The organism is Xenophilus arseniciresistens (genome assembly GCF_028023875.1).
Lineage (GTDB): Bacteria > Pseudomonadota > Gammaproteobacteria > Burkholderiales > Burkholderiaceae_C > Xenophilus > Xenophilus arseniciresistens.
On the sequence record NZ_JAQIPB010000010.1, the window covers coordinates 111628 to 167876 of the forward strand.

Sequence of the window (56249 nt, forward strand, 5' to 3'; positions counted from 1 at the left end):
TTTTCCTTCGTGGCCGGTGTCGATCCGTCGGTGGGCCTGTTCGCCTCCTTCGTGATCGGCATGGTCATCGCCTTCACGGGCGGGCGCCCGGCCATGGTGTCGGCCGCCGCGGGTTCGGTGGCGCTGGTGGCGGCGCCGCTGGTGCATGCGCATGGCCTGGCCTACCTGCTGGCGGCCGGGCTGCTGGCGGGGCTGTTCCAGATCCTCTTCGGACTGCTGCGCCTGGGCGTGCTGATGCGCTTCGTCTCGGCCTCGGTGCGCACGGGTTTCGTCAACGCGCTGGCGATCCTGATCTTCGCGGCGCAGATGCCGCACTTCATGGGCGCCAACCTGGCCACCTGGGCCATGATCGGGCTGGGCCTGGTCATCATCTACGGCCTGCCGCGCCTGAGCACGGCCGTGCCTTCGCCGCTGGTGTGCATCGTGGTGCTCACGCTGCTGGCGCAGGCCCTGGAGCTGCCGCTGATGACCGTGGCCGACCTGGGCCACCTGCCCGATTCGCTGCCGCAGTTCGGCTGGCCCACCGTGCCGCTGAGCTGGGAGACGCTGCGCATCATTGCGCTGCCGGCCTTTGCCATCGCCATGGTCGGCCTGCTCGAATCGATGATGACCGCCAGCGTGGTGGACGAGCTGACCGACACGCCGAGTTCGAAGAACCGCGAGTGCAGCGGCCTGGGCGTGGCCAACGTGGCGGCCAGCCTGTTCGGCGGCATTGCGGGCTGCGGCATGATCGGCCAGACCGTGAGCAACGTGCGCTACGGCGGACGCGGGCGGCTGTCCACGCTGTTCGCGGGCGCCTTCCTGCTGATCCTGATGGTGCTGCTCAAGCCCTGGGTCTCGCAGGTGCCCGTGGCCGCGCTGGTGGCCATCATGGTGATGGTCTCGGCCTCCACCTTCGACTGGGGCTCGCTGCGCGCGGTGGTGCGCCATCCCAGGCTATCGAGCGCCGTGATGCTGGCCACCGTGCTGGTGACCGTGGCCACCGACAACCTCGCGGCCGGCGTGGGCACGGGCGTGCTGCTCAGCGGCGTGTTCTTTGCCGTGAAGGTGGCCCGGCTGCTGCAGGTGCAGCGCGAGGCGCTGGCCGACGGCACGCAGCTGTATCGCGTGCGCGGGCAGCTGTTCTTCGCCTCGGCCGACCTGCTGGTCGATGCCTTTGACGTGCGCGAGATCGCGGGCGCGCCGGTGCGCATCGACGTGGCCCAGGCCCATGTGTGGGACATCACCGCGATGGCGGCGCTGCGCCGCGTGATGGAGCGGCTGCGCCGGCATGGCAGCGCGGTGGAACTGGTGGGCCTGAACGCGGCCAGCCGCGAGCTGGCGATGCGGCTGGATACCTCGCTGGATTGATCCGTCGCCCTGGCTCAGACGCCCAGGTAGCGCGCCCAGAGCCCGCGGTCTGCGTCCAGCGCGGCCGAGTCGCCCTGCCACACCACGCGGCCGCGTTCGAGGATCACATGCTGGTCGGCCAGCGGCAGCAGGCGCTGCACGTACTTGTCGACCACCAGGATGGCCTCGCCCTCGGCCTTCAGCCGCGCCAGGCAGCGCCAGATCTCCTCGCGCACCACCGGCGCCAGGCCCTCGGTGGCCTCGTCGAGGATCAGCAGGCGCGGGTGCGTGGACAGCGCGCGCGCGATGGCCAGCATCTGCTGTTCGCCGCCCGACAGCTGATGGCCGGCGTTCGTGCGCCGCTCGGCCAGGCGCGGGAACAGTTCGTACAGGCGCGTGGGCGTCCAGCGCGCGGCCTCGCCGTTGCGCGTGCGCGCAAAGGCGCGCAGGTGCTCGTCCACGCTGAGGTTCGGGAACACATGCCGCCCCTCGGGCACGATGCCCATGCCGCGCCGCGCGATGGCGTCGGCACGCGCATTCGTGATGTCGGCGCCCAGGAACTGCACGCGGCCCGCGCGCGCCGGCAGCGCACCGCTGATCACCTTGAGCAGCGTGCTCTTGCCCATGCCGTTGCGCCCCAGCAGCGCCGTGACCTGGCCGGGCTGCAGCTGCAGGGCTATGCCGAACAGCACCTGGCTGGCGCCGTAGCCGGCTTCGATGCCGCGGGCGTCGAGCAAGGGGGCGGTGGCGGCCTGCGGGTTCATGCGCCTTCCTCCGTCCCCAGGTACACGGCCTGCACGCGCGCGTCGGCGCGCACTTCCTGCACGCTGCCGCTGGTCAGCACGCGGCCCTGCACCAGCACCGTCACGCGGTCGGCCAGGCGGAAGACGGCGTCCATGTCGTGCTCCACCAGCAGCACGGCGCAGCTGCCGCGCAGCGATTCGATGAGCGCGACCATGCGCGCCGATTCCTCGGGCCCCATGCCGGCCATGGGCTCGTCCAGCAGCAGCAGGCGCGGCTTGGCGGCCAGGGCGAGAGCCACGTCGAGCGCGCGCTGCGCGCCGTGCGGCAGGGTGCCGGCCTCGCGCATCAGCACATCGGCCAGGCCCACGCGCTGGGCCAGTTCGTGCGCCTGCGCGTAGAGCGTGGCCTCCTGCGCGCGCGGCCGCACAAAGCGCAGGCTCGAGCCCGCATGGGCCTGCAGTGCGAGCACCAGGTTGTCCTGCACCGTGTCGCGCGCGAACACACGCGTGAGCTGGAAGCAGCGCGACAGGCCCGCGGCCACGCGCTGGTGGTCGGCCAGCGCCGTGATGTCGCGCCCCGCCAGCCACAGGCGACCCGCATCGGGGCGCAGCAGGCCGGTGATCTGGTTGATCAGCGTGGTCTTGCCCGCGCCGTTGGGGCCGATCAGCGCGTGGATTTCGTTGCTCGCGATGCGCAGGTCCACATGGTCGGTGGCCAGCAGGCCGCCGAAGCGCTTGACCAGGCCTTCGATGCGAAAAAGCTCTTGCGCCGCGCGACCTTCGTCCATGCGCGTCGTCGTGACTGTGGCGCTGCCTTCGCCCCCACCCTCTGCCAGCGGGAGCGGGGGAGAGACAGGCACAGGAGGCAAGACCTTGCGCGCGCCCAGCGCCGCCAGCCCACGCGGCGCCCACAGTGCCACCGCCACCAGCAGCAAGCCCAGCGGCAGGTGCCAGTACTCGGCATGCAGCTTCAAGACTTCCTCCAGCAGCAGCCACACGGCCGCGCCCACGGGCCCGCCCCAGCTGCGGCCCATGCCGCCGATCACCACCATCACCACCAGCGTGGCCGACTGCGTCCAGTGCATGGTGGCGGGGCTCACGAAGTTGTTGCCCGCCGCCAGCAGCGCGCCGGCCAGCCCAGCCACGGCGCCGGCCGCCACGAAGGCCACCCACTGCAGCCGCAGCACCGGAAAACCCAGTGCGCGCATGCGCGTCTCGTTGTCGCGGATGCCCATCAGCGCATGGCCGAAGCGCGCGCGTGTGGCGCGGTGCATCAGCCACAGCAGCGGCGCCACCAGCGCCAGCACCACCCAATAGAAGGTGCTCTCGTGGCCCAGGTCCAGGCCCGGCAGCAGCACGGGCCGGCTCATCAGCGTGTAGCCGTCGTCGCCGCCGTAGGCGCGCAGGGCCACGGCGCAGAAGTACAGCATCTGCGCAAAGGCCAGCGTGCTCATGATGAAGTACACGCCGCGCGTGCGCAGCACCACCCCTGCGATCAGGGCGCTGATGCCTGCGGCCACCGCCATCGCGGCGGGCCACAGCAGCCAGGCCGAGGAGAACCCGGCCTCGGTCAGCGCCACCACCGTGTACGCGCCCACGCCGATGAAGCCCGCATGCCCCAGCGCCACCAGGCCGCCGAAGCCGAGGATGAAGTTGAGGCTGGCCGCGGCCAGCGCCACGATCAGCACGCGCCGCACGAAGTTCACGTAGAACTCCAGCCCCAGCAGCGGCGCCACGAGCGGGAAGACCGCCAGCGCGGCGAGCAGTGCCAGGCACAGCAGGGTCGAGCGCTTCATGTGCGGGGAGAGAACAGGCCCGCGGGCCGGAAGATCAGCACGCCCACCATCAGCGCGTACATGGCCAGTTCGGCGAACAGCGGCCCCAGGTCGGCCGCGGTGGCCGGCGGCAAGGTGGCGCGCAAGGCCATGGGCAGGAAGGCGCGGCCGATGGTGTCGACCACGCCCACCAGCAGCGCGGCCACGAAGGCGCCGCGCACCGAGCCGATGCCGCCGATCACCAGCACCACCAGGGCCGGGATCAGGATCTGCTCGCCCATGCCCACCTGCACCGCCACGATGGGCCCCATCAGCGCGCCGGCCAGGGCTGCCAGCGCGGCGCCCAGCAGGAACACGCCGTTGAAGATGCGGCCCACGCGCACGCCCATCCACTCGGCCATGGGCCGGTCTGATGCGCCCGCGCGCACGCGCATGCCGATGCGCGTGTGGTTCACCAGCCACCACAGGCCCAGCGCCACGGCCACGCCGGCGCCGAGGATCAGCAGCCGGTAGGCCGGGTAGGGCAGGCCGGGAATGATTTCGATGGGGCCCGACAGCGCGCTGGGCGTGGGTGCCATCACGGGCGACGGCCCCCAGGCCATCTTCACGAGGTCGTCGGCGATCAGGATCACGCCAAAGGTGGCCAGCACCTGCGCCAGGTGGTCGCGCGCGTAGAGGCGGCGCATCAGCAGCACTTCGAGCAGCAGCGCCAGTGCCACCGTGGCCAGCACCGCAAAGACGATGGCGGCCGTGAAGGAGCCGGTGCGCGTGTGGGCCTCGGCCGCCAGGTAGGCGCCGGCCATGAACAGCGAGCCGTGCGCGAGGTTCAGCACGTCCATGATGCCGAACACCAGCGTCAGCCCGGCGGCCAGCAGGAACAGCATCAGGCCGTAGCCGATGCCGTTGAGCAGTTGCTCAAGAACGAGCGTGCCGGTCACTTCAAGGGGCACTTGGCGGCGTACGAATCGCCGTAGTTCGTCAGCAGTGTGCTCACCGTCTTGTTGGTGATCCTGCCCTGCGCGTCCTTGCCGATCACGCGCAGGTGGAAGTTCTCGATGGGGTAGTGGTTGTTGGCGTACTTGAAGGCGCCGCGCGTGGAGGCGAAGTTGGCCTTCTTGAGCGCGGCGATCACGGCCTCGCGGTTGGCGGCGTTGCCGCCGGCCTGTTTGATGGCGGCGTCCATGGCCAGGATCACGTCATAGGCCTGCGCGGCATACAGCGAGGGGTAGCGGCCGTTGTATTCCTTGCGGAAGGCCTCGACGAAGGCCTTGTTGGCCGCGTTGTCCAGATCGTGCGCCCAGTGCGAGGTGTTGAACAGGCCCAGCATGGGCTCGCCCACCGCGCCGATCACGTCCTCGTCGGCCGAGAAGCCGCTGGTGACCAAGGTGATGTCCTTGGACAGCCCGGCGCCCACGAACTGCTTGACGAAGTTGATGCCCATCGCGCCGGGCAGGAAGAAGTAGACCGAATCGGGCTTGGCCGCGCGCAGCTGCGCAAGCTCGGCCGCGTAGTCGATCTGGCCCAGCTTGGTGTAGAGCTCGTCGGCCACCTGACCCTTGAACTGGCGCTTGAAGCCGCCCAGTGCGTCCTTGCCGGCGGGGTAGTTGGGCGCGATCAGCACGGCCTTCTTGAAGCCCTTGTCCTGCGCGAACTTGCCGGCCGCTTCATGGAACTGGTCGTTCTGGTAGGCGGTGCCGAAGAAGTAGGCATTGCACTGCGCGCCCGCGAACTGGCTGGGGCCGGCGTTGGACGACAGGTAGGGCACCTTGGCCTGGAACAGCGTGGGGCCCACGGCCAGCGCCACGTTGGAGCCGATGGGCCCGGTGAACAGGTCGATCTTCTCGCGCTGGATCATGCGGTCCACCAGCTGCTTGGCCTGGTCCGGGCTGCCGGCCATGTCGGCCTGCACGTACTCCACCGGCTGGCCACCGAGCTTGCCGCCCATCTGCTTGATCGCCAGGTTGAAGCCGTCGCGCGCCTCGGCGCCCAGCGCGGCAAAGGGGCCCGAGATGTCCAGCGCGATGCCGACCTTGACGGGGGCGGCCAGGGCCGCAGCCGTGGCCGCTGCGGCAGCCGTCAGGGTGAGGGCGCGCAGCGTGCGCGGCAGTGAAAAACGCGAAAGCAGCAAAGAGGGGGCGCGCATGGTCACACAGGCTCCTGATGGGACAAGAAGGAACGCCAGCACCAGGCCGGCACGCGACTGTAGCCGCCCATCAACGCAAGCACGATCAGTGCCGGCCCGCAGCCCTATTCCGCCGGCACCGCCTGCCGCGTCGGCCACAGCACGGCCGCGATGGCCAGCACCATCAGCAGCACTGCCGCCCAGTCCTGCCAGTGGATGACTTCATGCAGCCACAGCGCGCCGCTGAACACGCCCAGCACCGGGATGAACATGACGCTGAGCGTGGAGGCGATGGGCGGCAGGCCGCGGGCCAGCACGAACCAGGCCGCGTGCGCGAAGCCGAAGATCAGCACGCCGTTGTAGACGACGGCGCCCCAGGTGGCGGCGCCGGGCGCCTTCCACTGCGGGCGCTCCAGCAGCACCGACAGGAGCGTGAGCACCACGGCCGTGGCGGTGGTCATCCAGAACGACAGCGTGAGCGTGGGCACGGGCATGGCGGTGCGGCGCAGCAGCTGCGTGCCCACGGCCCAGGTGGCGGCGGCCACCAGTGCCAGCAGCACGAAGGCCGGCTTGCCGGCCAGGCCCGTCAGCTCGTGCCACAGCAGCAGTGCCACGCCCAGGCCTGCCGCGCCCACGCCCAGCCAGGCGCGGGCCGACAGCCGCGTGGAAAAAAGCAGGGCGCCGATCAGCGCCGAGAAGATGGGCATGGTGTAGCCCAGGATGGCCGCGCGCCCGCTCGAAAGCTCCTTGAGCGCCACGATCATGCAGGCGTGCCAGACGAACATGTTGGTGGCGGCCAGCCACAGCAGCTCGGGCCAGTGCTGGCGCGGCACCCTGAAGGGCACCTTCATCACCAGCAGCGCCAGGCCCAGCACCGGCACGCCCAGCCACAGCGACAGCATGCGGAAGGTCAGCGGCGGGAAGTCCATCACCCCCAGCTTCATCACCGGCCAGTTCAGGCCCCAGAACAGGGTCAGCGGAATGAGCAGTGCGAACTGGCGCGGCGTGAGGGTGGGCATGCGTTGATTGTGGGGCCTGCGCCGCGGGTGACAGCCTGCGGCGCACACATGGGCCACCATGCGCGCTGTTGTTGTTTGCCTGCCTGAAAGACAGACCCCGGAGACGCACGCGCATGTCCAATCCATTCGGCCAGACGGCCACTTTCCTTGCCGGCCCGCTGCGCCAGCCGCGCCAGATGCTGGCCGACCAGAAATACGACGGCCACAAGTCCATCCATGACGACGCGATGGCCGAGGGCCTGGGCCTGCGGGCCGGCCCCATCGAAGGGCCCACGCATTTCAGCCAGTTCGACCCGCTGCTGTTCCAGACCTTCGGCGAGGAATGGTTCCGCACCGGCTGCATCAGCGCCCACTACCAGAACATGGTGGTGGAGGGCGAATCGGTGCGCGCCTTCGTCGAGCGGCCCGCGCCGGGCGCGAAGTTCGTGCGCCTGTTCGCGCAGAAGGCCGACGGCACGCCCGTGCTCACGGGCAGCGCCTCCATCGGCGACGCCGGCGCGCATCCGCATGAGCTGCAGCAGCGCATCGCCAGGCTGCGCCCGGCCACGGGCCTGGTGATCAACCGCGACCTCAAGGTGGGCCAGCGCGGCGCCAGGCCCGAGACGATCCGCATGGGCTTCGACCAGCACATGGGCGACCACTACCCCTTCACGCTCAACGACAAGCTCAAGGTCATCACCGAGCCCAGCGACTGGTACACGGCCGAAGGCGCAACAAAGACCTCGCCCTGGGGCCGCCCCATCATCCCGACCGAGATGATCAGCGTGCTGCTGGGCTCCACCATTGCGCAGGCCGAACTGGGCGGCCGCAAGCCCGCCGTGGGCCTGTTCGCCGGCCAGGAGATCCGCCTGATCGACGGCCCGCTCTTCGTGGACCAGGACTACGCGCTGGAGCGGGAAATCATCGCCTTGAGCGAGAGCGCGCGCACCGAATCGGTGTGGGTGCGCACCAAGGTCTATGAGCTGCCCACGCGCAAGCTGGTGGCCGAGATGATCCTCAACGGCGCCACCATGAAAGCCTCTTACCCGCACTACGCGCAGGAGGCCCGCGAACTGGGCCTGCCCGTGGCCTGACGCGCAACCTTCCACGCCCAACGCCCAACGCCCATGACCGCTACCGCCCTGAACACCGGCACCCCCGAACTGCTTGCCTCGCTGGAGGCCGGCGTGCTCACGCTGACGCTGAACCGTCCCGAGGCGCGCAACGCCATGACCCGCGCCATGAACCAGGCCCTGGCCGAGCAACTGGCCCGCGCCGAGCTCGACCCCGAGGTCAAGTGCGTGGTGCTGACCGGCGCCGGCAAGGGCTTTTGCGCCGGTGGCGACGTCAAGGGCATGGCCGCCTCGGGCGACGGCACGGTGGGGCCGCGCACCATCGACGAAGCCATCCACGTGCAGCGCGTGAACCAGCGCGAAACGGCCGGGCGCCTGTTCAAGATGCCCAAACCCACGCTGGCCGTGCTGCCCGGTGCAGCGGCCGGTGCGGGCCTGGCGCTGGCGCTGGCCTGCGACCTGCGCCTGATGAGCAGCACCGCCATCATGACCACGGCCTTTGCGCGCGTGGGCTTTTCGGGCGACTACGGCGGCAGCTACTTCATGACGCAGCTGGTGGGCGCGGCCAAGGCGCGCGAGCTGTACTTCCTGAGCGAGCGCGTGAGCGCCGACGAGGCCGTGCGCCTGGGCCTGGCCAACTGGTCCTGCGCACCCGAGGAACTGGGCGCGCGGGCCCTGCAGATCGCGCAGCGCCTGGCCAGCGGCCCCACGGTCGCCTACCGCTACATGAAAGAAAACCTGAACCGCGCACTGGCTGGCGGCGAACTGCACGACTGCCTGGACCTGGAAGCCACGCACCACATCCACTGCGGCCAGACCGAGGACCACCGCGAGGCCGCCCAGGCTTTCGTGGAAAAGCGCGAGCCGGTGTTCAAGGGGCGTTGAGAAGGGGCGCCAAGTCGGTTGGAGGAGAATGCCGCGCATGATGCTGCGCGCCGTTTTTGCTGTCCTCGTGCTGGCCAACCTCGGCTACTTCCTCTGGTCGCGCGCGGACGCATCGGCGCGCCAGGCCGCTGAGCGCGAGCCCCAGCGGCTGAGCCAGCAGATCCAGCCGCAATGGCTGCAGGTGCTGCCGGCCGGGCCCGCGCGCTGACGCGCTTCGCGCCGCGAAGCGGCCTGCGCGCTACGGTTGCGGCGCCCCGTCCGATGTGTCGAAGCGCACCGTGAAGCGCGTGCCCGGCGGTTGCTGCCCCGGGCGGGCATCCTCGAGCAGCACCTGCGCGCGGTGCTGGTGCGCGATCTCGCGCACGATGGGCAGGCCCAGGCCCGAGCCGTCGGCCTCGTTGCCCAGCACGCGGTAGAAAGGCTCGAAGACCAGTTCGCGCTCGGCCTCGGGAATGCCCGCGCCGCTGTCCTCCACCTGCAGCAGCAGCACGTGGCCGAAGGGGTCGGCCAGCACGCGCGCCGTGATCACGCCCGGCGCCGCGGTGGACGAAGGCGTGTAGTTGATGGCGTTGTCCAGCAGGTTGTGGATCAGCTCGCGCAGCAGCGCCGCATTGCCTTCCAGCAGCACGCCGGGCGAGCCCGGCTGCGCGCCTTCGTAGCCCAGGTCCAGCGACTTGTCCATCGCGCGCGGCAGCATCTCGCGCACCAGCTCCATGGTCAGCCGGGCCAGGTCGCAGGGGTGGCGCGACAGCGTGCCGATGCCGCCTTCGGCGCGCGCCAGCGCCAGCAACTGGTTGACCGTGTGCGTGGCCCGCACGCTGGAGCGGCCGATCTGCTTGAGCGATTGCTTGAGTGCCTGCGCATCGGCCGCCTCGCGCAGCGCCAGATCGGCCTGCATGCGCAGGCCCGCCAGCGGCGTCTTGAGCTGGTGCGCGGCATCGGCCAGAAAGCGCTTTTGCGTGGCCATCGAATCGCTGAGCTTGCCCAGCAGCACGTTCAGCGCCGACACCAGCGGCGCCACCTCCAGCGGCACGGTCGATTCGTCGATCGGGCTCAGGTCGTCGGGGCGCCGCTCGCGCAGCCGCTCTTCCACCGCCGACAGCGGCTTGATGCCGCGCGCCAGCGCGATCCACAGCAGCATCACGGCCAGCGGCAGCAGCGCGAACTGCGGCAGCAGCACGCCGGTGATCAGCTCGGCCGCATGGCCGGCCTGCTTGATGCGCGTCTCGGCCAGCTGCACGAGCAGGGTGTGATCGGACGTCGGCCGGGGCGCAGCCCAGTCCTGCCAGTTGGAGCTGTCCAGCGCCAGCCCGTCGGGGCCGAAGCGCAGCGAGGACTTCCCGTCGCTGACCATGCCAGCGGTGCCGGGCGCAGTGGGCGTGGCATCCACGCGCACGCGCAGCTGGGCGATGCGCACGGCCATGCCGTTGATCTGCGCATCGCTGAGGTAGACCACGTCGGGCTGCGGCGTGTCGGACCATTGGGGCGCGGGCATCTGGGCGTCGCCGGCCAGGCGCCGGCCGTCCTCGTCGAGCACCTGCAGCCAGATGTGGTCGGACGCGTCGCCGCGCAGCGCGGCCAGCAGCAGCGGCGTCACGCGCAGCGTGCTGCCCTGCGCATGGGCGCGCACGGCCTCGTCGGCCAGCGCGCGCACGTTGTGCGTCAGGCTGCGGTCGTAGGGCGCATTCGCAATGCCGCGCGCCACCAGCCAGGTCACGCCGATGCTCATCAGCACCACCAGCAGCGCCGGCGCGAGCAGGGAGTCAAGAATCTCGCCGAACAGCGAGTTCTGGGCGCGCTGGAAAAGCTTCACCCCTGGATCTTCTCCAGGCAGTAGCCCAGCCCGCGCACCGTGGCGATACGGATCGGGCCTTTTTCGATCTTCTTGCGCAGGCGGTGGATGTAGACCTCGATGGCGTTGAGGCTCACTTCCTCGCCCCACTCGCACAGCCGCTCCACCAGCTGGTCCTTGCTGACCAGGCGGCCCGCGCGCTGCAGCAGCACTTCGAGCAGGCCCAGCTCGCGCGCCGAGAGCTCGATCATCTTGCCGTCGATGGTGGCCACGCGGCCGGCCTGGTCATACACCAGCGGGCCGTGCTTGATGGCGTTGCTGGTCGCGCCCATGCCGCGCCGCGTGAGCGCGCGCACGCGCGCCTCCAGCTCCTGCAGCGAGAAGGGCTTGGCCATGTAGTCGTCGGCGCCATGGTCCAGGCCCTTGACGCGCTCCTCCACCGAATCGGCCGCCGTGAGCACCAGCACCGGCATCTGCGAGCCGCGCGCGCGCAGGCGCCTGAGGATCTCCAGCCCGTGCAGCTGCGGCAGGCCCAGGTCCAGGATCAGCAGGTCGAATTCGCTGTTGGTGAGCAGCGCCGTATCGGCCTGCGTGCCGCTGGCCACATGGTCCACCGCCGCGCCGCCCGCGCGCAGGCTGCGCAGCAGGGCGTCGGCCAGCACCTGATCGTCTTCGGCAATGAGGATGCGCATGATGCGATGTCTCCTGGCGCGACCGGGGATGTCTGATGCGGCTTTGCCTTGCGCCGTACGACCCGATGACCTTCTTGCTGCTCATTCTAGGAGCGCCGCTTGCGGCCGTGCGCGTACATCCGCATGCGTGGGGCCGTGGCTGCCAAGCAGCACCGGTAGCCCCGTGCAGGCCTCGACGGCCGATTGCCACTGCGCCACGCTTTGCAGCGGCAAGGGGTCGTACACCGGCTGCGCGTTGAACAGCAGTTGCGTCAGGGCCGCGTTGTGTGTCAGGTCGCCGGGCGTGCCAACCGGCAGTTGTCGCAGCAGCGCACCGTCGTCAGGCGCCGCATGGGTCGACCGGTAGCCCGTGCACCAGCGCAACAGCGGCGTGCGCTCGAACACGTCCAGATGGCTGGCCACCAGTCCATCGAGCGTGCCGACGGCGCGGACGGCGTAGGCAAGCAGCACGGCGTCCGGGTGGCCGCGCCGAAATCGGCCCTGCCAGCCCTCGTCGGCGTTGTGTGGCTCGGCCAGCACGTTCAGCGCTTCATCGTGGGTGGGCAGGGGGCCCGCGCCATGTCGTGTGAGGTAGCTGCGCAGCACCCCGAGCCGATGCGCTTGCCGGGTGATGCCGAGGTCCGCCAGCACGGCCTGCACGGCATCGGTGCTCACGCTGCTCCAGGTGGTGTGCGGGTGAAAGCCGTGCCGCTCATCCAGCAACACCCCTTGCGCACCTTCGAGGACCACGGTGCCGGGCCGGGTGAGCCGGTGTGCGATGGCCTCTTTGCTGGCAGGTGGGCAGCCGTGCAGCACGGGCGCGATGGCGTCGAGCCAGCGCTCGGCAAGGCTTTCGTCGCGCAGCACGCGCCACTCGGCCTGCGCGGCGCTGGTGCTGACATGATGCAGGTCGGCGTCGCGCTGCAATGCCTCGCGCAGTGCCGCCAGCTTGGCACGCACGCGCGGCGCAGACACCAGGTCGCCGTAGCGCAGCGCGGCGTCCGGGTCGCGCAGCCCCTGCAGCACCGTTTCGCCGACGCCCACGCCGCAACTCCCGTGCGCTGCACTGCCCCGGGCCCACTCGCGCAAGCGGCCGGCGGCCTGATGCAGCGGGGTCGTCACGCGGCAGTGGGCATCGATGTGCAAGCGTGCAAACGGCTGCACCATGCCCACGGCTTGCAACGCCGCTGCTTCGTAGACCAGTGCATGCGGATGCACGACCACCGGCGTGGCCAGCACCGTGGCCACCTTGCCCGCCAAGCTGCCTGCACCCCATTGCGAAAAGGTGTGGTGCCGCCCATCAGGCAGCACCACGTTGTGGCCGGCCTGCGCGCCGCCGTTGAAGCGAACCACCGTATGCGCGCCCAGGCGGCGGCACAGATAGTCGGTGAACACGCCCTTCCCGCAGTCGCCAAAGCCCAGGCCCAGCAGGGCGATGTAGCGTGTGCTCAGGGGCGGCGCATGCACACTTTTCAGCCGAACAGGCGCTTCCACCAGCCTGAGCGAGCAGGCGCTGAACCGGCCGGCGCCAGTTGCCGTGGCCGCCGCGGCGCGCCGGGCACCAGCGAGGCTGCGTAGTCATCGATGGCCAGGACCACGCGGCCCACGCGCTCACGGGGCACGCCATGGCCCGACATGGCATGCGCCAGCGCGTCCAGGTCGGGCGCCGCCTTTTCGGTGAGCGCCACCAGCGCGGCAGCGACCACGCAGGCGTCTTCCGGCGACCCCATGCAGATCACCTGGTCGCCCAGCAATTCGCGCCAGCGGGCTTCGCAATTCTTGCGGCGCTGGGCATCGGGGATGAGGAAGAACAGGTGGTAGCTCTCCTGCGCAGCGGCGATCACCTCCTCGATCGGGATGTCCTCGTCCAGCTTCTCTCCGAACAGTGCCTCGACCTGGTGGCGCGAGACGGCGCTGTAGGGCAGCTCGTCACCCGTCATGAACAGATAGCCGCGCTTGTGGCGCTTGACGTGGCAGTCGATGTCGGTGTGCTGGGCCAGCGTGTAGAAAGCGAGCTCGTAGCTTTCTTCGCCGGAGCCGCCGCCACCGCTCTCCAGATAGCTGCGCGTGAGCCACTGGTCCATCAGCTCGGCCGTGGTCTCGAACTGCCCCACCTGCAGCGCCGCGCGGTCGGAGTTGGCATCGCCGACGGCCATGAAAAGAATCTGCGGGTCGGCTACCCCGAAGTCCGTCAGAAGCTTCATGAAGGTGGGCAGCTCGCGCGTGGCCAGCTGGCGCGGGATGTCGCCCATGGAGCCGGTGACGTCGAGCGCAAATGCGATGGCCAGCGACTGCGGATGCTCGACGCTGTCGCGCGATTCGCGCACCGTCAGGCCATGCGGGTTCATCAGCGGGTGCGTGCCCCTTTGGTGGAAAACTTCCTGCCCCGGGTTGGCGCTGCGATCAGCCACCAGCGCCGTGTGTGCGGCGTACGAGTAATTGCCATAGCCCATGGTGTGCTCCCTTTGCGATGTGGAAGAAATCAGGCGGTGAGTGGATCGAAGCGGACGAAGCGCGGCGGGCCGAAGTCTGCGCGCGCTGCCTCGCCCAGCGAGGTGGCCAGCGTGGTGGCGCTCTGCGAAGCGGCTTGCAAGGGCGCTTCGCAGCATTGGCGCAGCAGGGCGGCCAGGGCTGGGGGCGTGGATGGGCCCAGTGGCGGCGCCTGCACCGTGCTGCCGGCCAGCAGTGCGCGAACAAGCCACGCACTTTGCGCAATGTCGCGGGCCCGGGCGCGGTCATCACCGCCGGCACCCAGGGCCTTGGCCTTTGACCAGCCGATGAGCATCACGCCGTGGTCGCGCGGGTGCAGCAGCGCGTGGTCCAGGCTGACGTCGCCGTGCGTCCACCCGCTGGCATGCACGAAGCCCAGTGTCTCCAGCAGACGCCGCCAGATCCACACCGCGTGGCGCGCGTCAATGCCGGCAGGCCGCAGGCTCTGCAGGTCGGCCGCGCTGCCCCAATAGCCGGGGGTCTGGCGCATGACGAGCGCTGCACACCGCCGTCCTTCATGCTGCACCGGCCCCGTGCCGAGCAGCGTGGGCAGTCGTGGCACGAAATGGGCTGCTCCGGGCTGGAGGCTGGCGCGCAAGGCCGTGAGGGCTGCAGCCTGAGCGTTGAGCCCCGCATCGTCTGCATGGCGGGCCAGCTTGAAGATCACGCGCCACACAGGGTGGCCCATGCGCTGGGCCAGCAGCACCCGGGTATGCGCGCCGGCACCCAGAGACGTGAGGATGCGGAAGGACTGGCCGTGCCAGACGATGTCATCCTCCGCCGGGGTGCTGATGGCCGGGCGGCTGCGCAACCAGGCCTCGCGAAAGCGCGCCCGCTCCACCGTCGGTTGGCCGTTGCGCAGGACGGCGGCCCCGCAGTGGCTGCACACCACCGTGCGCCAGCGTGCCATCCGCGACAGGGGCGCAGCGCATTGCGGGCAACTCAGGGCGACCAGGAAGGACATGGAAAGACCGTCGGCGTGGGCAGCGTTGGCAAGCCGGGAACGGAAGGGCCCGGCCACGGAGAACCGGACGTGGTCATTCTAGGAATGGGTGCTGCACAGCCGATGGCGCGTTCATGCGCCATCCATGGCATATGCCTCCAATCCCAGCATGACCACCGTCGCCACGTCCTGGCCCACGCTGGCGCGGAACTCCGCCTCGGCCTGCGCCACGCTGCGGCGGAAGGCGTCCAGCCAGGCCAGGCCGTCGGGCGTGAAGCGCACGATGCGGGCGCGCGCGTCAAGCGGGTCCGGCTCCCGCGTGACCAGGCCCCAGGCGGCGCACTGATCCACCAGCGTGCCCATGGCCTGCTTGCTCATGCCGGCGCGCTGGGCCAGCTCGGTCAGGCGCGAGCCGCCGCGCGCCAGGTGCCGGGTGATGTGGATGTGGGCGGCCGTCACCTGCTCGCGCGCCGCCAGGTTCGACAGCGCCAGCGGCACCGCCACGTCATGCGCCATCAGCGCGTAGACCCGCGCGTCGAAGCGGCGCATGGCCTCGCCCAGCAGGCGGCCCAGGTGGGTCTGGCGCCAGGCGTCGTCAGGGTCCGGGGCGGGCAGGGCGGCTGCAGCATTCATAAATCAGGCTTCATATGGTAAGCCAAACTGACCAAATAATGGGTTGCTGGAGAAGTATTCGCCCCTAAACTACTGTTCAGGCATCCAGGCTGTCATTAAGGTCAGGTGCTCAAGATCCACTTCCATCTCATTGATCCACCGGGAGATTCCACATGGACGCAGTCGTCAAGGGTGCCAACATCAGCGGCGCAGCCAACACCGAAAAGGCCAAGGCCCTGCAGGCCGCACTGGCCCAGATCGAGAAGCAGTTCGGCAAGGGCACCATCATGCGCCTGGGCGAAGGCGAGCAGATCGAGGACATCCAGGTCGTCTCCACCGGCTCGCTGGGCCTGGACGTGGCGCTGGGCGTGGGCGGCCTGCCGCGCGGCCGCGTGGTCGAGATCTACGGCCCGGAATCTTCAGGCAAGACCACGCTCACGCTGCAAGTGATCGCCAACATGCAGAAGCAGGGGGGCACCTGCGCCTTCGTCGACGCCGAGCATGCGCTGGATGTGCAGTACGCCAGCAAGCTGGGCGTGAGCCTGCCCGACCTGCTGATCAGCCAGCCCGACACCGGCGAGCAGGCGCTGGAGATCGTGGATTCGCTGGTGCGCTCGGGCGCCGTGGACCTGATCGTGGTCGACTCGGTGGCCGCGCTCACGCCCAAGGCCGAAATCGAGGGCGAGATGGGCGATTCGCTGCCCGGCCTGCAGGCCCGCCTGATGAGCCAGGCGCTGCGCAAGCTCACGGCCACGATCAAGAAGACCAACTGCATGGTCATCTTCATCAACCAGATCCGCATGAAGATCGGCGTGATGTTCGGCAGCCCCGAAACCACCACCGGCGGCAACGCGCTGAAGTTCTATGCCTCGGTGCGCCTGGACATCCGCCGCATCGGCACCCTCAAGAAGGGCGACGAGGCCATCGGCAACGAAACCAAGGTCAAGGTGGTCAAGAACAAGGTCTCGCCTCCCTTCAAGACGGCCGAGTTCGACATCCTCTTCGGCGAGGGCATCAGCCGCGAAGGCGAAATCATCGACATGGGCGTGAACGCGCGCATCCTCGACAAGTCCGGCGCCTGGTACGCCTACAACGGCGAGAAGATCGGCCAGGGCCGCGACAACGCGCGCGAATTCCTGCGCGAGAACCCCGACCTGGCCGTCGAGATCGAGAACAAGGTGCGCGAGTCGCTGGGCGTGGCCCTGCTGCCCACCGGCGCCGACGAGGACGGTGCGCCCGCAGTCAAGGGTGGCAAGGCCGACAAGGCTGACAAGGCCTGAGCGGCCGCGCGAAGGGCGCCCGCACCGTGGCCTTTGCCGCTCCCTCGCTCAAGGGCCGCGCGCTGCGCCTGCTGAGCCAGCGCGAGCATTCGCGCGCCGAGCTCGAGCGCAAGCTCGCGGCGCATGAAGAAGAGCCCGGCACCCTGGCGCAGGCGCTGGACGAGCTGCAGGCGCGCGGTTTCATCAGCGAGGCGCGCGTGGTGCAGTCGGTGCTGCACCAGCGCGCGGCGCGCCTGGGCAGCGCCCGCATCCGCCAGGAGCTGCAGGCCAAGGGCATCGATGCCGAGGCCGTGGCGCAGGCCGTGCAGAGCCTGCAGGGCACTGAACTGGAACGCGCCCGTGCCTTGTGGCAGCGCCGCTTTGCCGAGCCCCCCACCGAGCCGCGCGAGCGTGCGCGCCAGATGCGTTTTCTGATGACGCGCGGCTTCTCGGCCGAAGTGGTGGCGCGCGTGCTGCGCGAAGGCGCACAGGCGCCCGACTGCGCCGACTGACACGGCGCGGCCGGGGGCGCTTCAGGCTGGCGGCAGCAAGCCCCGCTGCACCACGCCGGCCAGCAGCGGCGCCAGCCCATCCCACAGGATCTGGATGCCCAGGCACAGCAGGATGAAGGCCGACAGGCGCATGAAGACCAGCGTGCCGGTTTCGCCCAGCGGCCGCAGGATGGCCTGCGCGTAGCGGTAGCACATGAGGATGGTGAGGGCCACCACGGCCAGGCCGACCACGGCGCCCAGCGTGCGGGCGGTGGCCGTGGCCAGCGCCGGATCGGCCAGGCTGGCCCCCACCGTGATGGTGGCGGCCACGGTGCCCGGGCCGCAGGTGATGGGGAAGGACAGCGGGTAGAAATGCGTCTTGCGCACCATCTCGGGCGTGTAGGCCTCGGCCAGGCGCGCGGCGCGCACCGACTCGGCCTCCTTGGCGTCCAGCAGGCGCCAGCCGATGTTGACCACCAGCAGCCCCCCGGCCACGCGCACGATCTCCAGCGAGATGCCGAAGAACTCCAGCACGAAGGAGCCGACCAGCGTGCAGGCCAGCATCAGCAGAAAGACGTTGCGCGCGATGCGGCGCGAAAGCTCGCGCCGCGTGCCTTCGGAGGCACCGTCCGTCAGCGACAGGAAGATGGTGGCGGTGCTGGGCGGGTTGATGATGGGCAGCAAGGTGGCCACCACCAACAATGCGCTCTTGCCCAGAGCCAGCGCGTAGCCGGCCACCTCTGCCCAGACCATCCTTTGTGGGGACCCTTGCGACGCCCTGGTTGTCTAGATAGCTTGCGCCTGTACCTGCGCGGGGCTCACAGGCCCAGCATCAGCTTCAGGTTCTGCACCGCGGCGCCGCTGGCGCCCTTGCCCAGGTTGTCCAGGCGCGCCACCACCACGGCCTGGCGATGGGCCTCGTTGGCGAACACGCGCAGCTCCAGCTTGTTGGTGTCGTTCAGCGCCAGGGCGTCGAGCTTGCCGTCCTCGGTGGCCGGCAGCACCTGCACGAACTGCTCGGGCGTGTTGCTTCTGGCGTAGTGGGCGGCCAGCGCGGCCTGCAGGTCGGCCGCCTTGGGCCTGGTGGGCAGCTGGTCGAGGTGCAGCGGCAGGTTCACGAGCATGCCCTGCTTGAAGTTGCCCACGGCCGGGGTGAACAGCGGGCGCGTGCGCAGGCCCGTGAGCGCCATGATCTCGGGGATGTGCTTGTGGGCCAGGCCCAGCGCATAGGCTTCATACAGCGGCGCCTGGCCGGCTTCGTAGGCCTCGATCATGGTGCGCCCGCCGCCCGAATAGCCGCTCACGGCGGGCAGGGCGACCGGAAAGTCGGCCGGCAGCAGGCCGGCGTCGATCAGCGGGCGCAGGATGGCGATGGCGCCGGTGGCATAGCAGCCCGGGTTGCCCACGCGCTCGGCCTGGGCCACGGCCTGTGCATGGCCGGCCACCAGTTCGGGAAAGCCATAGACCCAGCCCGGGGCCACGCGGTGCGCGGTGGAGGCATCGATGATGCGCGGCTTGGCGCCGCCCAGGCCGTCGATCAGGGCCACCGATTCGCGCGCCGCGTCGTCGTGCAGGCACAGCACCACCAGGTCCACGCCGGCCATCAGGTCGCGCTTGGCGCTGGCGTCCTTGCGCAGCTCGGGCGCAATGCTCACGAGTTCGACTTCGGGCATGAGCGCCAGGCGCTCGCGGATCTGCAGGCCGGTGGTGCCGGCTTCGCCATCGATGAAAACCTTGGGCATGTGAGAAAGCCTCGGGGAAACAGGGGGTGGGCTGGCGAAACCACGTATTGACCGCGGTCGGGCCAACAGGGCCTAAAAGCCGCCCCATGATACAGTCCAAGGCTGCTGCGGCGCCCCCCGGCCCTCTCCCGCAAAGGGTGAGCGGCCATCGGCCGCGGACCACAGCACACCCCCCAATCCCCCGCTCCGAGAGACACCTCATGAAGATTCACGAGTACCAGGGCAAGGAAATCCTTGCCAAGTTCGGCGTGCCTGTGCCCCGCGGCATTCCGGCATTCACGGTCCAGGAGGCGGTCGAGGCCGCCCAGAAACTGGGCGGCCCCGTGTGGGTGGTCAAGGCCCAGATCCACGCCGGTGGCCGTGGCAAGGGCGGCGGCGTGAAGGTCGCCAAGAGCATCGACCAGGTCAAGGAACTGTCGGGCCAGATCCTGGGCATGCAGCTCAAGACCCACCAGACCGGCCCCGAAGGCCAGAAGGTGCGTCGCCTGTACATCGAAGACGGCGCGGACATCAAGAATGAGCTGTATGTGTCGCTGGTCACCGACCGCGCCACGCAGAAGGTCGCCTTCATCGCATCGAGCGAAGGCGGCATGGACATCGAGGAAGTGGCCCATGCCACGCCCGAGAAGATCATCACCGAGTACATCGATCCGCTGACCGGCATCACGGCCGAGCAGAGCAAGAAGATCGCCGCGGCCATCGGCCTGAGCGGCGCTTCGGTGGACCAGGCCGTGGACCTGTTCGCCAAGCTCTACCAGTGCTACATGGAAACCGATGCCTCGCTGGTTGAAATCAACCCGCTGAACTGCGACTCCAAGGGCAACCTGATCGCCCTGGACGCGAAGTTCAACTTCGACTCCAACGCGCTGTTCCGCCACCCCGAGATCGTGGCCCTGCGCGACCTGGACGAAGAAGACGCGGCCGAAATCGAAGCCTCGAAGTTCGACCTGGCCTACATCAGCCTGGACGGCAACATCGGCTGCCTGGTCAACGGCGCCGGCCTGGCCATGGCCACCATGGACACCATCAAGCTGTACGGCGCCGAGCCGGCCAACTTCCTGGACGTGGGCGGCGGTGCCACCCCCGAGAAGGTCACCGAAGCCTTCAAGATCATGCTCAAGAACCCCAAGGTCGAGGCCATCATGGTCAACATCTTCGGCGGCATCATGAAGTGCGACACCATCGCCACCGGCGTGATCACCGCCTGCAAGGCCGTGAACCTGCAGGTGCCGCTGGTCGTGCGCATGAAGGGCACGAACGAAGAACTGGGCAAGAAGATGCTGGCCGAATCGGGCCTTCCCATCATCAGCGCCGACTCGATGGCCGAAGCGGCCCAAAAAGTGGTTGCAGCCGTGCAGGCCAAGTAAGGAAACAGCGTCATGTCGATCTACATCAACAAAGACACCAAGGTCATCACCCAGGGCATCACGGGCAAGACCGGTCAGTTCCACACCGAGAAGTGCCAGGAATACGCGAACGGCAAGAACGCCTTCGTGGCCGGCGTGAACCCCAAGAAGGCTGGCGAAAAGATCTTCGACATCCCAATCTACGCCTCGGTCAAGGAAGCCGCCTCGCAGACCGGCGCCACCGTGTCGGTGATCTACGTGCCGCCGGCAGGCGCTGCCGCCGCCATCTGGGAAGCCGTTGAAGCCGACCTGGACCTGGCCATCTGCATCACCGAAGGCATCCCGGTCAAGGACATGCTCGAAGTGCGCAACAAGATGAAGGCCAAGGAAGCCGCAGGCGGCAAGAAGACGCTGCTGCTGGGCCCCAACTGCCCCGGCCTGATCACGCCCGACGAGATCAAGATCGGCATCATGCCCGGCCACATCCACAAGAAGGGCCGCATCGGCGTGGTCTCGCGCTCGGGCACGCTGACCTATGAAGCCGTGGCTCAGCTGAGCGAACTGGGCATCGGCCAGTCCTCGGCCGTGGGCATCGGCGGCGACCCGATCAACGGCCTCAAGCACATCGACGTGATGCAGGCCTTCAACGACGATCCGGACACCGACGCCGTGATCATGATCGGCGAGATCGGCGGCCCCGACGAGGCAGATGCTGCCCGCTGGTGCAAGGCCAACATGAAGAAGCCGATCGTGGGCTTCATCGCCGGTGTCACCGCCCCTCCGGGCAAGCGCATGGGCCACGCCGGCGCGCTGATCTCCGGCGGTGCCGACACGGCCGACGCCAAGCTCGCCATCATGGAAGAGTGTGGCTTCAAGGTCACGCGCAACCCGTCGGAGATGGGCCGCATCCTGAAGTCCCTGATCTGAGGTGAGACCGGAGCGCATGCCGATGGTCCTGCCATGACGCTGCGATCCTGAGCGCCCGGAACGCCCGCCACTTTCCCGTGGCGGGCGTTTTTACGTTCCGGCCGAGCTTCCTTGCGATGCCGCGGACCGGATTCCTTCACCCACGAAAGCCGATGACAACAAGGAGATGTGCACCGTGGAAATTCTTCAAACCCCCCTGTTCTGGCTGGCCCTGGCCAAGATCGTCTGGATCAACATCCTGCTTTCGGGCGACAACGCGGTCGTGATCGCGCTGGCCGCCCGCGCGCTGCCGCCCGAGCAGCAGAAAAAGGCCGTGCTCTTCGGCTCCGGCGCGGCCGTGGTGCTGCGCGTGGTGCTGACGGTGGTGGCGGCCAAGCTGCTGTCGCTGCGCTTTCTGCAGATCATCGGCGGTGTGCTGCTGCTGTGGATCGGCGTGCAGCTGCTGGGCGACGAAGGCGGCGATGACGGCCCGGCCGAAGGCGTCGGCGGCCTGGGGGCCGCCATCCGCACCATCCTCATTGCCGACCTGGTGATGAGCCTGGACAACGTGATCGCCGTGGCCGCGGCCGCGCATGGCGACACGCTGCTGCTGATCCTGGGCCTGGCCCTGAGCATTCCGCTGGTGATCTTCGGCAGCGCGCTGATGATCAAGGTCATGGAACGCTTCCCGCTGATCATCCTGGCCGGTGCTGCGCTGATCGGCTGGGTGGGCGGCGAAACCGTGGCCGGCGACCTGTCGCTGCACGCACTGCTGGCGGCCCGGCCCTGGCTGCATCATGGCCTGGCCGCCGCAGGCGCTGCCTTGGTGCTGCTGATCGGCCTGTGGATGAAGCGGCGCGGCGCAGCCCGTGCCGAGGGCGCGCACTGAGCGCCTCGCACCCCACGACAGAAAACGAAACGGGTGGCCAGGGCCAGCGCCGGCACGATATCTGCGCATCGGCTCAGGCCGAGGGCCAGGACGGATGGGCACGGGCGACACCTCCGGCGCGCTGCACTGGCTGTCCGGAAGGGCAGGGACTTCAGTGCCCTCGCCGCTTGCCGGTTTGGGCGGCAAGCGGCTGCGTCGGAATTCATGCACGCGGCGTTGGTGCGGGAGGACTGTTGAGCCACTCCTGCTGTGTCGTGAAGAGCTGTTGCAAGTAACTTGTCACCGCGCGGATGCGGGAGGAGTACTGCAGGTCATGGTGCACGCTGAGCCAGAGTGTCCGACTGACGCGAGCCGCATCCGTCAGGACCGGCACCAGGCCGGACTCCTGCACGACCGAGAACTTGGGCAACAGCACCAGCCCCAGGCCTGACGCCGCGGCGCTCATCTGCGCAAGCATGCTGTTGGACTGCATGCGCATCTGCGGTTTCTGCACCAGCTCGTCGAGCCAGCGAACTGCGTCGAGCTGAATCAGATCATCGACGTAGCTGACGAACTGGTGCGAAACGAGCTCATCCAGACGCGTCGGAGTGCCGTGTGCAGCAAGGTAGGCTGGTGCCGCGTACAGATAGAGCGCGAAGTGTCCCATCGCCTCACAGGCCAGTCCCTGGCCTTCCGGACGGAAGAAGCTCACGAAGATGTCGGCCTCACGGCGGCTGACATTGACCACCGTCGCCGACGTCACCAGCTCGATGTGCAAGCCCGCATGCCGCTCCAGCAACGGCGCGAGATGGCGTGCCACGAAGGTGGTTCCGATGCCCTCCATCATGGCAATGCGCACATTGCCGGTCGGCGTACGGTCGGCGCCGGCGCCCAACTGCTCCTGCAGTGCCAGCATGGCGGCTTCCATGGCTTCGGCCTGGGGGGTCATCAGGTGCGCCAGTTCGGTCGGCTTCAGGCCCGTGGGCCGTCGCTCGAACAGTGCACCGCCCAGGCACAGCTCCAGCTGGGCCAGGCGCCGGCTCACGGTGGAATGGTCGATGCGCAGATTTCGGGCCGCTTGCGAGAGGCTGCCGGTGCGCTGAATTTGCAGGAACAGGCGCAAGCCGTCCCAGTCGAGGTCGGCCAGTGGGACCTTCTTGGTCGTCATGGTGCTGTGGTCCGATGCGTCGAAATGGCCGGCATGTCGGTGCCCGGAGACCGACAAGGGTCGTGCGGGCAATCTCCTTGAAAGCCTACAGCCTTGCAGGAATCGTGCGCACGTACCGCCGTACTCGTGCATGACCCGATGGCGCACTGCAGGTCGGCTTCTTCGCCGTGCAGGGGCCGAGCGACGAAGCGGTCGCGCGCTCCGGCTTTGCCGACTGGTCGGCCGCCGCGCTGCAGGGCCCCAATGTGCCGCTGGCCTTCGACCGTTTGCGCTTCGTCGACGAGGCCGGGCTGGTCAACCAGGTTCTGACCGCCCACTGGACCGACACCACGCACCAGCTGCGCTGGCGCGCCCGGCACGATGCCAGGTGGGCCGATGACGCGCGGCTGCGGGGCAACTGCGGCCACTGGCGTGAACTGCTGGCGGTGCCGATCAAGCGCATCGAAACGCTGTACTGGCCCGACTGCAAGCCGGCCCTGGCCCATGCACTGCCGATCAAGCCCACGCTCTATGGCGGCTACTTCGGCGCCGTGCGCGACCGCATCCCGCTGGCGGCCTGCGATACGCTGGCCACCGCCGGATCGGCCGCGCTGGGCGATTCCCGCGCCGCGCGCGACGGCGCTGGCCGGCGCTGGCGCATCACTGCGCCGCACAATCTGGCGGTGATCCGCTCCGCCAGCTACTGAGGCGGCTGTGATCCCGAGCAACTGGACGACTACGAACGGCGCCTGCGCGACCCGCTGGCGCAGGGCATGGACTTCCTGCGCAATCACCCGGAGGACAGCGGCCGCTGTTCCCTGCACTTTCAGCAGACGGTGGACGCGGTCGGCGCAGCCGTGCCCGAAACCCATGCCCACGGCTACTTCCTGAACCTGGGCAAGATGGAGCAATGGTCCGAGCGCCACGTTTCGCACAAGGCCATCTTCGGCGCTGCGATCGCGCGCTACCAGAAGTACGGCGCGGCCAACCAGCTGCGCACCTGGCACGAGGTCTTCGTGTTGCCGGGGAATGGCCAGCACTTCGAATACCTCAACTGCCACGCGGACACCGGGCTGCTGTCCTGGTTCGGAGGCGTGGCGCTGTAGCGATGCCATGCGCGGCGTGGCCCGGCGGGCCGCGCTGCGGCGTTGGTGTTATTCCAGCTTGATGTCCAGACGCTTCACGAGTGCGCCATAGATCTGCCGCTCCTCCGTCTGTAGCTTGCGCAGCGATTCGGCGGAGCTGGGGTCGGGCCGAGCACCTTGCAAGCGCACCACGTCGAAGAAGCCCTTGTCCTGCATGGCCTCGTGCACGGCCGCTGTCAGCTTGTGCACCGTGGCCTCGGGCGTGCCGGCGGGTGCATAGAGGGCCTGCCACAAGCCCATGGAGAGATCGATGCCAAGCTCCCGCAGCGTGGGTGCCTGCGGCAGCAATTCCAGGCGGGCTGGTGTGGCACTGGCCAGGATGCGTACGCGCCCGTCCCTGGCCGCGGCGTCGGCCGCGCCGGCCGGCACGAACATCATGTCGACCTGGCCGGCCAGTACCGCCTGTACCGCCGGCGCCTGGCCCGAGAAGGGCACGTGCAACATCTCAAGGCCCTGGGCCGCCAGCAGTCGCTCCATGGCCAGGTGCACGATGCTGCCCACGCCCCAACTGCCAAAGGTCAGTGCACCGGGTCGTGACTTGGCCAGTTGCACCAGATCGGACATGGTACGCACCTGGCCGAGGGACGGTCCCCTCATCAGCACGATCGGGATGCTGGTGACCAGGCTGACCGGGCGCAGGTCGGTGTCCGGGTTGTAGGGCAGCTTCTTGTAGATGAACTGGATGATGGACTGCGTGTCCACGAGCCCCATCAGGAGTGTGTTGCCGTCGGGTGTGGCGCGTGCGACATAGCCGGCTGCGATGCTGCCGCCCGCACCGGGCCGGTTTTCGACGATGACGGACTGTCCCAGCAACTCGGTCAACGGTTTGGCGATGGCACGAGCCAGCACGTCGTTGACGCCGCCCGCGTTGAATGGCGACACGATGCGCAGTGGTGCATTTGCGTGCGCGTGCATCCATGGCGCGGCGCCAAGCCCGGCGAGCGTGGAGGCCAGGGCTGTGCGGATGATGGTTCTTCGATGGATCGACATGAGTCCTCGTCAGTGCAGTGGAAGTGGAGTGGGCGCCTGCGGGCTGCGTCGTGGTCGTACTTGGTGCACGACCGACGCAGCACCGCGCGGCGGTGCCCTCCAGAACGCAGAAACCGTGCGCGCAAGCCCCGCAAAAACTGCACAAGGCCTTGCAGTTTTGCCCTGCGCTGCAGGGCGCAGGCGCCACTATCCTGATGTCTCCCTTGCTAACGATCCACGAGTCAACGACATGAGTTCATTGCCCCGGGTGCGCGTGGCCGCCGCCCACGCCGCGCCCGTATTGCTCGACAAGACCGCGACGACCGAGAAAGCCGTCGCCTTGATCGAGGAGGCCGCGCGCCATGGCGCACAGGTCATTGCCTTCCCCGAGACCTACATCCCCGCTTTCCCGGTCTGGGCCGCGCTGTGGGCACCGATCTACAACCACGACCTGTTCGAGGCCATGGTCGAGAACAGCCTGGTCGTGCCCGGTCCGGAGGTGGCGCGCATCGCGGCCGCGGCTCGCCGCCACGGCGTCTGTGTGTCCATCGGAATCAGCGAGCGCAGCACCGTCAGTGCGGGCTGCATCTGGAACAGCAACCTGTTGATCGGTGAGGACGGCACGCTGCTGAACCACCACCGCAAGCTGGTGCCGACCTTCTACGAGAAACTGGTCTGGTCGCCCGGCGACGGCCAGGGCCTGCGCGTGGCGGACACCCGCTTCGGCCGGATCGGCGGGCTGATCTGCGGCGAGAACACCAACCCGCTGGCGCGCTTCGCGCTGATGGCGCAGGGCGAGCAGATCCATGTGTCGAGCTGGCCGCCGATGTGGCCCACGCGCAAGCCGGCTGGCGATGGACGCAATTTCGACAACGTGGCAGCCAACCGCATCCGCGCGTCCGCGCACTCCTTCGAAGCCAAGGCTTTCGGCATCGTCTGCGCCAGCTTCATGGACAAGGCCATGCGCGACTTCCTCGTGGGCCGCGACCCGTCGGTGGCCGAGATCGTGGACCAGACGCCGCGCGGTGTGTCCATGTTCATCGATCCCACCGGCATGCCGGTGGGCGACACGCAGCAAAACGAGGAGGGCATCGCATACGCGGACTTCGACCTGAACCGCTGCATCGAGCCCAAGCAGTTCCACGACGTGGTGGGCTATTACAACCGCTTCGACGTGTTCTCGCTGGGCGTGGAGCGCCGGCGCCATACCCCCGTGGCCTGGAGCGGCACGGAGCAGGCCGACTTCCCGCACATCCTGGACGAAGACGCCGTGCTGGCCCGGCAAGCATGAGGCGGCCTGTGTGGCAGGCCGCTGAAAGTCAGTGCGCCGAGACGCTGCTCAGGCGGCATTCGGGCGGGCGACCCACCTGCGCCACTGCGGGTAGCACACGACCACACACAAGGCCAGCAGAACGCAGGCGCAACCCGCCCACTGCCACGGTGTGACCTGCTCGTCCAGCAGCGCGATGCCGGCGGCCATGCCGATCAGCGGGATCCCGAGGCTGAAGGGCGCGACACGGTTGGCAGGGTGGCGCTGCAGCAGCCGCGTCCACAGCGTGAAGGCGCCGATGTTGACGAACCAGCCGAGATAGAGAACCGCCATCCAGGCGCCCGCTCCCGCGTTCGTCCAGTTCTGGCGGGACTCGACAGGGTCGAAGAGCCAGGACAGCAGCAGGAACGGCAGGATCGGCACGAGGCAGGTCCACACCACGAACTGCAGCGGATCGTAGCCTGGGTGCGCGGCCTGGGTCTGGCGGGCAATGATGTTCGACGAGGCCCACATCAACGCGCCCAACAGGTTGAGCAGCAGACTGCCCAATGCGATGCCGCCGGCGACGGCGCCGCCCACGTTCATGGCAAAACATGCCAGCCCCAGCGCGGCCAGCACCAGGGCCACCTGCATGGGCCGGCTCACGTTCTCCTTGAGCACCACCACGCCCAAAATGACCGTGAAGAAGACCTGCACCTGCATCAGCACGGAGGCGAGCGCCGAGGTCATGCCCATCTGCAGCGCGACGAACAGGAAGCCGAACTGGCCCAACTGCGCCAGCCCGAACAGCAGCACGCGGGATCCGGAGACGCTCGGTCTGCGGACGAAGAAAATGAGCGGAATGACCGCGGCGATGTAGCGCAGGGCGCCGAGCTGAAATGCGGTGAAGTCGCGCATTCCATACTTCATCGCGACGAAGTTCAGGCCCCAGAGCACCACCGCCGACAGGGCGCAGGTGAGGTCAAGCGCACTCAAACTCGTACCTTCTTTCATAGCGCCGCAGCCCGCAAGGCAGTGTTGAGCGCGGCGACCGGCAACTGGCCCTGTAGCCCGATGGCGACCAGCGTGTCGTGCGCGTCGGTGGGGGCGGACGCAGCGCCGAGGGGGGCCGCACGCAGCGAGCCGTGCCGGCCCGCGAAGTGCAGTTCGGCCCGCGCATGTTCATCGGTGCGCACCAAGCCCTTGAGGCGCAGCACGCCGCGCGGCATGGCCTTGAGCAGCGCCCGCAGCGCACGGGCGCTGAACACGGGCGCGTCTTCCAGCGCCCAGGTGTCGAAGGTGCGGCTGTGATCGACCGGCTTCACCAGCCGTGGCGCCTGGCCCAACCGGGGTTGGCGCGGGCCCGTGTGCCGCGCCATGCCCAGCAACTGCGCCGGCACGCGGGCCTGCGTGGTCTCGAAGCGCGGCGTGCCGGGCGCCTCGATGTCCAGCCATTGCCGCAGCGCCTGCAGGGCCAGGCTGTCCGGCAGCTCGCATTTGTTCAGCACCAGCAGGTCGGCCGCGCGCAGCTGGCGCTGGATGGTGTCGGCCAGCAGGGGGTCGGCCGCCTGCTCGGGCAGCGCGTGCGCATCGGCCAGCACCAGCACGGCGTTGAGTGTGAGGGCCGGATCGGCCAGGCCCACCTGGGCCAGGCGCCATGGGTCGGACACGCCGCTGGCTTCGATCACGATGGCTTCGGGCGGCAGCGGCGATTCGAGCAGCCGGATCAGCGTGTCCGTCAGGTCGTCGCCCAGCGTGCAACAGACGCAGCCGTTGGTCAGCTCGATGGCTTCCGCGCTCTGCGAGGCGATGAGCGCGCGGTCCAGGTTGATGGCGCCGAAGTCGTTCACCAGCGCTGCGATGCGCTGGCCGCGCGCTTCGGTCAGCAGGTGGTTGAGCAGCGTGGTTTTGCCGGCGCCGAGGAAGCCGCCGATGACGGTCAGGGGAATGCGGGTGCGCGACATGCGGCCTCGCTCAGGCGCGGCCCGGCAGGGACAGCGGCTGGCCGCCCACCACGGTGCCCAGCACGGCCACGTCCTTGAGCGCCTGGGGCGCCACTTCCAGCGGATCCTCGGCCAGCACGCAGAAGTCGGCGAACTTGCCGATCTCGATGGACCCCACCAGGTGGTCCATGGACAGCGTGAAGGCCGCCCCCATGGTGATGGCGTAGAGCGCGTCCGGCACCGAGATGCATTCGGCTGCCCCCAGTTGCTGGCCGCTGGAAGTGAGCCGGTTGACGGCGCACCAGGCGGTGAACAGCGGCCCCAGCGGCGTGATGGGCGCATCGGAATGGATGGCCATGGGCACGCCGTGGCGCAGCGCGGTGGCGCAGGCGTCCATGCGCAGGGCGCGGTCGGGGCCCATGGTCTGTTCGCGGTGCGCGTCGCCCCAGTAGAAGATGTGGTTGGAGAACAGGTTGGCACACATGCCCAGCCGCGCCATGCGCCGGAACTGCGCCTCGTTGGCCATCTGGCAGTGCTGCAGCGTGTGGCGGTGATCCCAGCGCGGGTGCGCGGCCAGGGCTTCCTCGATGGCATCGAGCACCACCTCGGTGGCCTCGTCGCCGTTGGTGTGGATGTGCAGTTGCAGGCCCTGGGCGTGGAACTCACGGATGGTGGTCTTCAGCTCGGCCGGAGGCAGGATCCAGATGCCGTTGGGCGCGCCGTTGTGATAGCCGGGCCACAGCAGCCGGGCCGTGAAGCCCTGGATCGAGCCGTCGGCCACGATCTTGACCAGCCCGTAGTGCAGCTTGTCATTGCCGGCCTGCATTCGACTGCGCACGCGCTCGGCGCCCTGTGCCGCGGTGGTGTTGCCGTACATGTTGACGTAGGCCGGCACCAGGCGCACGGGGTAGCCGGGCTCGCCCGTGACCTGCGCGAAGGCCTCGGCATTGGCGTCCGACAGGTCGTTGACCAGGTCCGTGGCCGTCGTCACGCCGGCCAGCTGCGCCATCTGCCCGAACATGCGCAGGCTCTCGGGGTCCGACACGGTGATGCGGAAGGCATTGCCCACCAGCCGGTTCACCGGGAACATCGCCGCGAACTCCTGCAACTCGCCCGTGGGTTCGCCGCCCTCGAAGCGGGCGATGCCTTCGATGTCGGTGTCGCGCGTGATGCCGGCGCCGGCCAGGGCCGCGCTGTTGACGTTCATCAGATGCTGGCTCGCGTGCATCACCACCACGGGGCGGCGTGTGCTGACCTGGTCCAGGTGCGCCACGGTCATGCGCTCGGTGCCGAAGAACAGCGGGTCAAAACCCCAGGCCAGCAGCGGCGCTTCGGGGTCGGCCATCGCCTGATCGGCTTGCTGCAGCCGAGCGATCACTTCGTCGAAGTTGCGGCAGCCTTCCCAGACCCTGCCGTCGGGCGAGGTCCGTGCGTGGTAGCCCACGAAGCTGAACTTCCACAGCCCGCCGGCCATCAGGTGGCAGTGGCCTTCGACCAGGCCGGGCATCAGCACCTGCTCGGCATAGCGCGCATCAAGCGTGAATTCGCCCAGGGCCTGCATGCGGGCCAGGTCGCCCACGGCCAGCACGCGGCCGTCGCGCACGGCCACATGGGTGGCTTCGGGCTGCTGCGGGTTCATGGTGAGGATCTTGCGGGCCTGGAAGACGGTGATGGTCATGGGAGCGGTGAAAAAAGAGGGTGATACGGAAGAGCGCGGTTCAGGCGGCCGCCGGCAGCTGCAGCGGGCCCGTGGGCAGGCCGGCGACGGACTCGACGCGGTGGCAGGCCACCCAGTGGCCGCGCTGCACTTCGCGCAGCGTCTGCGGCTGGTCGCAGCCGGGGCCGGCAGCCGGGCAGCGGCCGGCAAAGCGACAACCCGCGGGCGGGTTGATGGGGCTGGGCGGATCACCGGCCAGCTTGATGCGCTGCGCGGCCCGAGAGCGCCCGCCCTTGACGGTGGGCACGGCCGACATCAGCGCCACGCTGTAGGGGTGCAGCGGACGCGAGAAGAAGGTCTGGCGCGGCGCGCGCTCGACGATCTGGCCCAGGTACATCACGGCGATCTCGTCGCAGATGTGTTCCACCACTGCCATGTCGTGCGAGATGAAGAGGTAGGTCAGGCCCAGCTCGCGCTGCAGCCGCGCCAGCAGGTTCAGGATCTGCGCGCGGATCGCGATGTCCAGGGCCGACACCGGCTCGTCGCACACCACCAGCTCGGGGTTCGTGGCCAGCGCGCGGGCGATGTTGATGCGCTGGCGCTGCCCGCCCGAGAACTGGTGCGGGAACAGCTGCTGCTGCTCGGGCCGCAGCCCCACGGCCGTGAACAGCTCGTCCACGCGCGCGGCACGTTCGGTCTTGGTGCCGATGTTCATGAGGTCCAGCGGCGCACGCACCGCCTCGCCCACGCGCTGGCGCGGGTTGAGCGAGGAGTACGGGTCCTGGAAGATCATCTGCACGCGGCGGCGCGCCTGGCGCATGGCTTCGTCGGGCAGCAGGCTCAGGTCGGTCACGCCCAGGCGCACGCTGCCACTGGTGATGGGCGCGAGCCGCATCACGGCCAGGGCCGTGGTGGTCTTGCCCGAGCCCGATTCGCCGACCACGGCAAGCGTGGTGCCGCGCCGCACCTCGAAGTTCACGCCATCGACGGCTCGCACCACCTCCGGCGCAGCACCGAAGCTGCTGCGCGGCCGCGGGAAGTGCACCTTCAGGTCGGTGACGGACAGCAGCACGGGGGCCTGGGGTTCTGAACTGGGACTCATCTTGGGAAAGGGGATCGGCTCGGTCATGCAGCGACCTCTTGCGCAGGGTGGGCGGATTCGCTCAGCAGCCAGCAGGCCGCGCCATGCCCGGCCTGCGCTGGGCCAGCCACGGCGGTGATGGGCGGTACCGCCTCGGCGCAGCGCGCGTGAGCATGCGGGCAGCGCTCCCGGAACGCACAGCCGCTGCCCAGCTCCCACAGCGAGGGCACCACGCCCGGGATCTCGGCCAGCTCTTCGCGCTCGCCCTGCTGGCTGCTGCCCAGCTCGGGCAGGCAGGCGATCAGGCCCTGCGTGTAGGGGTGCTGCGGCGTCTCCAGCACCTGGGCGGTGGTGCCCTGCTCGATCACGCGGCCCGCATACATCACGATCACGCGGTCGGCCATTTCGGCCACGGCGCCCATGTCGTGCGTGATCAGCAGGATCGCCGTGTCACGCTCGCGCTGAAGCTCGCGCAGCAGGTCGAAGATCTGCGCCTGCACCGTCACGTCGAGGGCAGTGGTGGGTTCGTCGGCGATCAGGATGTCGGGCCGGCAGGCCAGCGCGATGGCGATCATCACGCGCTGGCGCATGCCGCCCGAGAGCTGGTGCGGGTATTCGTGAACACGCCGATCGGGTGCCGGAATGCCCACCTGACGCAGCATCTCGATGGCGCGCGCATGGGCCGCGGCACGGTCCAGGCCCGCATGCAGGCGCAGCGACTCGGCGATCTGCTCTCCCACGGTGAACACCGGGTTGAGTGAGGTCATCGGTTCCTGGAAGATCATCGAGATGCGGTTGCCGCGCACCTCGCGCATGCGCTGGGGCGTGACCTGCAGCAGGTCTTCATCGCCGAACAGCACGCGCCCGCCGCTCACGCGGCCCGGCGGCTGCGGCACCAGGCCCAGCAGCGTGAGCGCCGTCATGCTCTTGCCGCAGCCCGATTCGCCGACCACGCACAGCGTCTCGCCGGCATGCACCTCGAAGCTCACGCCATTGAGGACCATGGCCTGGCCGCGCCGGGTGTTGAACTCGACGCGCACGTCGTCGACCTTCAGGACTGGAGGGGTGGAGGTGCTCATCTCATCGCTCCCGCAGCTTGGGATTCAGTGCATCGTTGAGGCCGTCGCCCACCAGGCTCACGGCCAGCACGGTCAGGAAGATCGCCGTGCCCGGAATCACCACCGACCACCAGGCCGACAGCACGTACTGGCGGCTCGAGCCCAGCATCAGGCCCCAGCTCATCTGGTTCGGATCGCCCAGGCCCAGGAAGGACAGGCCGGCCTCGAACAGGATGGCCGAGCCGATGGCCAGCGTGGCCGACACCACCAGCGGCGCGATGCAGTTGGGCAGGATCACCTTCCAGATGATGCGGGCGTCGCGGGCGCCGATGGAGCGCTCGGCGCGCACGAACTCCAGGTCGCGCACCTTCATGAACTCGGCGCGCGCCAGGCGGGCGGTGGCGGGCCAGCTCACCAGGCCGATGGACAGCGTCACCGTCAGCAGGCTGGGCGAGAACAGCGTGACCACCACCATCGCGAACAGCAGCGCAGGCAGTACCTGGAAGAACTCGGTCACGCGCGACAGCGTGGCGTCGATGCGGCCGCCGTAGTAGCCGGACATCGCGCCCAGCGTCACGCCAATGCTCACCGACAGCAGGGCCGCTACCGTGCCCACCAGCAAGGTGGCACGGCCGCCGTGCAGCAGCGCGATGCCCACGCTGCGGCCCATGTGGTCGGTGCCCAGCCAGGCGTCCTCGGAGCCTGGCGGCGACAGGGGCGCCGCGACGATCTCGAAGGGGTCGGCCGGCACCAGCCAGGGGCCCAGCACGGACACCAGCACGATGAGCACCAGCAGGCTCAGGCCGGCCACGGCCGAGGGGTTGCGCATGAACATGCGCAGGGCCTCGCGCAGCGGCGAAGGTGCCGCCATCGGCGGCAGGGCCGCGGGGCGGGCGAGGGTCAGGGTGGGGGAAGAGGAGGGCATGGCAGCGCGCGCGTCTCTCAGCGCTTCTGGATGCGGGGATCGACCAGGCGGTAGCACAGGTCGGTGAGCAGGTTCATCACCAGCACCACCACGGCCGACAGCAGCAGCACGCCGAGGATGGTGGGGTAGTCGCGTCGCAGCACCGACTCGAAGGCCAGGCGGCCCAGGCCTGGCCAGTTGAAGACCGTCTCGACCAGGATGGCGCCGGCCAGCACGTTGCCGAACTGCAGGCCCAGGATGGTGACCACAGGAAGGATGGCGTTGCGCAGCGCGTGCTTGTAGAGCACCACGCCGTCGGCCAGGCCCTTGGCGCGTGCGGTGCGGATGAAGTCCGCGCTCATCACTTCGAGCATGCTGGCGCGCGCCAGCCGGCTGTACTGCGCCAGGTAGACCATCGACAGCGTGACCATGGGCAGCACCAGGTGCCACAGCACGTCCAGCACGCCGGCGATGCCGCCATAGGGACCATCGATGGACTGCATGTCCGACACCGGAAGGATGGGCCACCAGGCGCCGAAGGTCAGCATCAGCATCAGGCCGGTCCAGAACACCGGCGCCGCGAAGCCCACCAGCGAGAGCACCGTGATGGCCTGCGACAGCAGGCCGTTGGGCTTGCGCGCGGCAAGCACGCCCAGCCCGGTGCCGATGAGGAAGGCACACAGCACCGAGCTGATCACCAGCAGCAGCGTGGCGGGCACGCGCTCCGCGATCAGGTCGGTGACCGGCAGGTTGAAGAAGTAGGAGTGGCCCAGGTCCAGCTGCACCACGCGACTCAGGTACACGCCCAGTTGCACGGGCAGTGGCTTGTCCAGCCCGTAGTCGGCGCGCAACTCGGCCTTGAGTTCCTCGGACATGCCGCCGCTGGCGCCGGCGATGGTTTCCACCGGATCGCCCGGCGCCGTATGCACCAGCGCGAAGTTGAGCACCACCACGGCCAGCACCAGCAGCAGCGACGGCGCGAGGCGCGACACGATCATGCGAATTACAGGCGGCATGGTCCTTCTCCCTTTCTTGCTTCAGCTCACTTCAGGAACACGTCGTCCATCGGGGAGATCGGGCCCCAGATGGTCGTCGGCACGTTGCCCACGCGCTTGCTGGTCACCGTGTTCATCGGAATCTTGTTGATGAAAAGGATCGGCAGCTCGTCCGTCACGATCTTCTGGAAGGAGGCGTAGTAGGCCTTGCGCTTGGTGGTGTCGGTGATCTTGCCGGCCTCGTTCAGCAGCTCGTCCACCTTGGGATTGCTGTAGCCCTGGGTGTTGGTCCAGACGATGGGCTTGATGTTGGTCGACAGGTAGGTGCGGTGCACGCCGATCACCGGATCGGCCCAGTTGTAGACCGAGTCCATGGTCATGTCGAAGTCGTGGGCCGCGATGCGCTTGGCCCAGGCGGGGAAGTCGGCCGAGGCCCGCACTTCCACCGCGATGCCCACCTTCTTGAGCTGCGAGCGCAGGTACTCGGCGACGTTCTTCTGCTGCTCGTCGCCGCCGGGAATGTAGTCCACCGTGAGCTTGAAGCGCTCGCCGTCCGCGCCCGCCTTGAAGCCTGCGGTGTCCAGCAGCTGGGCCGACTTCTTCAGGTCCAGCGGGTACTTCACCACGTCCGGCGCCGCGAACGGGCTGCTGGAAATGATGGGGCCGTCCTCCACCGTCGCGAAGCCGCCCATCAGTGCCTTTGTGATGAAGTTCTTGTCCACCGCGTAGGCGATGGCCTTGCGCACGTTCACGTCGTTGAGCGGCTTTCTGGTCGTGTTGAAGGCCAGCCAGTTGATGGCACCCACGCCTTCGTAGCCCTTGCTTTCGACGTTGAGCCTGGGGTTGGCCTTCATGCGCTTCATGTCCACCGAACCGGAGGCGAAGGTGAGCATGTGCAGGTCGCCGCGTTCCATGCCCAGCACCAGGTTCTGGGTGTCAGGCGAGAGGTTCAGGATGATCTTGTCCAGGTAGGGCTTGCCTGCCAGGAAGTACTTGTCGAACTTCTCCATCACCACGCGCTGGCCGGGCCGGAATTCGGCCAGCTTGTAGGGGCCGGAGCCGACCAGGCCGGCGCCGTTGCGCGGATGGTTCTTGAGGTCGGTGCCATCGCCGTAGACATGCTTGGGCATGATGGGCGCAAGCGCCGGCGACATGGCCAGGATGATGGCCGGGTGCGGCACGGCCATGCGGATGATGGCGGTGTGGGCATCGGGCGTGTCCACCTTCTCCACCGGGGCGAGCATGGTGGAGAAGGGATGGTTGGCCTTGATCGCCATGATCGAGAAGGCCACGTCTTCCGAGGTGATGGGCTTGCCGTCGTGGAAGAGGGCGTTCTTGCGCAGATTCAGCGTCAGGCTTTTACCGTCCTCGGCCATCTTCCAGCTTTCGGCCAGATAGGGCTGCGGCTTCCACTGGTCGTCGAAGCGCAGCGGGCTGGCGAAGAGCTGCGTGGATGGCACGGCGGTGGCGATGCCCGACTGCACGCCGCCGTTGAGGTGGCGCGGGGCCTGGGTGCTGCCGATCACCAGCGTGCCGCCTTTCTTGATGTCCTGTGCGAAGGCAGGCAGGGACAGGAGGCTGCCGCAGGCCATGGCGGCCGTCGCGACTGCCAGCACGGTGCGGCGATGAAGGGAGGTCAGAGTCATGGAGTGCTCCTGGCGCAAGGTCGAAAGAAGAATGGGGATGCAGGGGCGGTGCAAGTCGCGTTCCGGAGGGCGCGTCGGTTGGCTCAGAGCACCTCGTCGCGCAGCCAGTACCACTTGTAGAGCGCGCTCTGGCCCAGGCGCCGGAAGGGCGCGGCCCACTCGCCCTGAGCCGGGAAGGGCAGGGCGTCGCGGTAGATGGGCAACTGGCCGAAGAGCGGGTCGGGCTGGCCGGCGATGCGCTGCGCCATGCGGCGGCCCGCGTGCGCGGAGAAGGACACGCCGTTGCCGCCGTAGCCCAGTGCGTAGAAGACCTGCTGCTTCGCGTCGGGCTGCCACACGCGCGGCATCATGTCGTGGCTCACGTCCACCCAGCCCCACCACGAGTGGTCGATCTGGATGCCCGCGAGCGCCGGGAACTTGCGTGCAATGCCCTTGGTGAGCAGCTCGTAGTGCGAATCGCGGTGCGCATCGGCACCGGTGATTGAACTGCGGCTGCCGATCTGCAGCCGGTTGCCGGCCAGCAGGCGGTAGTAGAAGCGCAGCGTGCGCGTGTCGGTGATGGCGATCTTGGTCTTGAAGTTGGTCGCCGCCAGTTCCGCGTCGGTCAGCGGGCGCGTGACCATGCAGTTGGACAACACGGGGAAGTAGCGGTTCTTCAGGCTGCCGTGCAGGCCGGGCGCCGTGTAGGCACCGGTGGCGATGCCCACGGCGCGCGCGCGCACTTCGCCGCCGGGCGTTCGCAGATGGTGCACGCCGTTCTTCGTGACCCAGGCCGTCACGGGGCTGGCCGGGTGCACTTTCACACCCAGCTCGCGCGCCATCTTCAGGTAGCCGTGGGCCAGCTTGAGCGGATGCACCGAGATGCCTTCGGATTCGTACTGCGCGCCCTTGGCGTCCTGGTCGCCGCACCAGTCGTTCAGCACTTCCTCGCGGCTGAGCATGCGCGCGTCGTAGCCGAAATGCTTGCGCATCACCTCTGTCTCGGCGCGCAGGAACGCCATCTTCTTCTCGCGGTGCGCGACGAAGAGGTGACCGCCCGGAGCCGCGTCGCAATCCACCTGCTTGACGAGATCGCTGAAGGTCTCGAAGCCCCAGCGGATTTCCGCATCCAGCTTCTTCGCCACGTCCAGGCCCCAGCGGGCGATCCACTGCGAGCGGTATAGGCGGCCGCTGGCGTTCTGCCCCTGGCCGCCGTTGCGGCTGGTGCAGCCCCAGGCCACGCGGTTGGCCTCCAGCACCGTGGCCTTGATGCCGTGCTCCCTGGCCAGAAACAGGGCCGTGGCCAGGCCCGTGAAGCCCGAACCAATGATCACCACGTCGGCATCGGTGTCCTGTGTGATGGGGCCATCGTCGTCGGGTGGCGTGCCGGCGCTGGCGGCCCACCAGGTGGGCGCGTAGTCGCGGTTGCGACCTGGGCCTTCGGACACCAGCGGGTCGTAGGCCGGGTCGTAGGGCGCGAAGACTTCGTGGGGCGTGTGGAAGGCCATGGTGCGGCGCTCCTCAGGCCTTGGGCAGCAGGGGGCGGTTCTTGCGGAACACGTTCTTGACGAGGATCTTTCCGTCCTTGAAGGTGAACAGGTCCACGCCATCGGACTCGCTGCGTGCGCCGTCGGCGGCCGTGCCCGTGAAGGTCCATTCCGAAACGCCACGGTCGCCCGCCACGAAGTGGCGGCCGTTGCGCCATTGCGCATCGGGGAAGTTCTTCCAGGCGCTCTCGAAGGCCACGGCCACGGCCGCATGGCCTTCATGGCGGGTGCCGCAAGCCAGCGGGCCTGCAGCCGTTTCGAACACGCAGTCGGCGTGCATGAAGGACATCAGGGCGGGCAGGTCGTGGCGGTTCCACGCATCGGAGAAGGCGACCAGCATCTGGACGCTGGGCTCGGGAGTATCGGAAGAGGACATGAGAAAGGAAAAAGCTGCGGGTGGCGCGAAAGATGCAATCCAGTCTAGGAATCACACGACTGACGCCATAGAGCCAGATGCCTCCCATCGTTCAAGCCACGCGGCGCCAGCCATGCACCAAGCCAGGGCGCGCGCCCGCTCGGCGTGCGTGCGGGCCCGTGCTACTGCCATGAACCGTTCGTACGACGCCGACCTGCCGCTGTGGGCGCGCCTGTTCCGCCTGCCCGAACAACCGGGCCTGCCCATCCAGGTGCGGCTGCGCGCCGTGATCACGCAGGCCATCCTTGACGGTCGCCTGCCGGCGGGCGCTGCCCTGCCGTCCTCACGCGATCTGGCGCAGGCCCTCTCGCTGAGCCGCAACACCGTCACCGCGGCCTATGAACAACTGGTGGAAGAGGGCTTCCTCGAGGCCCGCCCGCGGCGCGGCGTGTTCGTGGCAGCCAACGCCTGCGCGCCGCGCGCGGACGTGGAGGCGGCGCTGGAGGAGGACCCTTTCCGCAGCGGCCGCGCGGGCTCCGGGCAGCGGCCGCCCGAGTGGCGTCGGCGCGTGCTGCGCTCGCAGGCCGAGCGCCCCACATTGGCCAAGCCCGAGGACTGGCATCGCTACCCTTATCAGTTCATCTACGGCACCTACGACCCCGAGTTGTTCCCCACCGACGACTTCCGGGAGTGCTGTCTCCGAAGCCTTGGGCGCGTGCAGCTGCCGAACTGGACGCCGGACTTCGAGCAGGTGGACGTGCAGGAGCTGGTGGCGCAGATCCGCCAGCGCCTGCTGCCGCAGCGTGGCGTCTACGCACTGGCCGACGAGATCCTGGTCACCATCGGCTCGCAGCATGCCTGCTACCTGCTGGCCGAGGCGCTGTTCGATCGCCACACGCGCGTCGGCTTCGAGGAGCCCGGCCATCCGCACGCGCGCAACTCCTTCTCGGTGCGCGGGCCGCAGATGGTCAACCTCCCGGTCGACGACGAGGGCCTGGTGGTCGACGGCATGCCCGAGGTGGACTACGTCTTCGTCACCCCCTCGCACCAGAGCCCCACCACGCGCACGCTGAGCCTGGAGCGGCGGCAATGGCTTCTGCGCAAGGCGGAGCTGCACGACTTCGTGGTCATCGAGGACGACTACGAGGCCGAGAACCTGTACGCCGGCACGCCCATGCCTGCGCTCAAGAGTCTGGACACCAGCGGGCGCGTGATCTACATCGGCTCGTTGTCCAAGAGCCTTTCGCCCGCGCTGCGGCTGGGCTACATCGTGGCGCCGCGCGAGTTGATCGCCGAGCTGCGCGTGCTGCGCCATGCGCAGGTGCGCCACCCCAGCGCCTTCCTGCAGCATGCCTATGCGCTGTTTCTGTCGCTCGGGCATCACGGCTCGCATGCGCGGCGCGTGAACCAGATCATGCAGGAGCGGCTGATGCGCGTGTCGGCCGCCCTGACACAGCACCTGCCCGACTTCCGCTTCACACTGCCCCAGGGTGGAGCTTCGGTGTGGGTCGAAGGGCCGGACTGGCTGGATTCGGGCGAGCTGGCTGACGTGGCGCGCGCGCATGGCGTGCTCATCGAGGCCGGCCGCGCCTTCTACGACCAGCCGCCCTATCCCTGCCCCTCGTTCCGGCTGCGGCTGTCATCCATTTCGGGCGCGCAGATCGAGGACGGCATCCGCGCGCTGGCGCTTGCGGTGGGGGCGTTGGCGGCGGCGCGAGGGGTCAGCCGCACGGGCGCGCCTTTCATGCATTGAGATCCGACGCCCCAGGCAGGGCCGGCCCGGGCTCCCCCAGCGCATCGGCCAGCATCGGCAGCGCGCGGCGCACGGCCGCCTCGCCCTGCGCGATGGCCAGGGCGCCGCGGTGGAAATCCATGGCCGCGATGTCCGACAGGCGCGGGCGGATCAGCACGTCGGCGGGTTCGCCGGCCAGCCGGCTCTGGGTGATGCGCACCTGCATGATGTTCAGGCTGGTGGTCAGCACGTCCATCATCGACGGCGACTGCAGCGCCTGCGCACTGGCCGCGCGCGGCTGCGGCTTGAAGCGCTGCAGCAGCGCCGCCCACGGCGCACCGAGCAGCGAGGGCGCGGACTCGGCCGGGCCGCCGCTTTCGGTCTGGACTTCGGCCCGCGCGCGGCGGCCGATCAGGTCCCAGTTCAGGTCCACGGCGATCACCACCTCGGCGCCCATGGCACGGCACAGCGACACCGGCACGGGGTTGACCAGGCCGCCGTCCACCAGCAGCCGCCCGTCCAGCTGCATGGGCGTGAACAGGCCCGGCAGCGCGATGGAGGCGCGCACGGCGTCGATCACCGGCCCCTCGCGCAGCCACACTTCGCGGCCCGTGCCCAGCTCGGTGGCCACGCAGGCGAAGGGGCGCGGCAGGCCTTCGATGCCCGGGTCGTCGAAATGCTCGCGGAAGAAGCCCGTGAGGCGCGCGCCTTCGATGAGGCCGCCACCCATCCGGAAGTCGAGCAGCGAGACCACGCCCGGCCAGGTGAGCCGGCGCACCCAGCCGTCCAGCCAGTCCAGGCGGCCGGCCGCATGCACCGCGCTCACCAGCGCGCCGATGGACGTGCCGCAGACCACGTCGGGCGCATAGCCCGCCTCTTCCAGCGCGCGGATCACGCCGATGTGCGACCAGCCGCGCGCCGAGCCGCTGCCCAGGGCCAGGCCGATGCGGGGACACGAGGAGGTGTTGGGGTTCATGGGCCGGCCAGCATAGCGGACGGCCCGAGCGCGCGCTGGCGGCGCGCCGCCTTCGGTCAGTGGGCGCGCAGCTCGCGCCGCAGGATCTTGCCCACGGTGGATTTGGGCAGGGCGTCGATCAGCGTCACGCGCCGCGGCAGCTTGTAGCCGGTCAGCTCGCGGCGGCAGAACGCGAGCACCTCGTCCTCGCTCAGCGTGGCGCCGGGGGCAGGCACCACGAACAGCTGCACGGCCTCGCCGCTGCGCTCGTCCGGCACGCCGATGCAGGCGCATTCGGCCACGCCCGGGCAGGCGGTGGCCACGGCCTCGATCTCGTTGGGGTACACGTTGAAGCCCGAGACGATGATCATGTCCTTCTTGCGGTCCACGATCTTCAGGAAGCCGCGCGCATCGAACACGCCCACGTCGCCGGTGCGGAAGTAGCCGTCGGCGGTGAAGGCAGCGGCGTTGGCCTCGGGCTTGTTCCAGTAGCCGCGCATCACCTGCGGCCCCCTGGCGCAGACTTCGCCGGCCTCGCCCGGGCCCACTTCGCGGTTGGCCTCGTCCAGCAGCTTGATGTCGGTGCCCGGCAGCGGCAGGCCGGTGGTGGCCGTGAACTCGCCGACCGCCTGCGGGTTGAAGCTCAGCACCGGGCTGGTCTCCGACAGGCCGTAGCCCTCCCGGATGATCTGGCCCGTGATGGCCTGCCAGCGCGCCGACACCGTGGGCACGATGGCCGCCCCGCCGCCGGCGGCCAGGCGCAGGTGCGACCAGTCCACCTTGCCCAGCCCCGGGTGCTGGGTCAGGCCCGCGTACAGGGTGTTGACGCCGGTCAGCACCGTGGGGCGGGCCTGGGCCAGCGTCTGCACGAATGCGTCCATGTCGCGCGGATTGGCCACCAGCCAGTTCTCGGCGCCGAGGCTGAAGTAGCTGATGAAGTTCACCATCAGCGCGAAAATGTGATACAGCGGAATGGCCGTGACCACCACTTCGCGCCCGGGCCGGCACGCGTCGGGCATGAACAGCGCGAACTGCGCGCAGTTGGCCACGAGGTTGCCGTGCGAGAGCGCAGCGCCCTTGGAAAGGCCGGTGGTGCCGCCGGTGTACTGCAGGAACAGCAGGTCGTCCGGGCCGGATTCGACCGGCGTGAAGGGCAGGGCCGCGCCGGCCGCCAGCACGTCGGCCAGGCTGAGGGCTTCGGCCAGGCGCGCGTCCACCGGCGGGCTGGGCAGCGCGCTGTCCTTGGCCAGGCCCAGGCCGGCCGTGACCACGCGGCGCACCGGCGTGCTGGCAGCCACCTGGGCAAAGACGGGCGTGGCGCCGTTGAAGATCAGCAGCGTCTGCGCGTCGGCGTCGTTGAGCTGGTGCTCCAGCTCGCGCGGCGTGTACAGCGGATTGACGTTCACCTGCACGGCCCCCGCGCGCAGGATGCCCAGCATGGCGATGGGGAAGGCCAGGATGTTGGGCGTCATCACCGCCACGCGGTCGCCTTGGCGCACGCCCTGGGCCTGCAGCCAGGCGGCGAAGTTGCGCGAGTGGCGGTCCACATCGGCAAAGCTGAGCGCCTGGCCCAGCGAGCGGAAGGCGTTCTGGCCGGCGTAGCGGCGCATGGCGTCTTCCATCATGGCGGTCACGCTGGGGTGCGAGGCCGGCCCGAGCCGGGCCGGGATGCCGAATTCGCGGTAGCTGGCGAGCCAGGGTTTTTCCTGCATGGTTCTGCTCCTTCCTTCAGGGGCGCTTCAAGGGGTGACGATCGGGAACAGCGGGTCGAACTCTTCGAGGTTGGCGAAGATCGCGCCCAATGCCTTCGGGTCGCCGCTCAGTTGCGCCTCGCCGGCCTGGATCAGCTGCGGCAGCGGCACCTTGGCCAGCAGCATCTTCAGGAAGGCCGGCCGCGTGAGCGACAGCGTGGCCTGCGGCGCCGCCAGCTTGCGGCCCCGCGTGTTGTGCAGCACCGCGTTCGACAGCTCCAGCGCATAGGTCTCCTGGCTGTCGGTGAAGTTGACCTGGATGCCCAGCGCCAGGCCATCCACCTTCTGGTGGTTCAGGCGCACGGCCAGGAAGTCGAAGATCAGCTCGGGCGTCATGCCGCGCACCATGTCCGGCCCCTGGGTGGAGATGCGGACCTTCTTGATGCCTTCGCGCAGCTCCTGCGCGGCCGTGAGGTAGCTGTTGCGCCACACGCCCGACTCGGCCTGGTAGCCCAGCTGTTCCAGCGCGTCGGCCTGCAGCAGGCGCGCCTTCTCGTGGCCGGGCGCGGCCATCACGGCGTGGTTGTTCAGCTCCGCGGCCCAGCGGTAGTCGCCGGCGTCGTAGGCGGCACGGGCGCGCTGCACCACGGCATCGACGCCGCCCAGCGCCGCCACGTAGCGCCGGGCGGTCTCGGCCACGGGCATCGGGTTGAGCGTGGCCGGGTTGCTGTCGTAGTAGCCCAGGTAGAAGTTGTAGACGCCGCGCAGGTTGTGGCTCATGGTGCCGTAGTAGCCGCGGGTGGAGAAGTCGTTGCGCAGCCCCTTGGGGATGAAGTCCACATTGCCCAGGTCGTCCATCTTCACGCCCTTGTTGGCCAGGTTCAGGGCCGCGTCGTGCATGTAGCGGTAGATGTCGCGCTGGCTGGCCAGGTGCTCGCGGATGCGCTGCGCGCCCCACACCGGCCAGTGGTGGCTGCGAAAGGCCACCTGCGCCTCGGGCGCGAAGTCGATCATCTCGTTGATGTACTTGCTCCAGCCCAGCGCGTCGCGCGCCTTGGCGCCGCGCACGGTGTAGATGTTGTGCATGTTGGCCGTCACCACCTCCGACAGGCACAGGGCCTTGAACTCGGGCAGGTAGAAGGTGAATTCCGAAGGGGCTTCCGAGCCGTTGGCCATCTGGAACACGATCCGGCGGCCGTCGACGATGCGCTCCTCGCCGGTCTTCTTCACATAGTCGGTAGGCGCGATCAGGCCCATGCTGCCGATGCTCAGGCCCTTGCCCAGGCCGCTGCCCACGCCGCCGCGCTCGCCATAGGGCAGCGGGGCGCCGAACTGGTAGTGGGCGCGCCGGCTCATGGCGTTGCCGGCCAGCACGTTCTCGGCGATGGAGTGGTCCATGAAGCCGTCGGGCGCGATCACCGGCACCTTGCCCGCGCGCACGTCGGCTTCGTCGACCACGCCGCGCACGCCGCCGAAGTGGTCGACGTGGCTGTGGGTGTAGATCACGGCCACGACGGGCTTGCGGCCCAGTGTGTCCATGGCGAAGTCGAAGGTGGCCTTGGCCAGCTCGGCCGTCAGCATCGGGTCGATGACGATCCAGCCGGTCTTGCCGGCCACCAGCGTCATGTTGGCCAGGTCGTAGCCGCGCACCTGCCAGATGCCGTCGGTGACCTTGAACACGCCGGCCTGGTTGTTCAGCGTTTCCTGGCGCCACAGGCTGGGGTTGACCGAGGCCGGCGCCTCGCCCTGGATGAAGGCGAACTGGCGGCCGTCCCAGACGGTGTTGCCCTGCGCGTCCTTGATGGGGCCTTCGGGCATGCGCGCGACCAGCCCGCGCGAGGCGTCCTCGAAGTCCTGCGGCTGGCCCAGCGCCAGCGCGGCGCCGAAGCGCTGGTTGGCCTGCGTGGTGAAGGCGGTGGGTGGCTTGGGCTCATGGGCCTGCGCGGCGGTGCTCAGAACGGCCAGTGCGGCGGCCAGGGCGAAGGGGCGGATGGGCATGGATCGCGGGTGGGTTCGGGGGGTGGAAAGGGGCGGGCGGGGTTGTGGCGTCGCGCGCTTCAGGCGGGCTGCGCCTGCAGGCCCGCGGGCGCGGGCGAGCCCGCCAGCGGGGCGGCCGCGCCGGTGCGCGCCGCGCGTTCGTCCTCGCGGATCATGTCCACGGCCTTCTCCGCGATCATGATGGTGGGCGCGTTGGTGTTGCCGCCCACCAGCGTGGGCATGACCGAGGCGTCGACCACGCGCAGGCCCTGCACGCCGTGCACGCGCAGGCGCGCATCGACCACGGCCATGGGGTCATGGCCCATCCTGCAGGTGCCCACGGGGTGGTACTGCGTGTCGGCGCGGTTGCGGATGTCCTGGGCCAGGCCTGCGGGATCGTCGGCGCGCGTGGGGTAGAGCTGTTTGCCGCGCACGGCGTCGAAGGGGGCCGATTCCATGATGCGCTGCTGCACCTGCGCGCCGCGCACCAGCAGGTCCAGGTCGCGCGGGTCGCTCAGGAAGCGCGGGTCGATCAGCGGTGCCTCGCGCGCATCGGCGCTTTGCAGGCGCACCTCGCCGCGGCTGTAGGGGCGCAGCACGTCGACGTGGCAGGAGATGCCGTGGCCCATGTGCATCTTGCGCGCGTGGTCGTCGACGATGGCCAGCACGAACACCATCTGCAGGTCGGGCACCTGGACGTCGGGCGACGAACGGAAGAAGGCACCGGCCTCGGCGAAGGGGCTGGTGATCATGCCGGTGCGCTGCTTGCGCCATTCCAGGATGGCGCCGGTCATCCTGGCGCCGCCGCGGGCCGAAACGCCGAAGCTCTGGGTGTCGCTGGCCACGCGCCAGGTCTGCACGTAGTCGATGTGGTCCTGCAGGTTCTGGCCCACGCCGGCCAGCGGCTGCACCACCTCGATGCCCTGCTGGCGCAGATGCTCGGCCGGGCCGATGCCCGAGAGCATCAGCAGCTGCGGCGAGCCGAAGGCCCCGGAGGAGACGATGACTTCGCGCCGCGCATGCACCTGTCTGAGTTCGCCGCCCTGGTGGTAGGCCACGCCGGTGGCGCGCCGGCCCTGCATGAGGATGCGCGCGGAGACGGCGCGCGTGCGCACCGACAGGTTGGGGCGCGACAGGTGGGGCGTGAGGTAGCCCTTGGCGGCGCTGCAGCGCTCGCCGTTCTTCTGCGTCACCTGGTAGAAGAAGGCGCCTTCCTGCCGCGCGCCGTTGTAGTCCGCCGTGGGGCGGATGCCCTGCGTCGCGGCGGCGGCGATGAACATGGCGTTGAGCGGGCTGCGGTGCTGCGGATAGGTCACGTTCAGCGGGCCGCCCTGGCCGTGGAAGGGGTCCGCCGGATGGGTCTCGCTGTGCTCGGAGCGCTTGAAGTAGGGCAGCACCTCGTCGTAGCGCCAGCCCGGGTTGCCCAGCGAGGCCCAGTGGTCGTAATCCCAGCGGTGGCCGCGCACGTACAGCATGGCGTTGATCGAGCTGGAGCCGCCCAGCGTCTTGCCGCGCGGCTGGTAGCCGCGGCGGCCGTTCAGCCCCGGCTGCGGCACCGTCTCGTAGCCGTAGTTGTTGATCTTGGTGGGCATCATGGCCACCACGCCGGCGGGTGCGTGGATCAGCACGCTGCTGTCGGGCCCACCCGCCTCGAGCAGGCAGACGCTGACCTGCGGGTCCTCGCTCAGGCGCGAGGCCAGCACGCAGCCGGCCGAGCCGGCACCGACGATGACGTAGTCGAATTCCTGTGAATCGCTCATGGCGCAGGTCTCCTTCAGCGGGTGGGGGTGGTGGTGTCGTTGCCGGGGGCCGCGCCGAGCGCGGGGTCCGCCTCGCCCAGGAAGAACCTGAGCGTCAGGCGCTGGGCCCAGTTGCCATAGGGCGGGTAGAACAGGTCGATGGGGAAGAAGCGATGCCGCTTGAACACCGTCCTGGCGTGCGAGAGCTCGCGAAATCCCTCCTCGCCGTGGTAGCTGCCCATGCCCGAATTGCCGATGCCGCCGAAGGGCGCGTCATGGTTGATGGTGTGCCAGCCCCAGTCGTTGAGGGTGACACCGCCCGAGTGGGTGCGGCGCAGCAGCTCGCGGCGCTGGCCGGCGTCGTGGCTGAAGCAGTACAGGGCCAGCGGGCGCGGGCCTGCATGGATGTGCGCCAGCGCGTCGTCCAGCCGGTCGTAGGGCAGCACCGGCAGGATGGGGCCGAAGATCTCTTCGTGCATCAGGCGCATGCGGGGCGTCAGGCCCGTGACGATGTGCAGCGGCATGCGCCGCCCGGGCCCGCCCCGGCCGCAGACCTCGATGACGGCGCCCTTGTCGCGCGCGTCGTCCAGCAGGGCCTGCAGGCGCTGCGCCTGGCGCTCGTTGACCACCGCGGTGTAGTCGTGCGAGTCGGCCACGCTGGCGCCGAACAGTTGCGTGAAGGTGGCCTTGACCTCGGCCACGAACGCGCCCACGCTTTCGCGCGGCACCAGCGCGTAGTCGGGCGCCACGCAGATCTGCCCGGCATTGGTGGACTTGCCGTGCGCGATGCGGCGCGCGGCCTGCGCCACGGGGTAGTCGCGCAGCACCACCGCGGGCGACTTGCCGCCCAGCTCCAGCGTCACCGGCGTCAGGTTCTCGGCCGCGGTGCGCATCACCACCCGGCCCACGCCGGGCGAGCCCGTGAAGACGATGTGGTTGAAGGGCAGCGCGGTGAAGGCGTTGGGGTCCTGCAGCTCCTCGCCCACCACGGCCACCTCGTCTTCGGCGAAGACTTCGGCCAGCAGGCGGCGCAGCAGGGCATTGGTGGCCGGCGTCACCTCGGGCATCTTGATCATCACGCGGTTGCCTGCGGCCAGTGCCGCGGCCAGCGGCCCCAGCGCCAGGTAGAGCGGGAAGTTCCACGGCACGATCACGCCCACCACGCCCTTGGGCTGGTAGTGGACCCGCAGGCTGTTGCTCATGAACAGCAGCTCGGGCCGGCGCCGGCGCGGGCGCATCCAGCGCGCCAGGTGCGACAGCGCATGGTTGATCTCCAGCACGGAGCCCAGCAGGTCCAGCATCTTGGATTCGGCCGGGGCGCGGAAGCCGAAGTCCTGGCTCATGGCCTGGGCCAGCAGATCCTGGTAGCGCTGCAGCTGGCGGCGCAGCCGGCGCAGGGACTGCCGGCGCTGTGCGGCTTCGGGGAACGGGTGGAGGGCGCAGGCGGCCTGCTGCTGCGAGAACAGCTCGCGCATGCGCGCGGCGGCCGGGTCGTGCACCGGAAGGGATCGGTCGTTCATGGGTCTGTCTCCATCCCCGGCGCCCGCGCGTTCGGGGCGCGGCCGGGTCTTCGGGGCATTGCGGGCCGCAGTGTGCAAACGGGATCGTGTTTGCACGAGGTTCAAGCGCGCCAAGCGGGGGTAAAAATGCGCCAAATCGAGAAATCCAAGGGAAAGTCCCATGCACCTCACCGTCTCCGGGCTGGACGCCATCGACCCCCATGAAGCGGCCGCGCACAGCATGCTGGGCATGGGCGCGCTGCTGGCAGAGCTGGCCGCCCAGGGCGTGCCGGCGCAGGCGCTGCTGCTGGGCACGGGCCTGACGCCCCGCCAGTTCACCGATCCGCAGGCGCGGATGTCGCAGTCACAGAAGGTGGCGATCTTTCGCAACGCACGGCGGCTGTCCGCGGCGGCGGACCTGGGCCTGCGCGCCGGCGCGCGCCAGCGCCTGAGCGACTTCGGGGTCTATGGCTATGCGCTGGTCAGCAGCCCCACCTTCGGCGACGCCGTGGCGCTGGGCGTGCGGCACATCAAGCTGGCCGGGCCGGTGCTGGAGAAGCACTTCCGCGTCGAGGGCGGCACCGCGATCTTCGAAGGCCGCGACCCCTTCGCGCTGGGCGAGCTGCTGCCGCTGGTGAGCGAGTACTGGTTCTCTTCCATCCTGCGCCTGATCACGCTCGTGCTGGAAGCGCCGCTGCCTTCGCACCAGTTGCTGCTGCCCTATGCGCGGCCGGCGCATGCCGCGGCCTATGAGCAGGTCTTCGGCTGCCCGGTGCATTTCGGGGCCGACACCATGGAGTGGCACTTCGATGCCGCGGTGCTGGGCGTGCCCTGCCCCAACGCCAACCCGATCACGGCCGACCTGTGCAAGGACATGTGCGAGCGCCTGCTGCGCACCCTGCCCGAGGAGTCGGAGCTGGAGCGCAGCATCCGCGCCGCCTGCTTCAACAGCTTTGGCGTGTTCCCCGCGCTCGACGAAATGGCGCAGCGCCTGGGCCTGTCGGCGCGCACCCTGCAGCGGCGCCTGACGGAGACCGGCCGTCACTACCAGGAAATCATCGACGAGGTGCGCACCGCGCTGGCCATCGAGTTCCTGAGCCAGACCACGCTGTCGGTGGAAGAGGTGGCTCAGCGCGTGGGCTTCTCAGACGCGTCGAACTTCCGCAAGGCCTTCCGCAAGTGGACGGGTCAGCCGCCGGCCCATTACCGCAGCGCGCGTCAGGCCGACGAGGCGACGGCCTGAGAGAACACGTTCTGGCGATGAAGCAGCCGCTCAGGGCGATGCCAGCAGCCGCCTGAGGTAGCGCCCCGTGTGGCTGGCCTCGCAGGCCGCCACGTCCTCGGGTGTGCCGGCCACCACCACTTGGCCGCCGCCGGCGCCGCCTTCGGGGCCCATGTCGATCACCCAGTCCGCGGTCTTGATCACGTCGAGGTTGTGCTCGATCACGACGATGGTGTTGCCCGCGTCGCGCAACTGGTGCAGCACCTTGAGCAGCAGCTCGATGTCGGCGAAGTGCAGGCCGGTGGTGGGCTCGTCGAGGATGTAGAGCGTGCGGCCGGTGTCGCGCTTGCTGAGTTCGAGCGCGAGCTTGACGCGCTGCGCTTCGCCGCCCGAAAGCGTGGTGGCCGCCTGGCCCAGCTTGATGTAGCTCAGGCCCACGTCCAGCAGGGTGCGCAGCTTGCGCTCGATGGTGGGCACGGCCTTGAGGAATTCGTGCGCGGCCTCCACGGTCATCTCGAGGATCTGCGCGATGTTGCGGCCCTTGTACTGGACCTCCAGCGTCTCGCGGTTGTAGCGCTGGCCGTGGCAGACCTCGCAGGGCACGTACACGTCGGGCAGGAAGTGCATCTCCACCTTCACCACGCCGTCGCCCTGGCAGGCCTCGCAGCGCCCGCCGGCCACGTTGAAGGAAAAGCGCCCCGGGCCGTAGCCGCGCTCGCGCGCGGTGTTGGTCTCGGCCATCAGCTCGCGGATCGGCGTGAACAGGCCGGTGTAGGTGGCGGGGTTGGAGCGCGGCGTGCGGCCGATGGGCGACTGGTCGACGTTGATGACCTTGTCGAAGTACTCGATGCCTTCCACGGCCTCGTGCGGCGCCGGTTCCTCATGCGCGCGATAGAGCGTGCGTGCCACGGCCGCGTAGAGCGTGTCGTTGACCAGCGTGCTCTTGCCCGAGCCCGAGACGCCGGTCACGCAGGTCAGCAGCCCCACCGGAAAGCCGATGCTCACGTTCTTGAGGCTGTTGCCCGTGGCGCCGACGACGCGGATTTCCTGTAGCGCGCCCTGCGTGGCCAGGTGCTGGGCCTCGCGTGCGGCGCGGCGTTCGGCCGCGGGGCTGGGCGGGAACTTCGAGGCTTTCTTCTTCTCGGGCTCGTCCTTCTTCCGGACCACCGGCAGCCAGGGCGTGCGCCGCGCCGGCACGGCGATGCTGCGCGCGCCGCTCAGGTACTGGCCCGTGAGCGATTGCGGGTTGGCTGCCACCTCCTGGTGCGTGCCCTGCGCCATCACGCGCCCGCCATGCACGCCCGCGCCCGGTCCCATGTCGATCACATGGTCGGCCGCGTGGATCATGTCCTCGTCGTGCTCGACCACGATCACGCTGTTGCCGATGTCGCGCAGATGCTTGAGTGTGCCGATCAGCCGGTCGTTGTCGCGCTGGTGCAGGCCGATGCTGGGCTCGTCGAGCACGTACATCACGCCCGTCAGGCCCGAGCCGATCTGCGAGGCCAGGCGGATGCGCTGGGCCTCGCCGCCCGACAGCGTTTCGGCGCTGCGGTCCAGGCTCAGGTAGTTCAGGCCCACGTCGTTGAGGAACTTCAGGCGCAGACCGATCTCGCGCACCACCTTGTCGGCAATTTCGGCCTTGGCCCCTTGCAACTTGAGCGACTGGAAGTAGGTCAGGCTGTCCTTGAGCGTGAGGTGGCTCAGGCGGTACAGCGGCATCTGCGCCGATTCGCCGGGCTGGCGCTCGTCGACCAGGTACACGTGGCGTGCCTCGCGCCGCAGCCGCGAGCCGCCGCAGTCATTGCAGGGCTGCAGGTTGCGAAAGCGCGCCAGGTCTTCGCGCACCATCACCGAATCGGTCTCGCGGTAGCGCCGCTCCATGTTCGGGATGATGCCTTCGAAGGGGTGCTTCTTCGTCAGCTTGCGCCCGGCCGAGGCACCGCTTTCCAGCGTGTAGCTGAACTTGATCTCTTCACCGGCCGAGCCCTGCAGCAGCACCTGCTGCACCGAAGCGGGCAGCGATTCGAAAGGCGCGTCCAGGTCGAACTTGTAGTGCTTGGCCACGCTTTCGAGCATGCTGAAGTAGTAGCCGTTGCGCCGGTCCCAGCCCTTGATGGCGCCGCTGGCCAGCGACAGCGAAGGAAAGGCCACCACGCGCGCCGGATCGAAGAACTCGCGCGTGCCGATGCCGTCGCAGCTGGGGCAGGCGCCCACGGGCGAGTTGAAGGAGAACAGGCGCGGCTCCAGCTCCACCAGCGAATAGCTGCACAGCGGGCAGGCGAACTTGGCGTTGAACAGGTGCTCCTTGTCTTCATTGCCTTCACCGCCCATCTCCAGTGCGATCGCGCGGCCATCGGCCAGGCGCAGTGCGGCTTCAAAACTTTCGGCCAGGCGCTGCTGCATGTCGGCACGCGCGCGCAGGCGGTCGATCACCACGTCGATGTCGTGCTTCTCGGTTTTCTTGAGCGCGGGCAGGTCGCTGTATTCGTAGGTCTGGCCATCGACGCGAAAGCGCACATAGCCCTGGGCCTGCATCTCGGCAAAAAGTTCGACGAACTCGCCCTTCTTCTCGCGCGCCACGGGGGCCAGGATCAACAAGCGCGGCTCGTTCGGGATCGCCAGCACCGAATCGACCATCTGCGACACCGTCTGCGCCGCCAGCGGCAGATGGTGGTCGGGGCAGTAGGGCGTGCCCGCGCGCGCGTACAGCAGGCGCAGGTAGTCGTGGATCTCGGTCACCGTGCCCACCGTGGAGCGCGGGTTGTGGCTGGTGGCCTTCTGCTCGATGCTGATGGCGGGCGACAGGCCCTCGATCAGGTCCACATCGGGCTTGTCCATCAGCTGCAGAAACTGCCGCGCATAGGCCGACAGGCTTTCCACATAGCGGCGCTGGCCCTCCGCATACAGCGTGTCGAAGGCCAGGCTGGACTTGCCCGAGCCCGACAGGCCGGTGATCACCACCAGCTTGTTGCGCGGGATGTCGAGGTCGACGTTCTTGAGGTTGTGCGTGCGCGCACCGCGGATGCTGATGCGCTGCTGCGCCAGAAGGCTGCCGAGGTAGGCGTCGTCGTGGGGGGCGTTCACGGTCGGGCGGCGGATGTGAAAGGCGAACCGGCCATGATAGACCGGCCACCCATTCAGCGCTGGGCGCCGGTTTCGGCTTCGGGCGCTGGCGCTTCGGCAGCAGCAGCCGCCACTGGCGCCGTGATGGCGCTGCCCACCATGTGATCGGCCAGCGCGCCGTACAGCGGCCGGCTGATCATGCGCGAGACCAGGCTGGCCAGCATGGCGCTGGCCATCAGGCTCAGCACCATGGAGTGGCCGTCCACCATCTCCATCACGATGATGAAGGCCGTCAGCGGCGCCTGGGTGGCCGCGGCCAGGAAGGCGGCCATGCCCATGGCGATCAAGGCCGGCCCCAGCTCCGGCCCGGCCACGCGGGCCACGGCGTCGCCGATGCCCGCGCCGATGGACAGCGAGGGCGCGAAGATGCCGCCCGGCACGCCCACCCAGGCCGACAGCCAGGTCGCCACCAGCTTCAGCAGCGTGTACAGCGGCGTCAGCACGTCCTGGCCCGCCAGCATCTGCTTGACGGCCTCGGAGCCCGCACCGAAGGTGGCGCCGCCACTGGCCAGGCCGATCACCGCGATCAGCAGCCCGCCCGCGGCCGCGAAGCGCACGGGCCAGCGCGCGCGCAGCGCGTTCAGCCGCTGCGGCGCGTTCGTCAGCGAGGCGATCATCAGGCGCGAGAACAGCCCGCCCGCCACCCCGGCGCCCAGCGCCACCATCAGGCCCGGGCCGGCCAGCTCCCAGCCCAGCGGCGGCACGTGGATCACGCCGAAGTAGCTCAGGTTGCCGAACACCGACACCGCCACCAGGCCGGCCAGCACGATGGCCGTGATCACCACGCCGCTGGCGCGCGCCTCCAGGCGGCCGTACAGCTCCTCGATGGCGAAGACCACGCCGGCCAGCGGCGCGTTGAAGGCCGCGGCGATGCCGGCCGCGCCGCCGGCCACCAGCAGCGCGCGTGCGTCCAGGCTGGAGCCCGGCGAGAGCCAGCGTCGCGCATGCTGCATCACGCCCGCGGCCACCTGCACCGAGGGGCCTTCACGGCCGATCGACAGGCCCGCCGCGAAGCTGGCCGTGGCCAGGCCGATCTTGGCCAGCGTGAGGCGCAGCGAGACGAAGCGCCCGCGCCGCTCGGGCGGCAGCGCCGGGTGCAGCGCGGCGCGCACCTGCGGGATGCCCGAGCCGGCCGCGCCCGGGAACCAGCGCCGCGTCAGCCACACGATGCCGGCCGTCAGCGCCGGCGTCCACAGCAGCACCAGCCAGGCATGGGCGTGGTGCACGCGCTCGAACAGGCCGAAGGCCCATTCGGCCGCCAGGGTGAAGCCCACCACGCACAGCCCCGCGAACACCGCATAGCCCAGCACGATGGCGCGGTCCACCCACTGGCGCCAGCCCGACAGCTCGCTGCGCAGGTTGTGCAGCACATCGGGTTCGTGATTCGGGGAAGAAGGCGGGGCGGACATCGGCGCTGCCGATTGTCCATGCCGGGCCCAGTGCGGCGGGCCAGGGGCGCATCGGGCACAATGTGCGGCTCGCTTTTTCTTCCACAACCATCGTCATCAGGGGCAGCGCGCATGGCATCCGTCAACAAGGTCATTCTGGTCGGCAATCTGGGCCGGGACCCTGAGTCCCGCACCTTCCCGAGCGGCGGCCAGGTCTGCAACGTGCGCATCGCCACGACCGACCGCTGGAAGGATCGCCAGAGCGGCGAGCAGCGCGAATCCACCGAATGGCACAACGTGGTCTTCAACGACCGCCTGGCCGAGATCGCCGCCCAGTACCTGCGCAAGGGCTCGCAGATCTATGTCGAAGGCTCGCTGCGCACCCGCAAGTGGACCGACAAGGACGGCAACGAGCGCTACACCACCGAGATCCGCGCCGACCAGATGCAGATGCTGGGCAGCCGCCAGGGCCAGGGCGGCCCCGCGGGCGGTGGCGACGATGACGGCTACGGTGGCGGTGGCAGCTATGGCGGCGGCGGTGGTGGTGGCCGCGGCGGTTATGGCGATGGCGGCGGTTCAGGCGGCGGCGGTGGTGGCGGCTATTCGCGCGCACCGGCCGCGGCCCCCCGCGCGCCCGCACCGCGCGCGCCGGCGCCCGCACCCGCGTCGCGCTCGGCGACCGGTTTCGACGACATGGACGACGACATTCCGTTCTGATCGCAGCGCTCGCAGCCTCATCAAGAACAAGCCCCTGCCTCCCCTGGAGCCGGGGGCTTTGTCTTGATGGCGGCGCGTCCAAATGACAAAAAGAAGGGGGCGTCCCGCTGTGTCCTCATCATCCTCTCCCGGCCAGCATCCGGCGCGCATGGCAGCGCGCCCGGCAGCATCGACGGCGCCCCTGCGCCTGAGTGGCATCGACGCCCTCAAGGCCATCGCCTGCACCTGCATCGTCTGGCACCACCTGGTGTTCTACGGCCTGATGGCGGATGTGGCCCGCCCGCTGGCGCCCGCGCTGCTGGACGCGTTCCAGACCCACGGCCGGGTGGCCGTGCATGTGTTCCTGGCCATCGGCGGCTTCCTGGCTGCGGGCAGCGTCGCGTCCATCCCCTTCGCGCGAGCGGCCGACCCGCTGCGCCTGATCGCGCGCCGCTACCTGCGCCTGGCCGCGCCCTATCTGGTGGCGCTGGGCGTCAGCGTGCTGGCGGCCTCGCTGGTGCGCGCCGTGCTTCAGGACGATGAAGTGGTGCCTGCCAGCCCCCAGCCGCTGCAACTCCTGGCCCACGGCCTGCTGCTGCAGGACCTGCTGGACGTGCCGGGGCTCTCGGCCGGCGTCTGGTATGTGGCCATCGACTTCCAGCTGTATGCCCTGACGGTGCTGGTTTTTGCGCTGGCCGCATGGCTGCAACTGCGCTGGCGGGCCGATGCGCAACGGCTGACGCAGGCGCTGGTGGTGGCCGGCGCCGCCCTGTCGATGCTGGTCTTCAACCTGGACCCGGCCTATGACGAGACCGCGCTGTATTTCTTCGGCTCCTACGGCCTGGGGCTGATGGCCTGGTGGGCGGGCCGCTCACGCCATGCAGGCGCCTGGCTGCTGCTGATGGTGGGCCTGGGCGCGACGGCCCTGGCCTTTGAATGGCGTGACCGCCTGGCCGCGGCCTGGATCACGGCGCTGCTCATCGTCGCGCTGCAGCGCAGCGCGTCGCTCAGCGCCATCGAGCCGCCGGCCGCCGTGCGGCAGCTGGGCCGCATCTCCTACTCGGTGTTCCTGGTCCACTTTCCGGTGTGCCTGCTCGTGGCCGCCGCCACGCATGCGCTGTGGCCTCAGGATGCCTGGTTCAACGCGCTCGGCATGGTGGCGGCCTTCGCCTTGTCGGTGCTTGCCGGAGCCCTGCTGCACCGGGGCACCGAAAGCCGCCCGCCGGGCCTTCCGGGCGTGCTCGCGCTGCTCGGGCTGCTGCTGCTGTTCGGTGTGTGGCTGTAGGCGCGACGCGGGCCTTCAGCGCAGCCGCTTGAGCACCGCGCTGCCTTCGCACAGCGCCTGCCCGGCATGCCAGACCGTGCCGTGCATGAACACCAGGGAGCCCGTCGCCTGCACCACGCGCCCGCGCGCCTCGAGGAACTGGCCCTCGCGCGCGGCCTGCAGGAACTGCGTGTCCAGCTGCACGGTCACGCAGGGCTGGCGCCCCAGCGCCTCCCACGCAATGGCGCTCAGGGCGTGGTCCAGCAGCGATGCGAAAACGCCGCCGTGCACCGCGCCGGCCGGGTTCAGGTGCTCCGCCGTCGCCAGCACGCCGTAGGCCCAGCCGGCCTCTTCCTTCAGGGTCCACAGCGGGCCGAAGCGGCCTGCATAGCCGGGCGAAGCACGAAGCCGCCAGCCGGCGGCCGACAGCGCGTCGGTCGTGTGCGTGGGCGGGTTCATTTCAGTGGCGCCCGGCCGCCCGAAGGCACTGAGGCACCCCCTCGGGGGGCAGCGGACCTCGCGAAGCGGGGGAGCGTGGGGGTCGTCTCATCTCAATCCCTCCCGCTGATGCGCTGCGAAAGCGCCTGCGCCTCGCGCTGCAGGTCCTTGGCCAGCGCCTGGATCTGGGTCTTGCTCAACTGGTCGGCCACGCCCACGGCCGTCAGCGCGTGGGTGATGCGCTGCGCGCCATCGAGGATCGGCACCGCCACCACGGCAATCCCGCTCATGTAGTTGCCCCGGTCGATGGCCACGCCGCGCTGCTGCACGGTCTTGACCTCCTGCTGCCAGCTCTGGAAGTCGGGCGCATCGTCCCAGCGCAGGGCCTTGAAGGCGCGCGCCAGTTCGGCGTTGGACATGCCGCCGTAGGCCGCCACCAGGCGGCCGGTCGCGCTGGTCAGCGCGGGGAAGCGGCTGCCGACCTCGACGTACAGCCTGAAGGGCGCGCGCGAGCGCGCCAGCGCCAGCACCACCAGGTCTTCGACGCCCGTCACCTTGATGCCGATGGTGGTGACGTTCCAGGTCTCCGACAGCCGGTCCAGCACCGGCTGCACCAGCGTGGTGAAGGGGTTGTTCTGCACCACGCTGTGCGCCAGCGCCAGCACGCCCACGTCCAGGCTGTAGCGCTTGGTGGCCGGGTCCACGCGGACCATGCCTTCCTCCACCAGCACGCGAAGGATGTGCAGGCAGGTGCTGGTGACCAGCGCCAGCTCCTGCGAAATGGCCTTGAGCGTCAGCGCTTCCT

Annotated in this window: 48 protein-coding genes and 2 pseudogenes (2 of these 50 only partly in view); 15 read left to right on the forward strand and 35 right to left on the reverse strand. The window is 69.3% G+C overall.

Annotation, left to right across the window (positions count from 1 at the left end):
- On the forward strand, positions 1 to 1350 hold the 3' portion of the coding sequence (locus PGB34_RS19455; RefSeq protein WP_271429767.1) for a SulP family inorganic anion transporter. 108 nt of this gene lie to the left of the window's left edge; only the last 1350 of its 1458 coding nucleotides appear in the window; its start codon lies off the left edge, out of view; its stop codon occupies positions 1348 to 1350.
- Positions 1351 to 1364: 14 nt separating this feature from the next.
- On the opposite strand, the gene PGB34_RS19460 is transcribed toward PGB34_RS19455, so the two are convergent.
- The 6 genes and pseudogenes from PGB34_RS19460 to PGB34_RS19485 all read right to left on the reverse strand — a co-directional run bounded on the left by PGB34_RS19460 (position 1365) and on the right by PGB34_RS19485 (position 6988).
- Positions 1365 to 2093 (reverse strand): ABC transporter ATP-binding protein, encoded by a 729-nt coding sequence (locus PGB34_RS19460; protein ID WP_408647924.1) that lies wholly within the window; start codon positions 2091 to 2093, stop codon positions 1365 to 1367.
- Positions 2090 to 2860: an ABC transporter ATP-binding protein gene (locus tag PGB34_RS19465; protein ID WP_271429857.1), complete on the reverse strand. Its 771-nt coding sequence runs from the start codon at positions 2858 to 2860 to the stop codon at positions 2090 to 2092. Before PGB34_RS19465 ends, PGB34_RS19460 begins: the two co-directional genes overlap by 4 nt.
- A gap of 96 nt (positions 2861 to 2956) precedes the next feature.
- Positions 2957 to 3868, reverse strand: a pseudogene (locus PGB34_RS19470) (branched-chain amino acid ABC transporter permease); the annotation flags it as partial.
- Positions 3865 to 4785: a branched-chain amino acid ABC transporter permease gene (locus PGB34_RS19475; RefSeq protein WP_271429858.1), complete on the reverse strand. Its 921-nt coding sequence runs from the start codon at positions 4783 to 4785 to the stop codon at positions 3865 to 3867. The gene PGB34_RS19475 and the pseudogene PGB34_RS19470, both read right to left, overlap by 4 nt.
- Positions 4782 to 5990, reverse strand: a complete 1209-nt coding sequence (locus tag PGB34_RS19480) for an ABC transporter substrate-binding protein (protein ID WP_271429768.1) — start codon at positions 5988 to 5990, stop codon at positions 4782 to 4784. The genes PGB34_RS19475 and PGB34_RS19480 overlap by 4 nt, the downstream gene beginning before the upstream one ends.
- Positions 5991 to 6094: 104 nt before the next feature.
- The gene (locus PGB34_RS19485) at positions 6095 to 6988 is read right to left on the reverse strand and encodes a DMT family transporter (RefSeq protein WP_271429769.1); all 894 of its coding nucleotides are present in this window, start codon (positions 6986 to 6988) and stop codon (positions 6095 to 6097) included.
- A 113-nt stretch (positions 6989 to 7101) separates the two neighbouring features.
- On the opposite strand from PGB34_RS19485, the gene PGB34_RS19490 reads away from it, so the two are divergent.
- The 3 genes from PGB34_RS19490 to PGB34_RS19500 are packed head-to-tail and all read left to right on the forward strand — an operon-like array spanning position 7102 to position 9133.
- Entirely contained in the window at positions 7102 to 8061 is a 960-nt protein-coding gene (locus PGB34_RS19490) for a hypothetical protein (protein ID WP_271429770.1), read from the forward strand.
- A 33-nt stretch (positions 8062 to 8094) separates the two neighbouring features.
- Positions 8095 to 8925: an enoyl-CoA hydratase gene (locus PGB34_RS19495; protein ID WP_271429771.1), complete on the forward strand. Its 831-nt coding sequence runs from the start codon at positions 8095 to 8097 to the stop codon at positions 8923 to 8925.
- 37 nt (positions 8926 to 8962) lie between these two features.
- The gene (locus tag PGB34_RS19500) at positions 8963 to 9133 is read left to right on the forward strand and encodes a sporulation protein (protein WP_271429772.1); all 171 of its coding nucleotides are present in this window, start codon (positions 8963 to 8965) and stop codon (positions 9131 to 9133) included.
- Between the two features lie 30 nt (positions 9134 to 9163).
- Here PGB34_RS19500 and PGB34_RS19505 read toward each other — a convergent pair whose 3' ends face one another.
- From PGB34_RS19505 to PGB34_RS19530, 6 genes are all read right to left on the reverse strand, one after another.
- A complete protein-coding gene (locus tag PGB34_RS19505) occupies positions 9164 to 10738 on the reverse strand; it encodes a sensor histidine kinase (RefSeq protein ID WP_271429773.1) in 1575 nt (524 codons plus the stop codon).
- Positions 10735 to 11409, reverse strand: coding sequence for a response regulator (locus PGB34_RS19510; RefSeq protein ID WP_271429774.1), 675 nt, complete (start codon positions 11407 to 11409; stop codon positions 10735 to 10737). The genes PGB34_RS19505 and PGB34_RS19510 overlap by 4 nt, the downstream gene beginning before the upstream one ends.
- Positions 11410 to 11490: 81 nt before the next feature.
- Positions 11491 to 12855: an adenylosuccinate synthetase gene (locus PGB34_RS19515; RefSeq protein WP_271429775.1), complete on the reverse strand. Its 1365-nt coding sequence runs from the start codon at positions 12853 to 12855 to the stop codon at positions 11491 to 11493.
- A 5-nt stretch (positions 12856 to 12860) separates the two neighbouring features.
- Entirely contained in the window at positions 12861 to 13841 is a 981-nt protein-coding gene (locus PGB34_RS19520) for a VWA domain-containing protein (protein WP_271429776.1), read from the reverse strand.
- A 29-nt stretch (positions 13842 to 13870) separates the two neighbouring features.
- Positions 13871 to 14842 carry a protein kinase family protein gene (locus PGB34_RS19525; RefSeq protein ID WP_271429777.1) on the reverse strand — a complete coding sequence of 324 codons (972 nt, stop codon included), beginning with the start codon at positions 14840 to 14842 and terminating at the stop codon, positions 13871 to 13873.
- Between the two features lie 111 nt (positions 14843 to 14953).
- Positions 14954 to 15454 (reverse strand): MarR family winged helix-turn-helix transcriptional regulator, encoded by a 501-nt coding sequence (locus tag PGB34_RS19530; protein ID WP_271429778.1) that lies wholly within the window; start codon positions 15452 to 15454, stop codon positions 14954 to 14956.
- 152 nt (positions 15455 to 15606) lie between these two features.
- Between PGB34_RS19530 and recA the strand changes: the two genes are divergently transcribed.
- Positions 15607 to 16713 carry a recombinase RecA gene (gene recA / locus PGB34_RS19535; RefSeq protein WP_271429779.1) on the forward strand — a complete coding sequence of 369 codons (1107 nt, stop codon included), beginning with the start codon at positions 15607 to 15609 and terminating at the stop codon, positions 16711 to 16713.
- Positions 16714 to 16739: 26 nt separating this feature from the next.
- Positions 16740 to 17204, forward strand: coding sequence for a recombination regulator RecX (recX, locus tag PGB34_RS19540; protein ID WP_271429780.1), 465 nt, complete (start codon positions 16740 to 16742; stop codon positions 17202 to 17204).
- Positions 17205 to 17225: 21 nt separating this feature from the next.
- Here the strand turns inward: recX and PGB34_RS19545 are convergent, their stop codons facing one another.
- Together PGB34_RS19545 and argC are read right to left on the reverse strand one after the other, a co-directional pair.
- Complete coding sequence (locus PGB34_RS19545; RefSeq protein ID WP_271429781.1) at positions 17226 to 17936, reverse strand: MarC family protein; 711 nt, start codon at positions 17934 to 17936, stop codon at positions 17226 to 17228.
- 65 nt (positions 17937 to 18001) lie between these two features.
- Positions 18002 to 18925, reverse strand: a complete 924-nt coding sequence (gene argC, locus PGB34_RS19550) for an N-acetyl-gamma-glutamyl-phosphate reductase (RefSeq protein WP_271429782.1) — start codon at positions 18923 to 18925, stop codon at positions 18002 to 18004.
- Positions 18926 to 19125: 200 nt separating this feature from the next.
- Here argC and sucC point away from each other — a divergent pair, with 200 nt between their 5' ends.
- The 3 genes from sucC to PGB34_RS19565 all read left to right on the forward strand — a co-directional run bounded on the left by sucC (position 19126) and on the right by PGB34_RS19565 (position 22066).
- Positions 19126 to 20292 (forward strand): ADP-forming succinate--CoA ligase subunit beta, encoded by a 1167-nt coding sequence (sucC, locus tag PGB34_RS19555; protein ID WP_271429783.1) that lies wholly within the window; start codon positions 19126 to 19128, stop codon positions 20290 to 20292.
- Positions 20293 to 20304: 12 nt separating this feature from the next.
- Positions 20305 to 21198, forward strand: a complete 894-nt coding sequence (gene sucD / locus PGB34_RS19560; protein WP_271429784.1) for a succinate--CoA ligase subunit alpha — start codon at positions 20305 to 20307, stop codon at positions 21196 to 21198.
- Positions 21199 to 21373: 175 nt separating this feature from the next.
- Entirely contained in the window at positions 21374 to 22066 is a 693-nt protein-coding gene (locus tag PGB34_RS19565; RefSeq protein WP_271429785.1) for a TerC family protein, read from the forward strand.
- 202 nt (positions 22067 to 22268) lie between these two features.
- On the opposite strand, the gene PGB34_RS19570 is transcribed toward PGB34_RS19565, so the two are convergent.
- Positions 22269 to 23213, reverse strand: a complete 945-nt coding sequence (locus PGB34_RS19570; RefSeq protein WP_271429786.1) for a LysR family transcriptional regulator — start codon at positions 23211 to 23213, stop codon at positions 22269 to 22271.
- A 167-nt stretch (positions 23214 to 23380) separates the two neighbouring features.
- Here PGB34_RS19570 and PGB34_RS19575 point away from each other — a divergent pair.
- Positions 23381 to 24298, forward strand: a pseudogene (locus tag PGB34_RS19575) (phenylacetaldoxime dehydratase family protein).
- 48 nt (positions 24299 to 24346) lie between these two features.
- Here the strand turns inward: PGB34_RS19575 and PGB34_RS19580 are convergent.
- The gene (locus PGB34_RS19580) at positions 24347 to 25327 is read right to left on the reverse strand and encodes a Bug family tripartite tricarboxylate transporter substrate binding protein (RefSeq protein WP_271429787.1); all 981 of its coding nucleotides are present in this window, start codon (positions 25325 to 25327) and stop codon (positions 24347 to 24349) included.
- 229 nt (positions 25328 to 25556) lie between these two features.
- On the opposite strand from PGB34_RS19580, the gene PGB34_RS19585 reads away from it, so the two are divergent.
- Entirely contained in the window at positions 25557 to 26597 is a 1041-nt protein-coding gene (locus tag PGB34_RS19585) for a carbon-nitrogen hydrolase family protein (protein WP_271429788.1), read from the forward strand.
- Positions 26598 to 26645: 48 nt separating this feature from the next.
- On the opposite strand, the gene PGB34_RS19590 is transcribed toward PGB34_RS19585, so the two are convergent.
- The 10 genes from PGB34_RS19590 to PGB34_RS19635 all read right to left on the reverse strand — a co-directional run bounded on the left by PGB34_RS19590 (position 26646) and on the right by PGB34_RS19635 (position 37741).
- The gene (locus PGB34_RS19590; protein WP_333909038.1) at positions 26646 to 27551 is read right to left on the reverse strand and encodes an EamA family transporter; all 906 of its coding nucleotides are present in this window, start codon (positions 27549 to 27551) and stop codon (positions 26646 to 26648) included.
- A 14-nt stretch (positions 27552 to 27565) separates the two neighbouring features.
- Positions 27566 to 28519, reverse strand: coding sequence for a CobW family GTP-binding protein (locus PGB34_RS19595; protein WP_271429790.1), 954 nt, complete (start codon positions 28517 to 28519; stop codon positions 27566 to 27568).
- Positions 28520 to 28529: 10 nt separating this feature from the next.
- Positions 28530 to 30176, reverse strand: a complete 1647-nt coding sequence (locus tag PGB34_RS19600) for an amidohydrolase (protein ID WP_271429791.1) — start codon at positions 30174 to 30176, stop codon at positions 28530 to 28532.
- A gap of 40 nt (positions 30177 to 30216) precedes the next feature.
- The gene (locus PGB34_RS19605) at positions 30217 to 31284 is read right to left on the reverse strand and encodes an ABC transporter ATP-binding protein (protein ID WP_271429792.1); all 1068 of its coding nucleotides are present in this window, start codon (positions 31282 to 31284) and stop codon (positions 30217 to 30219) included.
- Positions 31281 to 32315 (reverse strand): ABC transporter ATP-binding protein, encoded by a 1035-nt coding sequence (locus PGB34_RS19610; protein ID WP_271429793.1) that lies wholly within the window; start codon positions 32313 to 32315, stop codon positions 31281 to 31283. Before PGB34_RS19610 ends, PGB34_RS19605 begins: the two co-directional genes overlap by 4 nt.
- 1 nt (position 32316) lies before the next feature.
- On the reverse strand, positions 32317 to 33219 hold the full coding sequence (locus PGB34_RS19615) for an ABC transporter permease (protein ID WP_408647925.1): 903 nt from the start codon (positions 33217 to 33219) through the stop codon (positions 32317 to 32319).
- Between the two features lie 17 nt (positions 33220 to 33236).
- Positions 33237 to 34214, reverse strand: coding sequence for an ABC transporter permease (locus PGB34_RS19620; protein ID WP_271429794.1), 978 nt, complete (start codon positions 34212 to 34214; stop codon positions 33237 to 33239).
- A 26-nt stretch (positions 34215 to 34240) separates the two neighbouring features.
- Positions 34241 to 35839 carry an ABC transporter substrate-binding protein gene (locus PGB34_RS19625; RefSeq protein ID WP_408647926.1) on the reverse strand — a complete coding sequence of 533 codons (1599 nt, stop codon included), beginning with the start codon at positions 35837 to 35839 and terminating at the stop codon, positions 34241 to 34243.
- Positions 35840 to 35922: 83 nt separating this feature from the next.
- Positions 35923 to 37326, reverse strand: coding sequence for an NAD(P)/FAD-dependent oxidoreductase (locus PGB34_RS19630; protein ID WP_271429795.1), 1404 nt, complete (start codon positions 37324 to 37326; stop codon positions 35923 to 35925).
- Positions 37327 to 37339: 13 nt separating this feature from the next.
- The gene (locus tag PGB34_RS19635) at positions 37340 to 37741 is read right to left on the reverse strand and encodes a nuclear transport factor 2 family protein (protein WP_271429796.1); all 402 of its coding nucleotides are present in this window, start codon (positions 37739 to 37741) and stop codon (positions 37340 to 37342) included.
- Positions 37742 to 37910: 169 nt separating this feature from the next.
- Here PGB34_RS19635 and pdxR point away from each other — a divergent pair, with 169 nt between their 5' ends.
- The gene (gene pdxR / locus PGB34_RS19640; protein WP_271429797.1) at positions 37911 to 39473 is read left to right on the forward strand and encodes a MocR-like pyridoxine biosynthesis transcription factor PdxR; all 1563 of its coding nucleotides are present in this window, start codon (positions 37911 to 37913) and stop codon (positions 39471 to 39473) included.
- Here the strand turns inward: pdxR and PGB34_RS19645 are convergent.
- Genes PGB34_RS19645 through PGB34_RS19665 form a run of 5 tightly spaced genes read right to left on the reverse strand, consistent with a single transcriptional unit; the run spans position 39463 to position 47334 of the window.
- Positions 39463 to 40428, reverse strand: coding sequence for a patatin-like phospholipase family protein (locus tag PGB34_RS19645; RefSeq protein WP_271429798.1), 966 nt, complete (start codon positions 40426 to 40428; stop codon positions 39463 to 39465). The two genes, pdxR and PGB34_RS19645, sit on opposite strands and share 11 nt — an antisense overlap.
- A 56-nt stretch (positions 40429 to 40484) precedes the next feature.
- Positions 40485 to 42119, reverse strand: coding sequence for an AMP-binding protein (locus PGB34_RS19650; protein WP_271429799.1), 1635 nt, complete (start codon positions 42117 to 42119; stop codon positions 40485 to 40487).
- Positions 42120 to 42146: 27 nt separating this feature from the next.
- Positions 42147 to 44096: an alkyl/aryl-sulfatase gene (locus PGB34_RS19655; RefSeq protein WP_271429800.1), complete on the reverse strand. Its 1950-nt coding sequence runs from the start codon at positions 44094 to 44096 to the stop codon at positions 42147 to 42149.
- A 59-nt stretch (positions 44097 to 44155) separates the two neighbouring features.
- Positions 44156 to 45835, reverse strand: coding sequence for a GMC family oxidoreductase (locus tag PGB34_RS19660; protein WP_271429801.1), 1680 nt, complete (start codon positions 45833 to 45835; stop codon positions 44156 to 44158).
- A gap of 14 nt (positions 45836 to 45849) precedes the next feature.
- Positions 45850 to 47334 (reverse strand): coniferyl aldehyde dehydrogenase, encoded by a 1485-nt coding sequence (locus PGB34_RS19665; protein ID WP_271429802.1) that lies wholly within the window; start codon positions 47332 to 47334, stop codon positions 45850 to 45852.
- Positions 47335 to 47494: 160 nt separating this feature from the next.
- Here PGB34_RS19665 and PGB34_RS19670 point away from each other — a divergent pair, with 160 nt between their 5' ends.
- On the forward strand, positions 47495 to 48556 hold the full coding sequence (locus PGB34_RS19670; protein ID WP_271429803.1) for an AraC family transcriptional regulator: 1062 nt from the start codon (positions 47495 to 47497) through the stop codon (positions 48554 to 48556).
- 30 nt (positions 48557 to 48586) lie between these two features.
- Here PGB34_RS19670 and uvrA read toward each other — a convergent pair whose 3' ends face one another.
- Positions 48587 to 51619, reverse strand: coding sequence for an excinuclease ABC subunit UvrA (uvrA, locus tag PGB34_RS19675; RefSeq protein WP_271429804.1), 3033 nt, complete (start codon positions 51617 to 51619; stop codon positions 48587 to 48589).
- Positions 51620 to 51672: 53 nt separating this feature from the next.
- The gene (locus PGB34_RS19680) at positions 51673 to 53067 is read right to left on the reverse strand and encodes a chloride channel protein (RefSeq protein ID WP_271429805.1); all 1395 of its coding nucleotides are present in this window, start codon (positions 53065 to 53067) and stop codon (positions 51673 to 51675) included.
- Positions 53068 to 53178: 111 nt separating this feature from the next.
- Here PGB34_RS19680 and ssb point away from each other — a divergent pair, with 111 nt between their 5' ends.
- Together ssb and PGB34_RS19690 are read left to right on the forward strand one after the other, a co-directional pair.
- Complete coding sequence (ssb, locus tag PGB34_RS19685; protein WP_271429806.1) at positions 53179 to 53763, forward strand: single-stranded DNA-binding protein; 585 nt, start codon at positions 53179 to 53181, stop codon at positions 53761 to 53763.
- 148 nt (positions 53764 to 53911) lie between these two features.
- Entirely contained in the window at positions 53912 to 55027 is a 1116-nt protein-coding gene (locus tag PGB34_RS19690; protein WP_271429807.1) for an acyltransferase family protein, read from the forward strand.
- 15 nt (positions 55028 to 55042) lie between these two features.
- Here the strand turns inward: PGB34_RS19690 and PGB34_RS19695 are convergent, their stop codons facing one another.
- Both PGB34_RS19695 and PGB34_RS19700 read right to left on the reverse strand, forming a co-directional pair.
- The gene (locus PGB34_RS19695) at positions 55043 to 55465 is read right to left on the reverse strand and encodes a PaaI family thioesterase (RefSeq protein ID WP_271429808.1); all 423 of its coding nucleotides are present in this window, start codon (positions 55463 to 55465) and stop codon (positions 55043 to 55045) included.
- A 92-nt stretch (positions 55466 to 55557) separates the two neighbouring features.
- A protein-coding gene (locus PGB34_RS19700; RefSeq protein WP_271429809.1) for an IclR family transcriptional regulator crosses the window boundary here: on the reverse strand, positions 55558 to 56249 show its 3' portion. The gene runs 106 nt beyond the window's last position; only the last 692 of its 798 coding nucleotides appear in the window; its start codon lies beyond the right edge, outside the window; its stop codon occupies positions 55558 to 55560.

Excerpts from the sequence above, each read along its gene's own strand:
- PGB34_RS19610 (WP_271429793.1), bottom strand. The coding sequence starts at position 32,315 with ATGAGCACCTCCACCCCTCCAGTCCTGAAGGTCGACGACGTGCGCGTC.
- PGB34_RS19625 (WP_408647926.1), bottom strand. The coding sequence starts at position 35,839 with ATGACTCTGACCTCCCTTCATCGCCGCACCGTGCTGGCAGTCGCGACG.
- pdxR (WP_271429797.1), top strand. The coding sequence starts at position 37,911 with ATGAACCGTTCGTACGACGCCGACCTGCCGCTGTGGGCGCGCCTGTTC.
- PGB34_RS19650 (WP_271429799.1), bottom strand. The coding sequence starts at position 42,119 with ATGCAGGAAAAACCCTGGCTCGCCAGCTACCGCGAATTCGGCATCCCG.
- PGB34_RS19490 (WP_271429770.1), top strand. The coding sequence starts at position 7,102 with ATGTCCAATCCATTCGGCCAGACGGCCACTTTCCTTGCCGGCCCGCTG.
- ssb (WP_271429806.1), top strand. The coding sequence starts at position 53,179 with ATGGCATCCGTCAACAAGGTCATTCTGGTCGGCAATCTGGGCCGGGAC.
- PGB34_RS19680 (WP_271429805.1), bottom strand. The coding sequence starts at position 53,067 with ATGTCCGCCCCGCCTTCTTCCCCGAATCACGAACCCGATGTGCTGCAC.
- PGB34_RS19690 (WP_271429807.1), top strand. The coding sequence starts at position 53,912 with ATGGCAGCGCGCCCGGCAGCATCGACGGCGCCCCTGCGCCTGAGTGGC.
- PGB34_RS19645 (WP_271429798.1), bottom strand. The coding sequence starts at position 40,428 with ATGAACCCCAACACCTCCTCGTGTCCCCGCATCGGCCTGGCCCTGGGC.
- PGB34_RS19620 (WP_271429794.1), bottom strand. The coding sequence starts at position 34,214 with ATGCCGCCTGTAATTCGCATGATCGTGTCGCGCCTCGCGCCGTCGCTG.
- sucC (WP_271429783.1), top strand. The coding sequence starts at position 19,126 with ATGAAGATTCACGAGTACCAGGGCAAGGAAATCCTTGCCAAGTTCGGC.
- PGB34_RS19530 (WP_271429778.1), bottom strand. The coding sequence starts at position 15,454 with ATGAATGCTGCAGCCGCCCTGCCCGCCCCGGACCCTGACGACGCCTGG.
- PGB34_RS19695 (WP_271429808.1), bottom strand. The coding sequence starts at position 55,465 with ATGAACCCGCCCACGCACACGACCGACGCGCTGTCGGCCGCCGGCTGG.
- PGB34_RS19480 (WP_271429768.1), bottom strand. The coding sequence starts at position 5,990 with ATGCGCGCCCCCTCTTTGCTGCTTTCGCGTTTTTCACTGCCGCGCACG.
- PGB34_RS19600 (WP_271429791.1), bottom strand. The coding sequence starts at position 30,176 with ATGACCATCACCGTCTTCCAGGCCCGCAAGATCCTCACCATGAACCCG.
- PGB34_RS19670 (WP_271429803.1), top strand. The coding sequence starts at position 47,495 with ATGCACCTCACCGTCTCCGGGCTGGACGCCATCGACCCCCATGAAGCG.
- PGB34_RS19595 (WP_271429790.1), bottom strand. The coding sequence starts at position 28,519 with ATGTCGCGCACCCGCATTCCCCTGACCGTCATCGGCGGCTTCCTCGGC.
- PGB34_RS19655 (WP_271429800.1), bottom strand. The coding sequence starts at position 44,096 with ATGCCCATCCGCCCCTTCGCCCTGGCCGCCGCACTGGCCGTTCTGAGC.
- PGB34_RS19525 (WP_271429777.1), bottom strand. The coding sequence starts at position 14,842 with ATGTCCTTCCTGGTCGCCCTGAGTTGCCCGCAATGCGCTGCGCCCCTG.
- argC (WP_271429782.1), bottom strand. The coding sequence starts at position 18,925 with ATGCCCAAGGTTTTCATCGATGGCGAAGCCGGCACCACCGGCCTGCAG.
- PGB34_RS19520 (WP_271429776.1), bottom strand. The coding sequence starts at position 13,841 with ATGGGCTATGGCAATTACTCGTACGCCGCACACACGGCGCTGGTGGCT.
- PGB34_RS19495 (WP_271429771.1), top strand. The coding sequence starts at position 8,095 with ATGACCGCTACCGCCCTGAACACCGGCACCCCCGAACTGCTTGCCTCG.
- PGB34_RS19465 (WP_271429857.1), bottom strand. The coding sequence starts at position 2,860 with ATGGACGAAGGTCGCGCGGCGCAAGAGCTTTTTCGCATCGAAGGCCTG.
- PGB34_RS19485 (WP_271429769.1), bottom strand. The coding sequence starts at position 6,988 with ATGCCCACCCTCACGCCGCGCCAGTTCGCACTGCTCATTCCGCTGACC.
- PGB34_RS19585 (WP_271429788.1), top strand. The coding sequence starts at position 25,557 with ATGAGTTCATTGCCCCGGGTGCGCGTGGCCGCCGCCCACGCCGCGCCC.
- PGB34_RS19580 (WP_271429787.1), bottom strand. The coding sequence starts at position 25,327 with ATGTCGATCCATCGAAGAACCATCATCCGCACAGCCCTGGCCTCCACG.
- PGB34_RS19510 (WP_271429774.1), bottom strand. The coding sequence starts at position 11,409 with ATGCGCATCCTCATTGCCGAAGACGATCAGGTGCTGGCCGACGCCCTG.
- PGB34_RS19570 (WP_271429786.1), bottom strand. The coding sequence starts at position 23,213 with ATGACGACCAAGAAGGTCCCACTGGCCGACCTCGACTGGGACGGCTTG.
- PGB34_RS19635 (WP_271429796.1), bottom strand. The coding sequence starts at position 37,741 with ATGTCCTCTTCCGATACTCCCGAGCCCAGCGTCCAGATGCTGGTCGCC.
- PGB34_RS19660 (WP_271429801.1), bottom strand. The coding sequence starts at position 45,835 with ATGAGCGATTCACAGGAATTCGACTACGTCATCGTCGGTGCCGGCTCG.
- PGB34_RS19545 (WP_271429781.1), bottom strand. The coding sequence starts at position 17,936 with ATGGTCTGGGCAGAGGTGGCCGGCTACGCGCTGGCTCTGGGCAAGAGC.
- PGB34_RS19615 (WP_408647925.1), bottom strand. The coding sequence starts at position 33,219 with ATGCCCTCCTCTTCCCCCACCCTGACCCTCGCCCGCCCCGCGGCCCTG.
- sucD (WP_271429784.1), top strand. The coding sequence starts at position 20,305 with ATGTCGATCTACATCAACAAAGACACCAAGGTCATCACCCAGGGCATC.
- PGB34_RS19500 (WP_271429772.1), top strand. The coding sequence starts at position 8,963 with ATGATGCTGCGCGCCGTTTTTGCTGTCCTCGTGCTGGCCAACCTCGGC.
- PGB34_RS19460 (WP_408647924.1), bottom strand. The coding sequence starts at position 2,093 with ATGAACCCGCAGGCCGCCACCGCCCCCTTGCTCGACGCCCGCGGCATC.
- PGB34_RS19630 (WP_271429795.1), bottom strand. The coding sequence starts at position 37,326 with ATGGCCTTCCACACGCCCCACGAAGTCTTCGCGCCCTACGACCCGGCC.
- PGB34_RS19665 (WP_271429802.1), bottom strand. The coding sequence starts at position 47,334 with ATGAACGACCGATCCCTTCCGGTGCACGACCCGGCCGCCGCGCGCATG.
- PGB34_RS19605 (WP_271429792.1), bottom strand. The coding sequence starts at position 31,284 with ATGACCGAGCCGATCCCCTTTCCCAAGATGAGTCCCAGTTCAGAACCC.
- recA (WP_271429779.1), top strand. The coding sequence starts at position 15,607 with ATGGACGCAGTCGTCAAGGGTGCCAACATCAGCGGCGCAGCCAACACC.